The following is a 57,671-nucleotide window of genomic DNA, read 5'->3' as shown; positions in this document are numbered from 1 at the left end:
TGCTAAATTTGGCGCTAACAAAGAGTTTCAAGCTTATGGTGGTCCAGTGGCTCAGCGCGTAAAGGCAGATGTAAAATTGCGCGGTGACGCATACAGTTCAGCCAAGGGTTATACCACTCACATCAGTAATGACCAAGACTATGGCTGGATCGCTGGTATGGCTTATAGCAAGCCTGAAATTGCACTTAAAGCTGCTTTGACGTATCGCTCTGAAATCAAGCATAATGCAAAGGCTTTTGAGACTTTTCCAATTGCTACGGCTGCAGGTGCTACCGCTGGTCTAGCGTTGCCGACTACCAGACATTCTGATATTGAAATCAATACGCCAGAATCAGTCAACTTTGATTTCCAGACGGGTATCAATCCTACCATGCTAGCTACTGCAAAAGTCCGTTGGGTGCCTTGGAGTGATTTTGCTATCGTACCGTCACTATACAATGATGTCAGTAAAATATCGACAAAAGATGATGAAGGCTTGGCATTAGTTAGTTACGATGAAGATCAATGGCAAGTTGAGCTAGGTCTCGCTAAGCGCATGACGCCAGCATTAGCAGTAACAGGCACTGTCGGTTGGGATAGTGGTGCTGGTAACCCTGTAACCTCGCTAGGTCCTATCGAAGGCTATTACAGTGCTGGCTTGGGTGCCAAGTACAATGTGACAGAAAACTGGGCAGTATCAGCGGGTGGTAAATATCTATGGTTCGGTGATGCTAAAGGCCAAATTCCGACTAAAGCCGTGGTGAGTAACTTTGAAGACAACGATGGTTTTGCACTTGGCGTGAAGCTTTCTTACCAAGCAAACTAGTGTAAGTTGTAATTTGCTAACTTATAAATCCATAGTCTAAATAATAAAAAGCGATCCTGATTGGGTCGCTTTTTTATGCCAGCGTGTTTAAGTTTAATAAAAGATTAGAGTATTTTAGGATTATTAAGTTACAACAGATAGGGATCTGCCTGCTATCTCTAAAAAATACTGAGAGCAATTTAAAAAATATCAGAATGAAAAACTAGATATTAGTTTTGTACGTGTATCTTATTTGTACTGTCCAGTCATATTTGGGAAATAAAGCACTTTAATTGTTGTTTTAGTGTCAAAAAGGCATTAGTATTCATCTCAGGACACGACTTTTATAATCATAAAGTTATGCGCAGCAATGCTAAATATTGATTATTTAAGTAGTAAAACAACAAGGACGTTTGGAGATACACAATGCGCAATACTTTTCATTTAAAAACCCTTGCAGTAGCGATTGCCGCTTTTTCTGTAGCTAGCGTAACCAATGCTGCTGGTCTTGACCGTTCAGGTCAGGATGTCACAGCCTTCCTCCAAGATGGCACCTATGCTGAAGCTGTTTACACCTATATCGATGCTGATGTTAGTGGTTATGATAGCGCCAATAACGTTCCTACGAATAACACCTATGTTAGAGGTGATAAGACTGGCGATATCGCTGAATATTATGATTTCTTTCGTTATGGTGTAAAAACAGATATCAATGAAACCTTTAGTGTTGGTATCTTATATGATGAGCCCTTTGGCGCAGCAGCGCAATATACTGGCGACAACAATTTTGTGTCGAAAGGCGATCTTGATGCTTCTGTCGCTGCTATTACTAACAATCAAGCTCCCACTTATGCCGCAGCTTTGGCTGGAATAGGTGCGCTCACGCCAGGAGAAACGGCTGGAGTCTTGACAGATGAACAGCAAGCGCAGTTAGATGGTTTGCGTGGAGCAGTAGGTATCGCAAATGCTGAAGCAGCTAATGCAGGAGAAGGTACTAATGTTGAAGTACGTAGTAACAGCCTGACAGCTATTCTTGGCGCAAAATTTGGTGCCAACAAAGAGTTTCAAGTATACGGTGGTCCAGTCGCTCAACGTATTGAGTCTGAAGTGAAATTACGAGGTTTGGCTTATGGTCCTGCTACTGGCTATACCTCACGTAACAGCCCTGATATGGACTATGGTTATATAGCTGGTATTGCCTATAGCAAACCTGAAATTGCCTTAAAAGCAGCGCTGACCTATCGCTCTGAAATTGACCACAACATGAAGATTGCTGAAAACTACCCCATTGCAGGTGCTTTAGCTGGTGATCCAGCTGCAGCCAATCGCACCAGTAATATGGAAATTACTACTCCTAAATCCGTAAACTTTGATTTTCAGACCGGTATTAACCCAACGACCTTAGCAACTGCAAAAGTGCGCTGGGTACCTTGGGGTGACTTTAAGATTACGCCGCCACTATATAATGAGGTTAGTAAAAGATCTTATGGACCTGATGGTTTGAACTTGGTTGAGTACGAAGAGGATCAATGGCAAGTAGAGCTTGGTCTAGCCAAGCGTGTTGCGCCAGCACTTGCAATTAGTGGTACCGTTGGTTGGGATAGTGGTGCTGGTAACCCTGTTACCTCGTTAGGTCCTATCGAAGGCTATTACAGCGCTGGTTTGGGTGCAAAGTATAACGTGACAGAAAACTGGGCAGTATCAGCGGGTGGTAAATACTTGTGGTTCGGCGATGCCCAAGGTGTGTTGCCAAGTGACAAAATTGTTGGTGACTTTCAAGACAATGATGGATATATCTTCGGTGTGAAATTGTCTTACCAAGACACTAAATAATACGCATATTTAGCAGTACTAATACATAAAAAAAGCGATCCGTGATGGGTCGCTTTTTTTATCGGTGTTCGAAATAGAAATTGATATAAAAGAACATTAAATCAACGACTTTAAAGTGTGCATAAAAGTTTTTAGCAAAATAATAAATTTATTTGACAGCTTTTTTTAGACGATTTCTAAGACGGCAGTGATTGGTTTCTTGCCCGCAATTAAACGATATTTGCCTAAAACATAAGCCACAACATCATTGAATTATTACGATCATAAGTATATTTCAGCTGAAATATACGCTTCTTGAAACACACTTAAGTCCAAGACTCATTGACCTCTCAGCGCTAACAGTATGTCTTCTTATAGGTGATCTTATACATCGATGTCTTTATGGCGCTCAGTACTTTGCCGATGCTAATAGACATTATAACGGCAATATCTCTAACTTATTAGCCGTACATTAGTAGTTATGCTTACCATCGCTTTTTATACCATTTTTCTTCAAGTTCAGACTGGGAAAGTCGACGCAGTTGCTATCTATTGGGGTTTTAATTACCCCAGGCTGTGAGCCTTCCTTTATTACCTCAGAATACTTTCTCATACAGCATCATGTTTTTTTAAAATATAACTGTATATTGAATGGTTATAATTTAATCATTTATTTACCTTCGAGATTTGAATTGCGTTATCAATTTATGTATTAGAGCTAATAGCTCTCAATAAAAAAACCTCGCCAATAATGGCGAGGTTTTTTTATAGTGATAATTATATCGATAAGCTTATTTATTTAAATTAAGTTCCATTTCTTTAAATTTCGCAGTAACAGAGGCTTTTGGACCGCCTGTCATGATACTTACCGCAAAAATGGCGATTGTACTTAAGATAAAGCCTGGAACGATAGCATATAACCAGCTATTGAGTGCCATGCCATTCATCTGGAAAGGACCATAAATCCATAGAATAACCGTCAATGCACCAACGACCATACCAGCAACTGCACCATTACGGTTCATACCGCGCCAGATTAGGCTGAAAATAACCAACGGTCCAAATGCGGCACCAAACCCTGCCCAAGCGTTAGAAACCAAATTCAATACTGAGCTTTCTGGATTAGACGCCAGTAAAATGGCAACAACGGCGACAATGATTACGGAAATGCGGCCGACCAATACTTGACGCGCCTCAGGTGCATCTTGATCAAAAAATAACTTATAGACATCTTTAGTCAATGAGCTTGATACTACCAATAGCTGTGATGAGATGGTACTCATAATCGCAGCTAAAATTGCCGCTAATAAGAAGCCTGAAACCAATGGATGGAATAAAAACTGCGTAAATACTAAAAAGATGGTTTCAGGATCATCTAAAGTCATCGCTGTCTTTTGCACATAAGCACGACCAGCAAAACCTGTCATCAGTGCCCCGATAAGGCTGACAATCATCCAGCTCATACCGATGTTACGAGCAGTAGGGACATCTTTGACTGAGCGAATGGCCATAAAACGTACAATGATGTGTGGCTGACCAAAATAACCTAAACCCCATGCCATCAATGACACAATACCAAGGATACTCATACCATTAGTAATGTTAAGCAAGCTCGGATCGATATTTCTAACCGCTTGAGTGGTGGCTGAAATACCACCCAAATCAGTGAAAGCGACGACAGGAACAATGACCATCGCAAATAGCATGATGATACCCTGTACAAAGTCAGTCATTGAAACGGCTAAGAAACCACCGAATAACGTATAAGCAACGACAACGCCAGCGGTGACCCATAGACCAGTGCTATAAGAAAGATTGAGCGAGCTTTCGAAGAGTTTACCACCGCCTACTAGGCTTGCAGCAGTATAAACCGTGAAGAATAAAATGATAACCACGGCTGAGATAACACGCAGCATGTGCGACTTATCTTCGAAGCGGTTGGCGAAATAATCGGGTAGAGTGATGGCATTGTCAGCCACTTCGGTATAAACGCGAAGGCGCGGTGCCACGATAAGGTAGTTTAAAAATGCACCAAGTGTCAAACCAAGTGCGATCCATATACTTACGACACCGTCAGCATACATATAGCCGGGCAAGCCAAGTAGTAACCAACCTGACATATCTGATGCACCTGCCGATAGTGCAGTAACTGCTGGACCTAAACTGCGTCCTCCTAACATATAGCCTTCAGTATCATTGGCTTGCTTAAAGTAAGCGTAAATGCCAATACCAATCATCACTAAAAAATAGGCGCCAAGTGATACCAGCACGCCACTAGAAACTCCGTTCATATAAATTGTCCTTAACCAACATGGTTGGCGGTAATTATTTTAACTATAAAGATTAAGTGTTATAAGACGATGTCCCAAACAATATCTAAAGACGAAAAAAGCCATTAAGTAGGACATAATGGCTTTTATTCAATATCTGCTGTTAGTTTTATATGATTGATGCTGTTCTAGGGCTAATATGAATTCGCAGTGCTTAGAGATCAATAAGAATGTCATATTAAATAATATCGACTGCTCGCATTTGCGACTCATTTATCAGTATCGGCCACCTATATAACCAATCATTTAAAACCATTAAACCTACTGTTAACCATCATATATTACTCGAAGTGTTCAATATATGACTATCAGTGTTCTTATAGTAAATTTTTGTTATAAAAACAACGTCAAGCGTATTATAACGCATGAGGGTCATAAATGCGAATAGCGTGCTTTTTAGATTCCATAGCACGCTCTAATCCTCATTTAGCGGGAGTCTTATTCAATAGGCGCTAACAAGTCTAACAAAGCTGTAACGCTGCTAGATTGCGTCAATTTCGGATTGATAACCACACCCAAATAGCGTTGTAACTCTATATTGTCTGCCATATCGATACGTTCTAAATCCTGACTAATCATGGTTTGCGGTAATACAGACCATCCCAGACCAACAGAAACCAGCATGCGAATAGACTCAAGAGGATTGGTGCTCATCGTGGCATAAGGTTTCAGATTGTGCTTGGCGAATTCAGCCAAGGTAATTTGACTGGTAAAGGTGTTGGCAGACGGTAAAATAGCAGGATAGCGTGCCAATTGCTCTAGTGTCACATTAGATTTGGTCGCTAAAGGCGATAGCGTACCTGTCATAAAGTAAAGAGGGTCTGACCATAGCGTATGATAGGTCAAGCGCTTATCATAAACGGGCGGCAGTGTTAAAAATGCTAATGATAAATCGCCATCGAGTACGGCTTTGTGCGCTTTTTCTGAATCGACGAAATGTACTTCTAGTTGTACGGCAGGATAAGCTTGGATAAAATGCTTAAGTACAGGCGCTAAATGGTGCAAGCCAATATGATGACTGGTGCCGATCACTAATTTACCAGATACGATATGCTGAGAGTGTTGCAGATTAATCTTAAAATTCTCATAATCTTCTAGCCACCGCTTGGCATGCGGTAGCATTTCATTGGCTGCTTGGGTCGGTACAATGCCGCGTCCCACCGTATCAAACAAAGTAATGTTGAATTCATCTTCCAAATTTTTGATGCGTTTACTGACGGCAGGCTGTGTGATAAACAGTTTTTCTGCGGCACCTGAGATGCTGCCAGTGTGCATAACGGTAACGAATGTCGTCAAGTTTGTGGTGTTCAAACGGATGTCCTTAGCTACTTTGCGAGCTATAAATAAAAGTTGGCTGACCCAATCACAATGTATTAGAAATAAAAGTTTGCGTCTGGGCAAAAATCATCAATTATTATTATAGGATTAGCCTGCTATAATCACAAGACATCAAGGCGTATTGTGACATATTTATTCTATTAAATTGACTATTTGCAGCTCATCGCACGTTTTAAGCGCTGATAATGGTCATCAATGTAAAATCGCCAATATAAAAATATCGATTTTGATACAAGCGCCGCTGACGATGCCGCTGATGATAAAGTATCGTGACGTATAAAATTCAAAGAAAATTTTTACCATAGGCTATAGTCGATTCAATTTAAAAGTAGTACAAGGCAACCGAGTGTAGATGTATATTTAATACTTCAAGCGAGGTTAACGCAGTAATACTTTTATAGTGGAATGACTATAAGCAAGTAAAAAATCCAGTAATTAGCAACCAATAAAGGATAGCAACATGGCAGGTCAAACGTTATATGACAAACTTTGGAATGCTCACGAAGTCACCAAGCGTGACGATGGTTCGAGCCTGATTTATATCGACCGCCATCTGTTGCATGAAGTGACCAGTCCGCAAGCATTTGAAGGTTTGGAGTTAGCCAATAGAGCACCGTGGCGCCTGTCGGCTAATATCGCCAGTCCTGACCATAACGTACCCACAGTCACTAAAGAGCGTTTAGAAGGCGTGCCTGGTATCAAGGATAAGGTATCACGCTTGCAGGTAGTGACATTGGATGAAAATTGCGCCAAATTTGATATCGCTGAGTTTACGATTAATGATGCTCGTCAAGGTATTTTACACGTCGTTGGCCCTGAGCAAGGTTTGGTGTTACCGGGTATGACGGTTGTTTGCGGTGATTCGCATACTGCTACTCATGGCGCGCTGGGCTGCTTAGCGCACGGTATCGGCACATCAGAGGTTGAGCATGTATTGGCAACTCAGTGCTTGATTCAGAAAAAATCAAAAAATATGCAAATTCGTGTCACTGGTAAGCTTGGTGCTGGCGTGACCTCAAAAGACGTGGTATTGGCTATTATCGCCAAAATTGGCACGGCTGGCGGGACAGGCCATGCTATCGAATTTGCTGGGCAAGTATTTGAAGACATGAGTATGGAAGGTCGCATGACCGTTTGTAACATGGCGATCGAAGCGGGTGCTCGCGTGGGTATGGTTGCGGTCGATGACACGACCATTGAGTATGTCAAAGGTCGTCCTTATGCGCCAACCTCTGAGCAATGGGCGCAAGCGGAAGCTTACTGGCGTACCTTATATTCAGATGATGACGCGGTATTTGATACCGTGGTTGAGCTGGATGGTAGCCAAATAGCGCCACAAGTCTCGTGGGGCACCTCACCCGAAATGGTTGTCGATATCACTCAATCTGTACCGACACCTGATCAAGCAGTAGATGAGGCACAAGAAGAAGGCTGGTTACGTGCTTATACCTATATGGGTTTAGACGCTGGGCAAAAGATTACCGATATCCAGCTTGATCGCATTTTTATTGGTTCATGTACCAACTCGCGTATCGAAGATTTGCGTGATGCCGCCGCAGTCATTAAAGGTCGTAAAGTCGCGGACAATATCAAAGAAGCCATCGTTGTGGCAGGTTCTGGGCAAGTGAAGTTGCAGGCTGAAGCAGAAGGCTTAGATGCCTTGTTTACTGAGGCTGGATTTGAGTGGCGTGAGCCGGGTTGTTCGATGTGTCTTGCTATGAATGCGGATAAGCTTGAGCCACAAGAGCATTGCGCTTCGACGTCTAACCGTAACTTTGAAGGTCGTCAGGGCAATGGTGGTCGTACGCATTTGGTCAGCCCAGCAATGGCAGCAGCAGCAGCATTGGCCGGTCACTTTGTCGATGTGCGGACGTTTTAACTTTGCATTTCTATAGAGCATAAAAATGAAAATGCTGTTTGTTTTATTTTGCTTATTGGGTAGCTCTCAGCTAGCAATGGCTCGTGATTACTGTAATGGAAGATTTGCCTATTGTGTCGATGTGCCAAATAAATTGACATGGTTGCCTGAGGCAGATAATGGTGATGGTCGTCATTTTAAGTTACCCAACTCTAATGCCACTATTTTGGTCTTTGGGAGTAATACACCAACTGTTTTCTTTTATACAGATAGTGATTATCTAAAAGAGAAGCAGCATCGATATAAAACAGGCATGACAGTTACTTACGAGCTGTTAAAAGATAAAACCTATACAGCAAGCGGCTATAGAAAAGACGGTCAAGTTTTTTATCATGTTATTAAAGTTAAGGATGGTCAGGAAGCAGTATTACATCTGAACTATCCTGAAAGTGAAAAAACTAAAATGACAAGTATTGTTAAACAAATGGCACGCTCTTTTGAGATTCATTAGACCGTCAAAAAATTTTACGTTAGTAATTGATACTTTAAGGAAAACTCATGCAAGCTTATAACACTCAAACGGGTATCGTTTGCCCATTAGATCGCGCAAACGTCGATACTGATCAAATTATTGCAAAACAGTTTTTAAAGTCTATTAAACGCACAGGATTTGGCGTCAATTTGTTTGATGATTGGCGTTATCTTGACGAAGGATATCCGGGGCAGGACAATAGCACACGCGTTATCAATCCAGAATTTGTGCTAAATAAGCCGCGTTATCAAGGCGCGACTATTTTGCTGGCACGCCGCAACTTTGGCTGTGGCTCGAGCCGTGAGCATGCGCCTTGGGCGTTGTCTGAATATGGCTTTCGTACGGTAATCGCGCCAAGCTTTGCAGATATTTTTTATAACAATTGCTTTAAAAATGGCATGCTACCAATTGTCTTGGACGAGGCAATTGTAGATACATTAATGAAAGACACGCTTGCTAATGAAGGCTATGAGCTAACCGCAGATCTTGAACGCCAAGTCGTCGTCACCTCAACAGGTGAAGAATATGCATTTGACGTAGATGCTTTTCGTAAACATTGCTTGTTAAACGGGCTTGATGATATTGGTTTAACCTTGCAGCAAAGCGATGCCATTAAAGATTATGAGCATAAGATGATGCAAAAAACACCATGGATATTTAACGATGTACGAGCATAAATCATGAATCTGCAAGCCATTACTCATAAAACTGCTGAACAGTAATAATGTAACGTTGAGTTATGGCGGTGAACTGGCTAAAATGAAGGGTAGTTTTTTTACGATATTTTATTATTTCTCTCATAAATAGTAGCCGCCATTATGAATAAAAAACGTTATGTTTTATGGACAAGTACGGTTGTTGCCGCAAGCTTATTATTGTCAGGCTGTCAGCTATTGACTGGGTATCAGAAAATAGATGAGGCAGAAAACGCCAAAGCATGGGCAGGTAAGATTCAACCGATTGCGGGTGAAGTCAATATTGCCTGTATAGGAACTTATCATTGTGAAATCGCAAGGATAGATAAGACACGAGTGATAGGGGCTGATACGCATGAGCCTATCAATCCTGCCATGCTGGTCGCGATGAAAGATATGAGTGCAAAGGGCAAAAGTCATACCAGCAGTCATACCAACAATAAGCATGCACAAACATCAATGCATGCAAACATAGATATGACACCACTCGCTCATAAAAATGAGATTAAAATTGTACCTTTGTCTGCCTCAGGCATGCCGGGTCTAACCAATTATTATGCGCGGGTAAAACCTGCAAAACGCGAAGTACAGGTGAATTTCTATCCAGAAAACAATCTGGGCTATGTTGAGCGTTTTACTTTAATTCACGATTTTATTGAGGCGGATACTTATCAATTACGGGCTTATCAGAAAAAGTCTAACGATAATTCTGGCAGTTTATTAGACACCGCTTCACCACAGCCGCTATGTGTTGATCTGTATCAAGGCAACACTGTACAGCGCCGCTTTTGTAAAGAGCTGTCTGCTGAGCATCAAGGAGAGTTTGTAGAAACTCGTATCGTGAAAGCATTGCCTGCATCATCGAAAGTAAAAGCCAAAGTTTAAAGCCTATTTTATTTTCAAAAATAGCAAATAGACCACGATTTTTTGTGCTATTGAAGGCACTAAAATCGTTTTTAGGAAAATATCGTAAATTTGTAGTATTAGGGCGTGTCCTCAATTCAATCGACTATCGTCTAAATGAGTTAAAAATGGCTAAATTTTGCCAAACATTGTTAAATAGCTTATCAATATCTCGATATTATTTGCGCTACTTTCCTTGTTTGACGGCAATTTTTATCACCATTTTTAAAATGAGGACACGCCCTAACATAAATAAAAAACTACCTACCCACAAGGATTAGTATGGCAACGATTTTAACATTAGCGGGCGATGGTATCGGTCCCGAAATCATGACTCAAGCCATTGACGTACTGAATGCGGTCAATAAGAAATTTGCGTTAGATTTGACACTTGAATCTGGATTGATTGGCGGGGTGGCCATTGATGCAACGGGTGAGCCTTTGCCAGATGAGACGCTAGACCGTGCTCGTGCAGCAGATGCGGTATTGTTAGGAGCGGTCGGTGGCCCTAAATGGGATGGTATTGAACGCAGCAAGCGCCCTGAACGTGGTTTACTTAAAATACGTGGTGAACTTGGTTTGTTCGCTAATCTACGTGTGGCAAAGCTTTACCCGCAGCTGGTCAATGCGTCTAGTATCAAACCTGAGATTATTTCAGGCTTGGATTTGCTTATCGTTCGTGAGTTAACGGGTGGTATCTATTTTGGTGAGCCACGTGGAATCCGCACACTAGAGAATGGTGAACAGCAGGGCTACAACACCATGGTCTATAGCACAAGCGAGATTCAGCGTATCGGCAAAGTTGCTTTTGAATTGGCAAAAACCCGTGCGCAAGCAGCAGGCACGGCAGCGAAAGTTTGCTCAGTGGACAAAGCAAACGTATTAGAAGTCACCGAGCTGTGGAAGCAAACGATGACCCAAATGCAGCAAGCAAATTATAGCGACGTGGCGTTATCGCACACGTATGCTGACAATGCTTGTATGCAATTGATCAAGAATCCTAAGCAGTTTGATGTCATGGTGACAGGCAATATGTTCGGTGATATCTTGTCTGATGAAGCTGCTATGCTCACTGGATCTATCGGTATGTTGCCATCAGCCAGTCTCGATGAAGCAGGCAAAGGGATGTATGAGCCGTGTCATGGTTCAGCGCCTGATATTGCTGGGCAGGACAAAGCCAACCCATTGGCGACTATTTTATCGGTTGCGATGATGCTGCGTTATACCTTTAAGCAAGAAGCAGCGGCACAAGCGATTGAGCAAGCAGTGAGTGATGTGCTTGATGATGGTTTGCGTACGCTTGATATCTTGGACAGTAGTGAAGCTGGATTGAAGCAAGTGGGGTGCCAAGAGATGGGTCAAGCAGTGTTGGCTAAATTACTCTAGTCCCACTATAGTGATATAGATTGAATTTTCCCCTGTTTTATTTCGATAGGGAAAAATTCTCATCTTTATCTTTAATCGTCGTTCTAAACCCATAATTTGCTTAGCAAATTATGGGTTTTTTTATGTTTATTTTAATCACTTTCCAGCGGTAACACACTAAACCAGATAGTTGTAAAAAAGTACTTGTTTTAACACAGACACCGCAGTACAAGGGCTTTATTAACATAAAGCTGTTATATGCTCACAAGGTAATATGGCACTATTAACAGCTTACAAACCACTAAAACCACAGACTTTCACGTTAGAAGAGAGCTGATGAAAAGGTGTTTGAGCAAAGTTGGTCAGTAAGGCGTTACAACTCAAAATAACAAGCCTTGATGACAACATAACAAAATAAAACTTATTATTTTTATAAAAAATTAGGAGCATGAGGTGTATCAATTAAAAAAAATCAGCACAGCAGTAGCGATGATTGGTTTTTCTACGGCAGTTTTCATGGGGCAAAGCGTTGCAGCACCACTGGATAGTGTAAATGCTAACAATCAAGCACCGACGAATAACTCTGACAACCAAGCACCGACGAATAACAATGAAGCCAGTATTAGCAAAAATAATGCTAATAAGGCGAATGCTAATGCTGCTGAAGAGGTCAGCCCTGTGACCAATGGCATTAACCAAAAGTCAGCACGTGATAGCAAAACCGCAAATGCTTCGAACAAATTTTTACCTACTATCAAGTATACGACAGACAATTTATCAGTTGCTGCGCAAAAGGTGAATAATGCCACTTGGAAAGAGGGGGTGAGTATCGACCGTGTCATTGGTACTAAATTGCAAGCCTTATTAAATTGGCATCACAATGGTGTGGGTCCTGTTGATGGTTATTGGGGCAAAAATACCCGCAAGGCCATGCAAGCGTTTCAACAAGCAAATGGTTTGGCGGTCACTGACACGCTAAACAACGAAACATGGCAAGCACTGACAAAGAATGAAAAACTCGCGGTGCAGCCAGTGCTAGTCAGCTATCAGATAACTGATGCGGATGTTAATATTAAAATGACAGAAATACCAGCTGGTGCTGAAGCCAAATCCAAACTTGAGGGATTGTATTACGAGAGCATCACAGAAGGGCTAGCAGAAAAATTCCATATTAGTGAAAGCTATCTTAAAGCGTTAAACCCTAAGGCTAGCTTTACGGCGGGTGAAACCATCACAGTTTATAATCCTGGCAACCCAAACACCAAGCCTGTCAGTCGAGTCGTTGCTGATAAAGCCACTGAAACGCTATATGCCTATGATGATAAAGACAACTTAGTTGCCAGCTATCCGACCACAGTAGGTAGTACGGCAACACCGTCACCAACAGGGACACATACGGTAGAGGTGAAGGTGCATGAGCCTAATTATACTTATACTGCTAAAGACGGTAGCAAGTCTATTCTTCCACCTGGCCCTAATAATCCAGTGGGCTCGGTATGGATTGGGCTTAGTAAGCCTTCTTATGGTATTCATGGCTCACCAGATCCTGATCGTATTAGCCGTCAAGCATCAGCGGGTTGTATACGCCTGACAAATTGGGATGCACTTGCTTTGCTAGGGGTGATTCAAAACGGTGCGACTGTCGAGTTTAAATAATGCCTCACTATTTCTTAATCATGCTACTTATTAATCATGATTTAAAAATTTGAAAGTAAGTCAACTCATAAAATTTAGACAAAAAAATACCGCTGAAATTTAGCGGTATTTTTTATGATAAAAACAAATAACTAAGACTGAATAACTAAAATATTGATAGGCAATAATGAGCAGGTTAGCATTTTCATTATTATTATCAGTTAAACCACCCAAGCGTCTATATCAGCTATCAGAGAAAAGAAGCCATTTAGCAACCAGCTGTATTTATATAAATGCTTTTATAACCATTTTAGTGTGTAAGAAATTAGTTTTTGCCACGATAAGTAATACGACCTTTTGATAGGTCATAAGGTGTCATTTCGACCTTAACTTTATCACCTGTCAAGATACGGATATAATGCTTACGCATCTTACCTGAGATGTGAGCAATGATTTCGTGTCCGTTTTCTAAACGAACTCTAAACAGGGTGTTTGGAAGGGTATCAATGACTTCGCCTTCAAATTCAATAATATCGTCTTTTGCCATAGTTGGTATCAATCAATTAAAAATAAGCCCATATTATACGTAAGTTAGCGGATTAAAGCAATACAGCACTAGGTTTTTACTTGACAGCCTGTAACCGTTATGTATGCCAATTCCTATTTATTTAGTCAGGTAGATTTAGCCAAATGGGGGTTAAAGGAGCATTTGGCAGTCGTTGTTGAAAATGCTCAGGATAGTAAGCATTGATAAAATATAGACCATCACCAGAGGCAGTAGGCGGTGCGATAGTACGATCTTTTTTGGCTAAAATATCTAAAAAGGCTTCTGGCTGCAACTCGTGTCGACCGATGGCATACAAGGTGCCCATTAAGTTACGGACCATGTGATGCAAAAATCCATCTGCTTGAATGTCAAAAACGATAAACTGACCATGGGCAAAGAGTCTTGCGTGACTGACTGAGCGTACCGGTTGATTAGACTGGCAAGCAGCGGCGCGGTAGCTACTAAAATCGTGAGTACCGACGATCTCAGCCGCCGCCAGTTGCATCGCTGCTAAATCGAGCGGTTCATAGATATGAGTGACTTGGTGATTCAAAATAGCAGGGCGCTGTGCTTGATTCAGCGTGATGTAGCGATAGCGACGGGCAATGGCACCAAAACGCGCATGAAAGTCGTCAGGCATTGGTTGAATCCACCGTAGGGCGATATCATCAGGCAATAGACTGTTTACCCCGCGCAGCCAGTTATGAGTAGGACGATAGGCACGTGTCGTAAAGTGGGCAATCATATTGCTGGCATGGACGCTTGCATCGGTACGACCAGCCGCGACGACCTCTACCGCCTCATTTGCGACTTTACCGATAGCGGTTTCTAACGCTTCTTGTACGCCTAATACTTCTCGTTGTCGCTGCCAGCCATGATAGCGCGTGCCCAAGAACTCAATTGCAATGGCTAATGTATAGGTTGTGGGCGTTTCAGCGTTGCTGCTGTTAATCTCGGACATGTTAATCTCGGACATGATTGGTATTGAATATTTTCGTATTGGCGCTTATAAAGTAAATATATTTAACGATAGTCTAACGTTTTTTGATAGTGGTGCCCGCCTGATTGACATTGTTCAACCAACGCTGTCTGCGCCGAGTGGGATTGTCATAACGCAGCAATAGCCATAATAATCGTGCATAGATAGCAGGAATCGTTAAGCGTCCGCCAGCAATCACATGATACTCATATTGCCAACTACCAGCCGCATAGCTGTCACTGACACCGCCAAATGGAGACTGGCTAGCGCATATCACCATGTGGCCATTTTTATAAGCAAGCTCTAGTGCCTCTGCTAGCGCTTGTGAATAAGGAACATTACCTGCGCCAAATCCTAATAGAATAATGCCACATGGCGGCTGTGATAATAACGCCTGTAGCTGGCTAGTCATTACCTCAGTGTCGTTTGGCAAGCAATATAAAGCATGAATGCGTGCTTGCTCAGCTCGAGATTCGATATGGTCAATCATTGCTTGCTGATCATCGAGCCAATGCTGGCGGCGGGTATCCGGTAAGTTTTTGATATAACTATTGGCAGGATAGGCGGCTCTGGAGTGACCCGCAAATGCCATCAAATCATGGCTATGAATTTTTTGTACCGTTTGCGCAGGCCAAGACTCACCGCCAAAAGCAATCTTCACACCCGACTCACCAGCAGCAGCCAGTTTTAGTGAATCGCTGAGGTTATCCCATGCGTCGCTATGGTCATCGATATCATAGGAATGTATCACCTCGCTGTCTAACAGTGGGCGCATACTACCAGTGACGACTATACAAATATCACTGCCAGCAAACGCTTCTGCTAAAAACGCACCCAAATAACTCAAAGTATCTGTACCAGTGATGAGCACAAAACGCCTGTCGCCTTGTGCATAGGCTGCTAGCAAAAGCTGATAAAAATGTACAAAGTCGTTAGGGGTAAGTTGGCTACTGTCTTTAATTAAGGTGTTATCCAGCCATGAGATTTGAGGCAAGTGGTTAGCGTTATCTTGGTCAGTCAATAGCTTTTGTAAAGTCGGTAAGAATATTTCTGCTGATAACGGTGCTAAGGGTCGTCCATAGCTACCAAAAGTACCGCCAGCATAAATGAGTTGGACAGGATTGGATAATGTATTTGTCATAGCAGAAAATGGCATAGTATGAGCCGTAATAAAGAAGTATGTGATAAAAAAGAGAGTTTAAGGCTGGATGCTAATAGCGCTCAGTAATAATAAATAGTATAAAGGTTAAATGCAAAAAAAATCAGCAAGTATTCTTAGTGTTATAGAATACTTGCTGACAGAAGAAGGATGGAGCTTTTACGCAGTACGATCTAGTAATACTTTTGCTTGGTTCTGTTGCTCACTAGTGCCCTGAATTAATACCTCATTCAATAAGCGTTTGGCACTGTCGTATTCACCCAATTGTAAATATTGGCCTGCCAAATCTAGCGTAACTTGAGTGCTATCTAATGATTTGACAAAGTCAAAGTCGGCCGCAAAGCGCGAGTAAAAGTTTTCTGCTGTTTCAGTAGCATCTTCTTCAACTGGGCTGAGCGCTGTTGAAGAGTGAGTATCGAATTCATTGTCTAATAAAGAGTTCTCATCGAATAGCAGCGGGGCTGTCGTTGTGACACTAGATTCTTCAGCAAGAGTATATTCTGAATCATTATTATCAAGCGATTGTGCTTCGAGATTAATATTTTCAAAGCTCTCAGTTTCGAAGCTCTCAGTTTCGAAGCTCTCAGTTTCAAAGCTCTCAGTTTCAAAGCTCTCAGTTTCGAAACGATCTTCTTCAATAATGAAGTTATCAGTATCACTATTTTCTTCAAGTACAGGTGCTTCGCTTTCTGTTAATGTTTCTATGTTGTTTGGCGCATCGAGACTGTCTAAAGACAAAGTGAAATCATTTTCTTCGTCATTCTGGACAGTGTTGATAGACAATGCTTCAGCAGTCTCGTTAATACCTTTATCGACATCAGTTGCTAGATCATCGAAGTCTAAAATGAACGCGTCATCTTCTAGCGTCATTTCATCGTTAATACTATCAGGGCGGTCTGGAATGACAGAATCCGTTGCCTGCGCATCAGTTTCTTCAGATGAATCAAAGCTGAAGTCAAAATCACTAAGATCATTGAGATCATTATCTTCTGTGGACACCGCGATATCATTATCAGTTACGTCGATATTGGCAGTGTTCAGGATTTTATCATCTGTCATCTCTAATGATGATGTGACTGGTGCCGTATCAGTCGCCTCAGATGCGCTAATATTACTCTCTAAATCACTCAGCGTAAGATCAAAGTTATCCTCTACATTGTCGCTAGTAAGACTGGCCTCATAAGATGTGTTTGTCACTGCCGAATTAGACAGGCTGTCGTCTATCAGCGTACTACGGTTATCTTCAGAGGTTGCTGGCTGATCAGATAGCGCGTTCTTACTATCGATTTGATGAATCGGTAAGTCAAAATCTATGCTTTCAAAATGGCTATTATCTTCTACGGGTGCCTCTTTTGCTGCGATTTGATTCTGCTCTTCCGAAAATAAAGCTTTTAACTCATCAGCTAGCGAAAGACTTTTTGGGTCGCTTTGCGTCTTGATGGCATCATAAACTTTGTTAAAGTTCTCTGGTTGATTAATAGTCGCGTATATGCTGAGTAATTTAACAGACAATTGGCCATCATTCGGTTTTTCGCTTAGGCCGCGACTGAGGGTTTCAATAGCTTTGTCATAACGCTGTTGATCCATGAAGCGCTGGGCTATCGTAATATGATCAAACTTATTGTCATCATCTTTGTGGCTTTGGGCAGGAGTATTGTGATCCGTTTTTGGCATCGCAGCTGGCGTAGCGGTACTCATCCCCAGCTGCGCTGAGGGCTTTTGCGCTTTCTTTTTGTACAATAGTAAACCGGCTACTATTAGAATAAGTACCAATCCGGCGATGATATATAGCATATTGTCCATAGTTACTCCCACGCCTATGATCACAGCACACTGCGTTGATCAGTTAGGCAATTATTGATTGCGTAGTTTTTTGAGACGAGCTTGGAGCTCAGCCAGTTTTTGGTTTTGTAATTGAATTTTTCTTGTATAGCTATCAAGTGCACTGCTGGTTTTTGACAGTTGCTGAGCTTGAGCTGCCGTACTTTGTCTTGAGGCCTTGAGCGTGGCTAATATATCTGTGCTGAGACCATTACCTGTTGCCGCTGCTGATGTTGCTTGGGTGCCATCTGCGTTGCCATTACGACCAGGTGCGAGCACTGAAAACTGTGCTTTTGGCAGCGTTTGTGTTTTAGTAATCATGGGTTTTTTACGCTGTTTAGCGACTTGATTTGTTTCAGACGGTTTTTTAGAGGGTGCTTTTGCGGCCTTTTTTACCACAGGTGAGTTTGCTCTGCGGCTATATTGTTTTTGCGCCTCAATCGCCGCTTCTAGTTTTTGTTGTGATGGTACAACATCGTAACTGGGCAAGCTAAGCTTGGCATCCGCTTTGAGTTGACCCGCGTCTTTATTAATAAAGGCATCAGGGTTTTGCTTCTGAATCTGCTTCATTACTGTTTGAATGTCTAAGTTATTTTCTTGCGCAATTTGCTGTGCAATAATCCATAGACTGTCGTTGCGCTGTACTTGATATTGGGACGCAGTAGTAGTGCTGGCTGCCGTACTGATAGAGGCGTTGTTGGTGACACTAGATGGGACAGTGGCGATAGCTGTATTGCTGGTATCAAGACTGGCTTTTGGTGTACTCGCTTTGTTGTCACTCGGCGGTGGCATAATAGGAGAAGCGGCCATCATGCCAGCTTCTGATTTGCTACTCGGCTGTATCTGGCGAGTGACTTGGATATTCAGAATATCGAGCTGTTTATCAGTGACAGCTGTAGCTGATAGACTATTGTCTATTGGCATGGTGTTGTTATTGACTAGGGCTGTATCATTCGCTACATTCTTAGCAGAATTGAGGTCGATATTGCTGTTACCCATTGTGGTAACGTTGCCATTTGCACTCAAGCGACCATTGTCTAATCGACTGGTTGGATTACGATTATTGTCGTTAGCGTTAAGAGTGTTGTTAACGTTGTTTAAACGACCGTTATCTAGCCGGCTAGGCGCATAAGCAAGATTGTTGCCTTGCGAGGTAGGAGTCGTTGTAGGTGCTTGGATATTAGGTGCTGGCAATTTAGACGCCACCAACTCGCTCGTTGACGAGTGAGTAGTCGCTAGTATGGGCGATAATGTTAATGGCGGCGGTGCACCTTCTCTAACAGTCAACGGTTTAGCCGTATTAGAGGACACGCTGGGTAGATTCGGTTTTTTTGCGCCAGTAACGATGTTTTTAGGCGCGTCAATGGGCAAACGGCTATTGAGCGGCATCAACAATGTCTTGGGAATGACGTTGCGTTGACCCTTATCATTTATGTTTAAAACCACATCAGCAAAAGGTGTAGATACAGGTTTTGAAGTAGTAATAAATACTTGACCGCTGGTCGCTGAGGTAGGTTTAAAGCGTACGGTCATCGAATCAGTTTGAGCCAAGCCCATTTGCTGATAAATAGTAGAGTTTGCCAAACTTGCTGAAAAGTCAGCGGCTCGAATATCACTCACCACAATGCTCGCAGCTAGCGGCTCATGCTGGGCAGAGGTCACAACAGTCTTACCAATCGTTGCAGCTTGTGCACTTGATACGAGAGCCGCATAGCCTACGGAACAAAGTAGTGCCATCGAGACCGCGCGATGTACCGTAGTCAACCGATGAGATAAATGACAAGACATGTGCAGACCTTTAAGATATAAGTTATCTGTGCTGTTATAACAAAATACCATTTAGTTTACCAGTTTATTTCACAACTGTTGTGGACAATACAAAAAATGTTTGAGTATTGTCTAATCTCGCTTTCTGTCGAGCAGCATTGCATCACCATAACTAAAGAAGCGATACTGTTCTTTAATCGCATGTTGATAAGCATACTCAATGGCATCTTTACCCGAAAATGCCGACACCAGCATTAATAACGTTGATTTGGGTAAATGGAAATTGGTCAACAGTCGATCTATCACACCAAACTTAAACCCTGGGTAAATGAATATATCGGTATCACCTGACCAGCTGGAGAGAGGCTGCCCGTTAACGGCTGTTTTTTGATAAGCCGTTTCGAGCACACGTGTGACCGTGGTGCCAATAGCGATGACTTGTTTACCATTCGCATGGGTTTGATTGATGAGCTCAGCGGTTGCTTGTGGTAAATGTGCATACTCACTATGCATGGTGTGATTGAGCAAGTTGTCCGTTTTTACTGGCGCAAATGTACCAGCGCCAACGTGTAAAGTCACAAAAGCAGTACGAATACCTTTTGCCGCAAGTCTGCTCAGTACTGATTCATCAAAGTGTAAGCTTGCAGTCGGTGCAGCCACACTTGCAAGCTTGGTTGGATCATGAAAAACAGTTTGATAACGAGTATTGTCTGTCTCATCTGCATGGCGTTCAAAGTAGGGGGGAATAGGTAGTTCGCCATAAAGCTCTAAATGCGGCAAGATCGGCGCATTAAACGCTAAAATAAATAAGTTGTCTTGACGACCAATCATCACCGCCTTCATATGACCGTCAGCAAGCTGCAAGTGTTGTCCAAGTTTGAGCGCTTTACTGGCTTTAACATGGCAAAGTGCAATATGTTCTTGATTCACGGGTTTGTCATTTGCAGCTTTTACAGATTTTTCAGCCTCTACATATAAAGTCGCTGTCTCTAAATCTGAGATATCAACCAAACGTTCAATCAATACTTCAAGCTTACCGCCAGTATCCTTTTGTCCAAAAAGACGTGCTTTCATCACCTTTGTATCATTAAATACAATCAAATCACCCTCATTTAATAACTCAGGTAACTCAGTGAATAAGCGATCTTCTACAAGCGTAGGGTCTTTTTGATTATTGGCGGGCAAATACAAAAGTTTTGAGGCAGAACGCTGTGAGAGAGGATAGCGTGCAATCAGGCTGTCTGGCAGCTCATAATCATAGTCATCAACGCTCAAATAGTTCAAACCATTGTTGTTTTTTTCGGCATCAATTGAGGCGGCAGTAGTAGAATCTATAGTGTGAAAATCGGTCATAATTAATCTTTAAATGAATGTAAATTTTGGCGTAATTGTAGCAGAAACGATGTCATGAAAGGACAGTTTCGTAACGACTCATGCGCACAAAACGGCTTGTACATTAAATAGCCTAAGCATTAATTGTTAGAATGAATCATTAAAAAAAGCAATGAGCGTCAGTATGTTATTCAAACAAATTTAACTGCGGCAACAATTGGGCGACAGGTGCTAATGAAGAGAAAGTAACACCGACTAAGCGGATAGGTAGCTCACGAGGAATGTCTAAAAACAGTTTGTCTAACCAATAATGGGCAGAATCAGCACTGTTAAAGGCGGTCGATAGCGTGTGTGAGCGGGTGATTTGAGTGAAGTCTGCGTATTTAACTTTTAGAGTAATAGTATAGGCGACCAGCTGTTTTTGTTGTAGTTGATGAAAGGCATCGGCATTCTGTTCATAAATTTGTATACGTAATTCATGGTTATTACTTAGATTGTCTTTGAATGTGGTCTCAGAACCCACAGATTTATGCGCGCGCTCAGATTTGACAGCACGCTCATCACGCCCATGGGCAATATCGTGATAAAACTGTCCACGCTTGCCGAACTCCTGCACCAATACAGCCGCTTGCATTCGCTTGAGATCCGCGCCAGTACTTACACCCATCGCATGTAAGCGCTTGGCAGTGGCTTTACCAATACCATGAAAGCGCTCGATAGGTAGCGTACTGATAAAGGCATCAGCGTCCGCTGGCGTGATGATAGCCGTACCATTGGGCTTATTGATATCAGAGGCAATTTTAGCCAGCATCTTGTTAAACGACACACCTGCTGAGGCCGTTAATCCAGTATGCGCTAGTATTTGTGCCCTTAGCCAGTTCGCCATCAAGGTCGCTGAACCTTTATGGACTTGTAGCCCTGTAACATCGAGATACGCCTCATCTAGAGACAATGGTTCAACATGTGGCGTTAAGCGGTACATAATCTGGCGAATATCGCTACTAACTGCGCGATAAACCTCAAAACGTGGCCTAACAAAAATGACTTCTGGGCAACGTTTACGCGCCTCATAACAAGACATGGCAGAGCGTACACCAAATTTACGTACCTCATAGCTGGCTGCTGCGACCACACCGCGACCACTTGGATCGCCACCAACCACCAATGGCTTACCGCGCAGTTCAGGAAAGTCACGCTGCTCCACACTGGCATAAAAAGCATCCATGTCTATATGAATGATTTTACGAGGGCTAGCATTTATAGAAGTTGTCATACTCACTATTTTACCTGATTCAAGCGCTTTGATTGAGTATCAAAATTTGGATTTATCGATAGACTCCTTTGCTAGGTTAGCAGGACGCTAGCAACAGTATATGAATAATTTTATATGTCATAAATCTTATATATCATAGAGTTAGTTAATGATAAACAGAGGTATTAATTCAAAAAAATCGTATTTACCAAACATATTTTTGCTCTTGAATTATCTAAGTCTACTGTAAATCAAACTCATTTGTACTCTTGCACCACCTGTCGTATCAAGCTCACCGTTTGTCATAAATCTCACATTTAGATGTTACAGTTTTGATTCTGGTGTTTTACAATATAGTATCCGCGCTAATGGATGACTGTAAAACAATAAGCAATGCCTTGTGCGCCTCTATGACCATGTAAAAAAGACATTGCTTGTCGCTCATGCCAAGATCGAAAATGGAGTTTTAGTAAAATTAACTCTTTAAGGACTTGATATTAGAGAGTTTAGAATGACTAAGGAGCTGATGATGAATAATGAACTAAAAGGGAGCGATTTAACAAGAGCGATGCTAGCACGCGGCGATAAAAAAGTATGGTGTGCGGTTTGTGATGATAGTGATGAACAAGCAATGATGGATCATTGTGGTAATGATTTTACGGCTTATATCGTGTCATTTCGTGACGGGCATTTTTATTGTAATGCTGGCATGCCATGGGAATTTGCCGTGCCCATTAAGATAATTGCGGTGCTGCAATCTGAAATAGAGAAGTAAGTGGAGCAATAATATTACCGGCACAAAAAAACCTCCTAATGAGGAGGCTGATTTGTTACTAATATTGGTACCAGTGGTCGGAACGGTATATGGCAATTAAGTTATTGATATTAAATAAAAAATTATTTTTAATAAATTTAGGTGTACACCACAGTGTACATAGAGTGCTGATTTCAAAATCTTGGATCAAAGATGAAGGTTCAATAAGTGTATTGTACCTTGATTTTATGCAAGCTAGAAGACTTACCCCTATTTTGAGTTATAACTTATGGTAGCTGTCTGTATTGACATTACCTGCATCTTCAATTTGTTTTCCATAATTTTCTTCAGGAAGAAATGTTTGTAGTGAACTAGCTTCCTGTTTGGGTGTAGGGGTGACAGTCGGTAGTTTCTCATTATCGCATACTGACGTAATAGAAGATTCTGTATTATACGAGCGACTCGGCTCCTCTTTATAGTCATTCAACATGTTGCCTTTTGGAATTAACTTATCTTCACTTTGCGAGCTAGAGGGCTGCATTTGAAGAATGCCATCGAAAAAAGCATCTTGATTAGGAAAGGATGAGTTTAGTTGAATTTCTTGATTTCGTGTCTGATTATAAGCTGATCCAACCAACTCATTTAAGATATCTTGTTGTGTCTTGCCATAACTCTTGGCAAGATATCTTAGGTTTTCTTTATTCTGTTTCGTCAGCTCTAGGCCAGTCTGTTTAAGTTTCTTAGCCCTATCACGAGAATTTTTCGAGTTACAAGCATCTTTTATTTTCTTTATAAAATCTTCTCTTGTTTGCTCATCACCTTCACCATTTAATTGCGCAAAATTGTTGCGACCCCATAGTTTCTCAAAATTCCAATAATCAAGAACAGCTAGAATGTAATTCAACTTATCGCTTGTTGAATCAAAGCTGATGTCTTGGGTGTACTTAAGTATAAGTACGGTCGGCATCTTATCTTTTATATAGTTATATGCATGCTCTACATTTTTATTATCACGTAAAAACGCTACCGATCTTTTATCTATTTTTGATTTTATGTAAATCTTTTCTAGTCTTTTAAAAGACTCTATACTATCTAATTTTCTTTGTTTAGAAACTGGACCTATAAAATTTATAGCATTGTTCCTTATAGCTATGTTTGAATTGTATATCAAGTCATGTAAAAAATTTCTAATATCACTTTTATTACTGATTGGAGGCATGTCGTTTGTAAATCTATTACAAACTATTTTTAACCATAACGAAGCTCTATCATCTTTGTAAAACCAACCGACGTACTGAAAAGGCGTCAAAATGCGTGGAGTATTCTTCAGCAGAGCTTCAATCTCTCTTTTACTTTTACCTGAGTTCTCCAGTAACTCAACCAAGATATCTTTATAAAATTTAGGTTCTCTAGGCACTGGATCTTTAAACCCTTCATAACTCATTCTATAGTTATATATATGCCAGTAAGTTTCATATTCACTGAAACTCATAACTAGTTTCTCTATTAATGAACGATTATCATTACTATCTAATTTTGGTCGCATTATTGTCTCTTCGTAATGAATTAAATTATATCGATGTATACTGCATCAGTATCACATCATAAAACCGTCATTTTACCGTTAGTGCAAATACATGGTATGTCGATAAATATATACCTTAAGGATAGCTAACACCAGAATTTTTATGAAAAACATATCAGCTAACTCCACCCTGACATAATTTCTAACGCAGACAGCAATTTATCATCAGCTCTGATAAAAAAAACCTAAGCACACAAGAAAAAAGCTGCTTTGAAGCAGCTCATCCTTAGTGGGTTATTTATATTATCTAATACAGTAGCTACTCATCTTGATGCTGAGAGTTGGGCTCTCAGCAACTAACATTATAAAAATACTGATCAACCTGACCCTATGAGAAAATTACCTTATAGGATCACAATCATGTCATGTTCAGTCATTGACCAATCCCAACTTATCTGTAACGTCGATAGACTGGTTACAGATGTTCTATCCAATAACATTAATATCAGTAACGTCAGCATACAGCTTTCAGCATTGTACCTACCGCTGGTAGATAATTATGATTCTAGCTTGGATTATTTCCCGACCATTACTGCTTTTATAAATAGCGCCAATAGAGTAGTGGCTAGTAATCATTCAAAAAAAATGAGGTGGGGTTATTACAATACTAAGAATTTTATTGACAACTTATACGCTTATAAAAATATTATTTTAAAAAATAATATTAAAGTAATTGAGCAAGAAAAAGTTAATACAAAAAAATCAGACATTTACATGCGTCAGATGTTGAATCATTACTCAAGATTGTTAATTGTCCGTGTCGATTTAGGGTATTCAAAAGATACCAGTCATCTGGTGTCTATCGAGACCTTTCATAAACACTTGAAAAAACTTAGAGAGCTTATTGGTAAAACAGAAAGCTGCTTCGAAGAATTAGAGGGCAATGTCATTGCTTTAGAGCAAGGGCATGACCGTGGCTATCACATTCACTTATTGCTGCTGTTTGATGGTTCTAGACGCTGTAAAGATACTCATATAGGAAAGCTAGTGGGAGAAAAGTGGCAGAGTGTTACTGGTGGTCTTGGCAGTTATTACAACTGTAATAATCCGCAGTATAAGAAAGAGCAGGAAGCTCTTGGCAGATTAGGTATTGGCATGATTCATCGTCGTAACCCAAAAGAGGTGCAGAATGCTATTAGGGCTTCTTTGTATTTGACACAGCCTGATAAAGAGAATCAACATTTAAGGGTGAAGCTTCGTAAAATGAAAACCTTCACTCATGGTATCTATGAGACTGCAAAACGTAGAGGTTTGCATAAATAGCAAAATAATTTCAGATATACAGTATCCCCATGAGATGAGATAAGGAGCCATCGCTACCTTATCCATCTACCCCTAAACGTATCATCAAGGTCTGCTTTTAGCAGACCTTTTTTATGCGCCACTATCAAGGAGATATTATGAAACCTATCTGTCCCAATTGTCATTCAGCCCATGTCATAGAAAATATGGATAACAATTTACAAGGTATAGCAGAGGATTTGTTCTCACCGAAGCTACTTGCTGGTATCGGTGCTAGCGTCTGCAAGTACTACAAGATCAACCCCATGATTGGCATCGTCGCAGGTGGTGCTGTTGCTACCGTGATTAATCTGGCACAACAAAAGCTTATTCAGCCGCCACTCGTTAAAGCGGCTCTCATACCGCGCTATCTATGCAGTACCTGTCAGCATACCTTCAGTATCTGACTTTCTCACTTATCCAAGTACTTATTTTATCGAACTATAAAGGAGCAATAACATGGCACATTTAATCGAGAGCATGGCATACGTCGGTGAAACCCCTTGGCATGGCTTAGGTAACGAGCTTGTGCCTAAGCAGCCTATTGAGGTCTGGGCCAAGCAAGCAGGTATGGATTGGCGTATTGAGTCATCAGATGTGAGTTACATGGCAACCAATGATAAAGGCCAAAACCTGATCATGCCTTATGACAATAACAAAGTTCTGTACCGCAGTGATACCTTAGAGCCACTATCCGTTGTTAGTCAACGTTATCAAGAAGTACAACCTAATGAGATCTTAGAGTTTTATCGTGATCTAACTGAACAAGCAGACTTTGAGCTAGAGACCGCAGGTGTGTTAAAAGGCGGTCGTAAGTTCTGGGCATTAGCTCGTACCGGTCAATCCGCGACGCTACGTGGCGGTGATGTCAGTCATGGCTATTTGCTACTAGCAACTGCTTGTGATGGCACGCTTGCCACCACAGCTCAATTCACCAATATTCGCGTGGTATGTAATAACACTTTAGCGATCAGCTTAGCTGATGGTAGTGGCGGTGTGGTGAAAGTACCGCATAGCACTACCTTTGATGCCGAGAAGGTAAAGCAGCAATTAGGTGTATCTGTTAATCAATGGAATGAGTTTAACTATGAGATGAAGCAGTTGAGCAATAGACGAGTCACTCAAGCAGAAGCGGCCAATTATTTAAACCGTGTATTTAATGACGTTAAGGATGATGGCTTAATTCTGTTTAATACGGCTAAGAAAGAAAAAGATGCGGTCCCGAATGCTAAAGCTATGAATCAGGTGATGACAATGTTTAACGGTCAAGGTCGCGGTGCTGACCTAGATTCTGCCAAAGATACGGCATATGGCTTACTCTCTGCCATGACTGAATATGTCGATCATGAACGACGTGCCATGTCGAGAGACCATCGTTTGGACTCTGCATGGTTTGGCGCAGGCGCTAAACTCAAAGATAAAAGCCTCGATGAAGCGCTACGCTTAATTGCCTAGCCACTCTATCTGTCTAATGAATCAGCCACGCCTTTGAGCGTGGTTTTTTTATGCCGTCAATGAAACAAGGCACATTCATAGATCACCAAGAATAAACTTAATAAAGGAGTTCACCATGAACATGATTGCATTAAACAATACAACAATGACTCAGCTAAGACCTAAACGTTCAACCATTACGGGTAAAGCATCTCGAACTGCTAAATCTAAAACTAAGGCCAAATCAGCAGAAGTTACGCTAAAGCAAAATGAAGTTATTAGTAAACCTATTCAACCAAAGACATCAACCACGCCTAAGCGTTTGGTCAACACCAAAGATTTAAGCCATGAAGACTGGCTACAGTTTCGCAAGCAAGGCATTGGCAGCTCTGATGCCGCTGCTGCCTGTGGTATCCATCCGTATTTGTCGATGCTTGAACTATGGATGATCAAGACTGGTCGTATGACCTCAAACATCGATGAGAGCATTGAAGGTTATTCGCCACTCTACTGGGGCAATACCTTAGAGCCGATGGTGGCTAAGTATTATCAAGAGCATACTGGAAACAAGGTACGCCGCGTCAATGCCATCTTGCAGCATCCTGATCCTGACAAAACTTTTATGCTGGCTAACCTAGACTATGCCATCACTGGCAATGATGAGGTGCAGATTTTAGAGTGTAAGACCGCTGGTGAACATGGTGCCAAGCTCTGGAAGCATGGTGTGCCGTTATATGTGACGTGCCAAGTACAGCATCAGTTGGCAGTCACAGGTAAACAGGCTGCGCATATCTGCGTGCTGCTGTGTGGACATGAAGCCAAGATATACAAGGTTGAGCGTGACGAGCGCTTGATTGAGTCCATCATGGAGCATGAGCATCTATTCTGGCAGTACGTAGCAACAGATACGCCACCAACCCCTGATCATTCTGAATCTGCTGCTCGGGCATTAAAGCAGCTTTATCCAACGCCTAAACCTTCAAGCAAGGTTGATCTAACAGATGATGACGGTGCTAACAAGCTATTTGAGCAATTGCTGAGCTACCGTGACTATATGCAAGAGCTAGAGCAGCGTCATGATCAGGTGAAGCATCAACTGCAAACGCTGATTGCTGATAATGAAGTTGCTGTGTTTGATAAAGGCGCGATCTCTTGGAAACGCTCGAAAGACAGTGTCGGTCTTGATAGCAAAGCCGTTACTAAAGCTCATCCTGAGCTGTTAGCCAAGTTTAGTAAAACAAAGCAAGGTAGCAGACGATTCGTTGTGCTTAGTGACTGAGCTGACGATCACTCAATCATCAAGAAAGTAATCAACCAGTCAAAGCTAATGAATCAAAGCAAGTGCATAACTGCCCACCTATCACAGGTGGGCTTTTTTATGGCTCAACATACTCTATAAACACATAAGGAATACCATTATGATTAAAGGTCTAACGATAACCCCACCAGTTTTAGGTCGTATCAGCATTGGGCGTGTCATTGTAAAAGATGGCAAGCGTTTACCCGCTAAAGACGATCAATTTACCATCACCAGTCAAGTGCAGAACAAAGATGGCTGGATCAATCATCCACTTGATGCAAAGCTACGCGAAAAGAATGACGGTAAGCTGAGACAAATACCCGTACGCATGTTGTTTAATGATCCTGAGTTAAACCTGCGAGCAGAGTACACACTGTTCGATAGGCAAACAGGTCGTCCACTATGTGTCGGCGATGGTGAACAGTGTCAACGCAGAACTAGCAATGGCGTAGAGCAATTACCGTGTCCATCCCCTGATCGCTGTCCACTGGCACAAGGCGGTGCTTGTAAGCCGTATGCCAGACTGTACGCAAATCTGAGTGAAGACGATGAGCTAGGTACGTTTATCTTTCGAACTACTGGCTTTAACAGCATCCGTACTTTGGCAGCACGTTTAAGCTACTTTGCCGCAGTATCAGGCAATAAGCTGTCGTGTCTACCATTGCAACTAACACTCAGAGGTAAGAGCACCACGCAAAGCTATCGCACACCGATTTACTTTGTGGATTTGACACTACGTGATGATGTGACGCTGAAACAGGCCGTACAAGATGCTGGGGCTATTGATCGGGAGCTGAGCGAACATGGCTTTGATCAAGCAGCACTAGAGACAGCAGCCAAACAAGGTTATGTGAATTCATGCTTTGAGGTTGATAACGATAGTCTACTCGATGTGGCTGAAGAGTTTTATCCCGTAGAAACAGATGAGGCTAATAGTAATCATCAAAGAGGGTCACAAAATGGTATGGCTCCCTACAATGTCGGTAATATTGAAAGAAGTCTAAGAGAGAGTGTGACAGCTATAAGTTAAAGCAGTAGTAAGGATATACGGCATAAAAAAGGAGCTGATTATTCAGCTCTTTTTTCATGTGCTTGATAAGGAGTACGTGCGGTCAGTATAGGACGCCGTAAAAAAATATGGGACTCCGTAACTGTATGAGAAGAAAGATTCTCATTAACTTACAAAGGAGCTAGTCATGGAAAATTTTAATATAACACAGCCTGTAATCGAGCAATGCAATCACATCCCACAGTTACTAAACATCAAAGATGTCGGTCATTACACAGGTCTTAGTCGTTCCACGATATACGAGCTTAACAATAAAAAATCCAAGCGCTATGACTCAACCTTTCCTAAGAAAATACAGCTTACACAGGTTAGGGTAGTGTGGGTAGCAAGTGAGATTGCAGAATGGATTGAAACTAAGATGAACGAACGATTGGCCTAGGCTTATCAAACCACCTTACCTCTGATAAGTAGGGTGGTTTATTTTTTTGTTCAAAACCATTTAATAAGCCTGAGTAAACGTAGTCGGTTCAGCATTTTAATACAAGCAGTTCTACTAGTACATGGTTCTAAGAGATAGATAAATGCAAGCAACTATTCGCATTTTAAAAAATGCTTGAAGATTAGTGTTTTTAGACTTCTATAACAGATTTCAGAAGTTTTCTACCCAGCCATTTTTGTCCTCAATATATAAAAGAACTGCTAAGCCACCTTCATAACTATCAGGCATGCCTCCTGTCGACTCAATGTACTTATCAAGACTGTCTATAAAACTATGTGATTTATCGGTAGACCAGTAAAAGCCATTTTGTAAACCTCGGTTTCGGCCTTGACTATCGTAAGTCACACCGTTTTTAGCATAAGCTTTAATGTCGTACTCGCCTTTATAGCGATAAGAGTTAGGAATATCTTTCCACTGTTTTGATAGAGCTATAAACCCATTGCAATAAGTATCACCTTTACAAGCTGATATTTTCGGTGCTGATTTAGGATTCTTATATATTTTCATCATTTCAGGTAGACCAGCAAAGCTAGAAATACTGATAAACATTACTGCTAGTCCAATGAATATTTTTTTCATTATAAATCCTTATAAATTAATTAGTACAGATATCTAAAGAGCCGTTCTTAGTTTTATAACAGTAAAGTAGGTGATTGGCATTGGCAGCTTCTGATGGCTTTACCTTCGTATGGAATGTGCCATCTCTTAGGTAAGAAATAACTTGCTTAGGTTTTATATTGCTATCTGGACCACCTGGGTAATAAGAGTAATCGCATTCGCCATCCATACCGCATGCCCCTTCAAATAAATGATACTTATTACCAATTTTTATATTTTCATAAACTCCGCCAGCACCACCACCTGATGAGACGATACATGACTGTGTCTGTTCTAAAGTATCGCCAGCGAAGCTATAACAAACTTTTACTTGATCAGGAGACGAGTGAGCATACGAGAGCAGAGGTAGGCTTAAAGCAGCAAAAGCGATAGCAATTGTTTTGTAATTCATTATGTTCCCTCTGCTTATTTATAGGTAGTTAACGTATTCTTTATTTAGTCAAAACGACAAGTGAGTGTCTTGTTTTTCGTGTCGTATTCAGCCTTAGACTCATACAAGCTACCATCCATCGAATCTTCAACTTGACGACCTTTGAAGTTAGGCCAAATACTATTTACATCAGCATTTCTTGCAAATTTTAGAACTTCCTGACCACCCTCAGACTCAGGTCTAAATTTATAATAATATTCTGCCAAAGGTTGACCGCGGTAGAAAACATTATCTTTGAACTTAAAATGATACTCAGTATATTCATAATTAACATCTATATTGACATCATCAACTATACGAGCAAAACCAGGATGCCATTGTGACTTCGGCTTTACATAATACTCATAACCATCATCTATAACAGGATCAACGATTGGAACGTCTCGAACTGCTTTAATGTTTTCAATAAGTTGTGAGTTAAGCAAAGCAATTTTCTGATAGCCAGCAGAGCTATCCCCAATACAAGCATCTTCCATCCAACCGAACAAGTAATATGCGTTTGCTACATCTCCCTGTTTATTTAGCTTATTGGTTTTATCATAATCTTCAAAAGCAGTTTTAAAGCCTCCGACAGTTTCAGTAGCAGCGGTGCTCACAGCTTGCGTAATCGCATTGGTTTGAGCGCAGCCTATCAATATCAATGTCGTACTAAAGAGCGAAGCAACTAGCATTGAAGATTTTATAGTCATAAAAATGCCTTTTGAATAGATTGAGTTATCTGTTGATAGTGATTAAAGGGTATTATAATTTTTAGAACAGCTGTTAGCTTTTATGACCTTTATTTAGCTAATGATAAATAGTTTAGCTTGTAGCTAGCAGTAACACTCAATAATAATAATTTGTGGATAATCAAACGAAGTGGATTGTATATGGATATAGCATAATACAAAATATTGCAAGAGAAATGTATTATTTCTAGACCTTGATAGTCATAACTATGATAGTTTTAAGCATTCGAATTAAGTAAACTATTTAGTTTGTGATGGAACTGAAGTATTACAAAAAAGAGTGACTAAGGGGCAAACATATATTCAATTGAATTATGCAGTATAAGTGCTCCAGCCTGTGGTAAGGGGTTATAAGTATATGAAATATAGTTTGCTAAAAAATCGAAAAAAATAGTTTCGTAAAGGATGAGGCGCCAGTAAATCGGTTGCTAATTAAACTAGTATAAACGGATGTAAGTAATAGCAGATATGACAATATTAAACATGATAGACAGCCCGCCAAATGCTGCTGCATTGATGCAATCTCTGAGAGATATTGGCTATGAGTTAGACACAGCACTAGCTGACTTGATTGATAACAGTATTACAGCGAGTGCAAGTCTTGTTGATATCGTGTTTGATATAAAACCAGAAACCAAAGTTGCAATTATCGATAATGGTGATGGAATGAGTCGTGATGAGCTTATTAAAGCGATGACCATTGGCTCAAAAAACCCTTTAATTGAGCGTGATAATAAAGATCTAGGAAGGTTTGGTCTAGGTTTGAAAACAGCGTCATTTTCTCAGTGCAAACGTTTAACTGTGATAACGAAGCAGTTCGATAAAATTTACGGTATGTGTTGGGATCTTAATCAGGTATCAAAGAGTAATAGCTGGAAATTAATTCAGTTAAGTACAGATGCTATTGATACCACTTATCAAGTACGGCGCTTAAAACAAATAGATACAGGTACATTGGTTGTATGGGAGCAGTGCGATCGTTTAAATGACGATCACAAGCTAGGCAGTGAAACGCACTTACTGCAAAAATTTGAAGAAGCAGAATCACATTTGAGACTGATTTTCCATCGATTCTTGGACACATCTTATCGACATGCCGACAACTTACAGATTAGGATCAATGGTAGAGCTATTGGTTTTGTAGATCCATTTTTTCGCTCTTCTCTTGCCACTCAGTTTCATAATAAAGAAAGCATTAGATATAAGAATACTTATATTAGCATTCAAGGCTATACGCTACCGCATCATTCAAAATGTAACCAAACAGAGTATGAGAAATACGCACTAGGCAGCTACCGAGATAAGCAAGGGTTTTATGTTTATCGAGCTAATCGGTTATTGATCTTAGGGGACTGGTTTCGATTGACTAGTAAATCTGATTTGACAGCGCTAACACGTATCGAGATTGATTTGCCTAATAATTTCGATAGTGAATGGCACATCGATATCAAAAAATCCCATGCCAAGCCGCCTGACCAGATTCGTGATCAATTAAAGCATTACATAGATACCTATGTTTCTGGCTCTAAGCGCGTTTATAACTCTAAAGGCTATCGCAAAAAATCTGTCACCAATCCAGTCTGGCATCAATATACCAACAAGGGTTTGAAGTCTTATCAGGTTAATAAAGAGCATCCACTAATCCAAAGGCTAATTACTGAGTTAAAACCATCTCAATCTAGTCAGTTAAAAGATGTGATAGCACTTATTGAGAAAAGTTTTCCTGTGGATCAGTTTTATTCAGAATATGCCGCCGCACCAAAAGACTTTAAGACGAAGCTAACGGATAAAGAAATAGAAGCACTGGCTATAGATTATTTAAAAAACTTTGCTGATATGAATTTGGACATCAGCCTTATAAAGAGTTTTTTAGAAACGAGTGAACCTTATTGTAACTACCAGGGAGATTGGCAGTTATTTTTGAATAACAAAGGACATTAAAGTATGAGTGATCAAACCATTAGCAGAATTTATGAAGCGTGTATAGCTGCTATGTCCAGTAACAGTAATTTATCATCTTTTGAGGCAATTACAGGAATGATGATGATGCATGGTCTAAAGGTAGAGGATCAACAAGCTGCCTTTGAATTGCTCAAGCATAAGATAGAAACTTACTTTAGTACTGAGCAGCAGCCAGCCCATATTCTAGATAAAGAACAAGAAACCATACCATGGCTACAATCTGTATCAAGTAATGAGTATTATAGTGATCGTTACTATGAACATTTGAGAACTGAAGGCCAACTGCCTAATAAAGTAATCAGTGTTATGAAATCAACCAATAGAGAGATATTGGAGCGATTAGGTAATCCCAATATTGATACGCCGTTTAAGCGTCAAGGCTTGGTAGTCGGTAATGTTCAATCTGGTAAAACGGCTAACTATCTGTCTTTGATCAACCTTGCCGCAGATTATGGTTACAAACTGATTATCTTGATCACAGGTATTCATAATAATCTAAGATCTCAGACCCAAAAGCGAGTTAACGAAGGCTTTATTGGCAAAGATAGTGAAAAACAAAAACATATTGGTGTAGGGCATAGCAATGATCCAGCGGTTATGGCTGTTATTAAATCAAATGAACCACACTGCTTCACTACTGTAACCGACGACTTTAACGGAAAAATACGTGCCTCAACTGCGGTCAGACCAGAGAATGCTAAAAACCCTGTAATTATGGTCGTCAAGAAAAACTATCATACTTTAGATAATATTATTGAGTGGCTACGTAATAATGAGGATGGTCAGCGTTTTATTGAGACACCAGCACTTATTATCGATGATGAGGCAGATAATGCTTCGATCAATACTAGCAAGAATCCAAATGAGACCACTCGAATTAACGGACAAATTCGAGAAATGTTCAACTTGTTTAGTCAAGGCTCCTACATCGGTTATACAGCGACACCATTTGCCAATATTTTTATTGATCCTGATGATTATGATCAAGCAAAAGCGGATGACTTATTTCCGAAAGATTTCATTTTTACCCTTGAAGCACCTTCTAACTATATGGGTGCAAAAGAGTTTTTCTTGAATGATAACGGCGACCCTAATTATGATTCTCCTTATATTGAATTTATCGATGATAATGAGAGCACAATCCCATTAAAAAAACCAAAAGATTTTGAAATTACGGAACTGCCAAAGAGCTTGATAGATGCTATGTATGAGTATCTAGTGAGTATCGTTATCAAAGATGTGCGGTCGATTGGGAATCGGCATACATCTATGCTTATCAACGTGTCTCACAAAACACAAGAACAAAAAGATGTGTTTGGGCTAGTAAGTCAAGAATATGAAGAGATAAGAAGAGCTGTAAAATACTTAGGCGCTAAAGATCAAGATGAGCGCATACAAAACCATCACTTGGCGGCACTTTATCGTAAGTATTTGGCATATAGCGATGAATGTCATGTGGATGAATTTTTTGAGAAGCTACAAAATGTCATCGAGACAATTAAGGTCAAAATCATTAATAGTGCAAGTGATGACAAGCTAGATTATGACAATTATGCAGATGGCTTAAACGTCATCGCTATTGGTGGCTATAGTCTGTCTAGGGGTTTTACTTTAGAAGGTCTCACTATTAGCTATTTAATTCGTAATACGGCTATGGCTGATACTTTGTTACAGATGGGACGTTGGTTTGGCTATCGTGATCGTTATCGTGACCTTTGCAAACTCTATATTCCTGACGCTTCATTTGAATGGTATGCCTTTATCGCTCAATCTATCGAAGAGCTACGCAAAGAATTTATCATTATGGAGCAGAGTAGCTTAACTCCATCTGAATATGGTTTAAAGGTTAGAAATAGCAACACTGGCTTACTTATTACAGCAAAAAATAAAATGCGCCACGCAGAATCAGTGACGTTATCCGAAAGTTTCTCTGAAAGCAGCTTTACCCTCAGAGGTATTGTGCTGAATGACTTAGACCAGCAGCGCCGTAAGTTTGCTACTTTTGGATCTCTTATTAATGATCAGTACGGACTCCATAGCGCTTACAGTCATGATAAAGAAAAAGACCATGAGTTATTTCTCTCAGCAAATGATGTCACTGTGAATGATATTACCGCATTGCTCTCTAATTATGAGTATTCGATAGATGATCTTGATCGTAAAGAGGCACTATATACTTATATTTTAGAAAGAAAAGATGAAATGGCGACATGGGATGTTGTCATTCATAAAAGCTTTTTAGGTGTGCAAGCACCATCACAGCTCCGTACCTTTGCTAAGTCTTGCTACGATCAAGATCATGTTAAAACCGCTGATGGTGGTGGTCGTATCTTACGCCCGTGGGAAGAGGCTTTTGGTTTAACTGAAGAGCAATACGATAGAGCAGAGCGACAAAGAAAAGTAGCAGGTATCAGTCAGACCGCACAATTTTATCGAAAGAATAGAGATAAACCCTTATTGGTGCTTAAATCATTAGACTTAAAAAAGAGGCAGAAAAATGCTGAAGGTGAGACTGAAGATGAACTCGTATTTAGTCATGTACCTGCATTTGCCATTAGCTTTCCAAAATCTGAAAATCATCAGCCCGTAAGCTACATTGTCAACAAAGTATATGTAGAGGGCTATATCGGCAGTATGGAAGAAGCTGATGAAGAACTAGGAGAGTGATGATGACCAATCAAACGGATCTAGAAGGTTATTACGATGACTTGATGAATGAGCTAGATCATAACTCATCATCTCAGGGTGAATATAAGGAGATACTATATATAGAGCGAACCCTGCCTTATCTGCAAGAACAGGGCGTTGTAAACGATATGGATTTACATCATTTTCACCGTCCACGTTATGGTCGAATTGATGGATTAGGATTTAATGGGGATTATGATAGCCCTGATTCAGATCCGCTTGAATTGGTTATTTTGATTAATAATTTTAATCACGAAGATAGCTTACAGACTTTGACCAACAGCCGTATTGATCAGTTAAAAAAGTCTGCAACTCGATTTTTTAATAATGCTTTAGACAGCAGTTTTATCGAAAGCTTAGAAGAAAGCTCTTCTGGCTATATTGCTGCTAAAGAGATCTTTCAAAAGTATGCTCGCATTGAGTCGATAAAGCTGATTATTTTAACCAATGCTCAGCTGAGTAAAAGCGTAGCAAATAAAAGGGAGGTTGATGAAGAGATAAGTTTACCTTTACGATTGGATATTTGGGATGTGAAGCGTCTTTATGATTTAGAGAGCAGTCAATCTCAATCTGAAGCAATCGAGATTGATTTGATGGAGTGGGGTGGTGCTATTCCTACGCTAGTCGCAACTGAGTCTGAAGAGCTGACAAGCTATTTATGTGTCATCAATGGCGAAACTTTAGCAAACTTGTATGATGAATATGGCGCTAGATTATTAGAAGCAAACGTACGTAGTTTCTTAGAGTTTCGTGGCAAGATTAATAAAGGGATCAGAAAAACAATCAATACAGAGCCATCACTATTTTTCAGTTATAACAACGGCATAACAGCGACAGCGTCAGAGGTAGAGTATGACGCTGATAAGCGTGCTATTACTAAGCTGAATAACTTACAGATTGTGAACGGTGGTCAAACCACAGCATCCTTATTATTAACACGTAAAAAAGACAGAGCTGATTTGAAGGATATTCACGTACAAGTGAAACTAAACGTCGTCAGTGCTTCGAAGTCTGATGAGCTAATTAGCAATATTTCAAGATATGCCAACTCGCAAAACGCGGTTAAAGACTCTGACTTTTTCTCTAACCATCCGTTTCATCGACGACTTGAGGAGATCTCACGCCGAGTATGGGCACCGCCATCGGATGATAATATTAAGCAGACACGCTGGTACTATGAGCGCGCACGTGGTTCGTACCTCAATGCTCAAAGTAAACTGACCATCGCAGGCAAAAAAGCATTTAAATCTGAGCATCCAAAATCACAGCTTATTGTTAAAACAGATTTGGCTAAGATATATCTGATTTTTGATAAAAAGCCGCATGATTCGATCAAAGGGGCGCAGATGGCATTTAGAGGGTTTGCTCAATCTATAGAGAAGATATGGGAGCACTCACCCGAGCAAATCAATGATTACTTTTTTCAAGAAGTCGTTGCTAAATTTATTATTTGGAATGCTTGTAAGAAGTCTGTTTATAGTCAAGAAAAATTTGTGGGTAATACCAAGGCGACAATCACCGCTTATAGCATCTATGTGATTAAATCTTTAATGGATAGAGAGTCGCTTGATTTTAACTATCCTAAAATATGGAACAACCAGTCAGTCAATGCTCATTATCATAATCAATTCATTCAAACGTCTACTAAAGTGAATGCGTTACTTAATCAGCTTAGTGAAGAGTCTGGGAAAGCCGTGCTATCCATGGCAAAGGCTAAAGATACTTTAACAGTGTTTCAAAAAATCATTGATAGTAAGAAGTACTTTGAGCTTGATATGTACTTCAAAAGTCAGCTAGTGCCAGATAGCGTTATCAAAGAAAAGCAGCAAGACGTGGCAAAAAAGGCAGTACAAACTGTTAATTCATTAAACGAGCTGTGCGCTATGCCAGTGAGTAACTGGACAACGTTAATCAAAAAAGCGAAAGAACAAGATTTACTAAGTGCTAAAGATGAAGATATCGTGTCTATTATTCCAAATCTGCTACAAGGTAGATCTAGAAATAATCCAACGAATGGACAAGTTAAAGCGATTAACCATGTGCTAAATGATTTAGAGACTCATGGCATCTATCTGAAACAAGCTTAAACTTATTTACATGAACAGTGTGAACTACTCTTAACAGTAAGCATATAAGGACTCTAAGAATGAAAAAACTTATTTACGTATTACCTTTAATAATTGTCGGCATGATGCCTGCCTTCGCAGATACTAATACTTTGAAGATAAAAACCGTAAAAAATATGTACAATACCGCAGTCAAAGCAAGCGCTAATGGTCAAGATGTGGATACATTGGATAGCCTATTCAAATATTCAGATAGAGATTTACAAAACGCTGTAGCGTTATCTAGGATCAGCCGCATGAGTGATGACGGCATGGAGCTAACTGAATGTCATAGTGCTTACGAAACACTCATTATTAATCCTAGTAATGGCTTCTCAATTGATGAAGCTCAGAATATTAACTATAAAGTATTGAGTAACGGCAGGGTGAGAGCCAATGTTAAGTACACTAATGAGTATATTGGTGTAAAAGACTTTTCGTTAGAGTGTAATGGTAGCAGTTGTAAAATTACAGATGTGCTGAATTCCGAAGGTGACTCAGGCAAACAAACCGCTGAGAAGTTATGTCGTTAAGCAGTTACACAGCTTTTGGGGAAGCCTCGTAGGGAGCCTTTCCCGAAAACTGTATAATTCCTCACAGTCCTCTATCCATAAAAAAGCCACCTTCGCATTTCGCAAGGTGGCTTATTTTTTTACTAGAACTATTACTTATCTACTATTTATCAAGTGCAGTTGTTCATATGCTGTGCTTCTGTTAAATCTGGGTTGCGACAATCGGTTGATGGATCATATCCGTCGTCATAACCTGAACGTTCAATAATGAATCTACGCAGATCAGCATCTGTGCCACCACCAAGGGTAAAGTCATTTAATAAATCTACCATGTCTTGTGGTACTTCAATATTGTTGTCTACAAGGTAGTCAATGTGCGCTGCTTGTTCTGGCGTTAGTACTTCGGTCGTTTCTACAGCGTAAGTACCTGCTTCATTATTGTAGTAGTCGTTATTCGAAGTATCATAAGTAGTTTCACTTTCATCTGATATGGATGTCATGTCAGCATCCAGCTGCTCACTTAGATCTTGGAATATATCATCATAGGTTTCACTTGCAACCTCTTCATCAATCAAGCCGAAGTCAGCGAAAGAAGATTCTTCGATGTCCTTATTAGAGTTTTTACCTTTTAAGTCTAACGAAAAAGAAATCCTTGTGACTTTCCAACTAAGACCGTCTCTATGCATAATCACATCTAATGACTCATCCGTGTCATCAGCATCAATGATCTGAACTTTGAATCGATTAAATGACAAGTAGCCTGCTTTATAATCAATATCTGTATCTTTGACTTTGGGTTCATCTTTGGTTGCCTTGTCATCTAAGCCAAAGTCTAACTCTTGCCCTTGAAGCATTAATGCAACACCATCAGGTGTGACCACACCATCGACGATTGGGTCTATCATTGCAGCGGCCAACATAGTGCCCAAAGCCTCAAAACCATCTTGCTCATCACTTACAGCAAGCTCTTCAACCATAGCGGCTTTGACTTGATCTTTTATGCTCTGCTTAACGCTAGGGAAATCAATATACCCTGACAGCTTATCTGCGTCTTTCTGTTCAGCAGCATTTTTAATGTTATACAAAGCTATATATGGTGAAGCGTAGAGATAAATCGCAAATATAACCAACAAGCCTGCCAACCAAGGTAAAAGCTTTTTCAAAGAATCTCTCCTGAATTTCTAACAATATTAAAAGACGATAAAGTAATACGGATAGCTAACGCTTAGTCTGAAGTGGTTAACTGCTATGCTAAAAAACGTAACCCTCGCCAACTCCCTGTACTTATATAGATTTACATAGTAGTAACATTTAGAAATTAATGCTAACATTAGTTGACTTGTAAAACAATTTAATAAACTTTTATTTACCAAAAATACCTTTCAGTATTCGACAGGAACATCACCGTTGTCGTCCGTACGATAATATTCTTAGGTTTATATAAATTCTGAGTCCAGCAAAATAAAAATTAACCATTGTTTATGATCTAGGTTGAGTACGAGATAACAGTTCCTTCCAAAAATGAGTTGATAGATAAGCTTGCTTAAAAGCACAATCTAGCTAAAATTGTTACCACAAAGCGAATCACTTTCTTGTACGACTAATCATGCATTCATTGCATGGTTAGCCCTTAGAACATAGAGAACAAAAAAATATGGCTAAAACACCGGTAAGCAAAAAAGATAAAACAGACAATAGCAATTTTGAAGAAGCCCTTTGGGATGCGGCCAACAAGCTACGGGGTAGCGTCGAATCCTCAGAATATAAGCATATCGTCCTTAGCCTGATTTTCTTAAAGTTCATCAGTGATACTTTTGAGCAGCAGCGCCAAAAGCTGATCGATACGGGCTATGAAAAGCATATCGATATGGTGCAAGCCTATACCAAAGATAACGTGTTCTATTTGCCAGAGGAGAGCCGTTGGAGTTTCATTCAGCAGAATGCCAAGCAAGAAGACATCGCCCTTAAAATCGACACTGCTCTCAGCACCATCGAAAAAACCAACCAATCATTGAAAGGCGCATTGCCTGACAATTACTTCTCACGTCTAGGCTTAACGGCCAGTAAGCTTGCCGCATTGATTGATGTGGTCAATAACATCGATACTATTGGTAATCCAGAAGAAGATACCGTCGGGCGCGTGTATGAGTATTTCTTAGGTAAGTTTGCCGCGACTGAAGGTAAAGGCGGTGGTGAGTTCTATACGCCCAAATCTGTAGTCAATCTCATTGCAGAAATGGTTGAGCCGTATCAAGGTAAAATCTATGACCCCTGCTGCGGTTCAGGCGGTATGTTCGTTCAGTCAATTAAGTTTATCGAGAGTCACCACGGTAATACCAAAGACGTGTCTATCTATGGGCAAGAGTACACCAGCACGACCTATAAGCTCGCTAAGATGAACCTTGCCATTCGTGGTATCTCTAGCAACTTGGGTGATGTGGCAGCCGATACGTTCTTTAAGGATCAGCACGAAGACCTAAAAGCGGACTTCATTATGGCAAACCCACCTTTTAACCAAAAGGATTGGCGCGCGCCTGATGAACTGGTCGATGATCCACGCTGGGCAGGGTATCCGACACCGCCGACGGGCAATGCCAACTATGCATGGATATTGCACATGATATCTAAGCTCTCTGAGCATGGCACAGCAGGTTTCGTACTGGCAAATGGTTCGATGTCTACCACTACTAGCGGTGAAGGTGAGATACGCGAACAAATCATCAAAAACGATCTGGTTGATTGCATGATTGCGCTACCGGGTCAGCTGTTTTATACCACGCAGATTCCGGTGTGCTTATGGTTTATCAGTAAAGACAAACAAGCCAAGTCCGCCCACAGCAATGCACGTGGACTACGTAATCGTAGTGGTGAAACGCTATTCATTGATGCCCGTAATATCGGAAGCATGGTTGATCGTACGCATAAAGAGCTCACCACTGATGATATCGAAGCGATTGCTAAGACGTATCATGCATGGCGTGGTGAGAAAGAAGCTGGCGGTTATGAAGCCTACACAGACGAAGCAGGCTATTGTAAATCGGCGACGCTTGACGAGATCAAAGCCAATGATTATGTACTGACCCCTGGGCGTTATGTCGGTGCTGCGGCAATAGAAGATGATGGCATACCGTTTGAGACTAAAATGCTAGAGCTAAGCCAAATGCTATATGCACAGATGCAAGAGTCAGAAAAGCTAGACGCGACCATTCGTCAGAACTTGGAGGGATTGGGTTATGGCGAGTAATTGGGAAGAAATGCGTCTTGATGAAGTAACAGAACTTATTATTGATTGTCCTCATTCAACACCTAAGTGGATGGACGAAGGCGTTGTTGTTCTTCGTAGCAATAATATAAAAAATGGTAGGTTGGATTTATCCTCGCCTAGTTTTACTAACGAAGAAGGCTATCAAGCTAGAGTTAAAAGAGCTATACCAGAATCAGGTGATTTAGTTCTAACTCGTGAAGCACCAATGGGAGAGGTTTGTCAAATTCCAGAAGGGCTACGTTGTTGCCTTGGTCAGAGAATGGTTTTATTAAGAGTCAAAAAAGAAGTAATGGATTCAAGGTTTTTATTATTTGCATTACAAAGCCCATATCTACAACATCAAATTAGTTGGAATGAAGGAACAGGAACGACGGTTAGTAATATTAGGATACCAAATATTAAGGCCTTCCAAATTCCTACACCTCCTTTTAAAGAACAAAAAGCCATTGCCCATACTCTCGGTTGTTTAGATGATAAAATCGAGCTAAACCGCCAAATGAACGAAACGCTAGAAGCGATGGCGCAGGCGTTGTTTAAAAGTTGGTTTATTGATTTTGATCCGGTGATTGATAATGCGCTCGCAGCTGGTAACGTTATTCCTGATGAATTTATCGAACGTGCTGAGCAACGTAAAGGCATTGAGAAAAAAGACAATTCAGATATTCAGGACTTATTCCCTGATACGTTTGAGTTTACGGAAGAAATGGGTTGGATTCCGGAGAGTTGGGAGGTAACACCACTTGCAGCGTTAATAAAATTAACTGGAGGTGGTACTCCAAAGACATCAATTCCTGAATATTGGAATGGCGATATTCCTTGGTTCTCGGTTGTAGATGCTCCGTCCTCATCTGATGTTTTTGTTCTCGATACTGAAAAACACGTTACCAGTTTAGGTGTAGAGAACTCATCAACTAAAATTTTATCTGTTGGGACAACAATCATTAGTGCACGAGGAACAGTTGGTAAATGTGCCATGGTTTCGCGTCCAATGGCTATGAATCAATCATGCTATGGAGTTTCAGGGAATGAAGGCATTTCTAATACTTTCGTTTATTACTCTGTGTTTCTAAGCGTATCAGAGCTACAGAGCAAAGGGCATGGATCTGTGTTCAACACCATTACTGGAGATACATTTAAATCTATTAATGTAGCATTTAGCGGTGGACGTTTAACACGGGAGTTTGACAATTTAGTAAGTCCTTACTTTGAAAAAATATTAGCAAATAGTCTTCAAGTAAAAACCCTATCAAAACTCCGCGACACCCTTTTACCTAAGTTAATGTCAGGTGAGCTACGCATCCCTGATGCTGAAACGCTTGTAGATGAAGCCCTATAGCTTTTGACAGTAAACGTTTATCCCAAAAATATAATCATTAATGGAGTTTAAGATGAATAAGCTTTTACTTAGTTTGGCGCTTAGTTTAGGTGCTTTATCAGTAACTCCTGCAATGGCTGCCGCTCCTGCTTTCTCTGCCAGTCAAATGGCTCAAGTTAGAATCAAAGACTTAAGTTTTAATGAAGTTATGCGTCAGTTTTATAATGGTCAAATGGTTCCTACTGTTGCAGATGACACATATATTGATTCGTTACCAAATATTGGTTTAGGTCGTGCTGATAGCACAGCATACAGAACAGTAGCGTTAATGCGTCCTATAGAGCTTTATGACAACACGGAAGGTGAGCAACGTTATTTAGTGACCATTGAAAAAGTGCTCGTTCATGATGACTCGCTAGAATACTGTTTTCCTTGCGGTTCAAAGGCAGATTTATACAGCTTTAAAAAGCTGAATAACGGACAGTTCCAACTAGTAAGCAGAACATCTGAGAGCGTAGAGTTTTCAAGTATCTACAGTTCAATGGATCTTCAAAATAATGACCTTTATGATACTTTACAGGCTTTAGGTGAAAATCTAGTAGGTAGTATATTCATGAGTGGATATATGCGTCAGGGTTATACGACAGAATCATGGGCGGTACTACATCTACCTGAAAATGATTTTATTAATACTTATGCGTTGGGTGATGCTGGTTCAGATAATAACGGTGCATATGATTCTGAATCATCCTTAAATTACGATTATGAAGGGATTGTTGAAGTAATGCCTGAAAAATCTACCTATTATCCAATCAAGTTGACTTATAAAGGTATAGCTCCTGATGATCCTGAGCGCTCTGATTTTATCAATAAAAGCTTCGTTATGAAGTTCAATCCAGTAAAAAAAGTTTATGAGACGACATCCAGCTTCGCAGCTTTATAGGGTTCACATTACATGCACCAATTAATAATACTAATGCAGAACGCTCTATTTATCTAAAAAAGGACTTATAGTTGAAATTCACCGAAGACAGACTTGAACAAGCCATTATTGAGCTACTAGCAGCTGAAGGCTATCCACATACGCTAGGCGAAGCACTCGACCGCAACCCTGAAGATGTGCTGATTAAGTCTGATCTTCGACAGTTTCTAGCGACCCGTTATAGAGATGACTTGATCACAGAGTATGAGATTGAGTCCATCATTCATAAGCTTGAGTACCTTCCTGCGTCCGACCTTTACGACACCAACAAAGCCATTATGAAATTTGTCGCTGATGGGTTTTTCTTGAAGCGTGAGGACTATACCCAAAAAGACTTATACATCCAGCTCATCGACTACGATGTGATTGATGGGCATTCAGAAAACAGCCGAGCTATAGATACCAACTGTTATCGCATCGTCAATCAGATGGAGATACAAGGCTTTGAGCTGCGTATTCCTGATGGCATTCTCTATATCAACGGCCTACCACTGGTGGTGTTTGAGTTTAAGAGCAGCATCCGTGAAGATGCCACCATGTTTGATGCCTACACCCAGCTAACCACTCGCTATAAGCGCGATATTCCAGAGCTGTTTAAATACAATGCCCTATGCGTCATTAGTGATGGAGTCAACTCAAAGATGGGTTCGTTCTTTGCCCCTTATGAGTTCTACTATTCTTGGCGTAAAGTGACTGGTGATGAGAAGCTAGAGAAAGACGGCATTCATTCCTTACTAACCATGATGAGCGGCTTATTCGATAAAGCACGTTTGGTTGATGTCATTCGCAACTTTATCTATGTGCCTGACAAATCAAGCAAGGAAGAAAAAATCGTCTGTCGTTACCCGCAGTATTATGCAGCCGCCAAACTGTTTGATAATATTAAGCGCCATATGAAAGTGCTTGATGCAAACGGTAAGTTTGATGAGAGCGATGCTTTACGAGATGGAAAGGGTGGCACGTACTTTGGCGCGACTGGCTGTGGTAAGAGTTTTACCATGCTATTTCTCGCACGTCTGCTGATGAAAGACGTTGAGCTTGGCAGTCCAACCATTATCTTAATCACTGACCGCACCGATTTAGACGGTCAGCTGTCTGAAACCTTTACCAATGCTAAGACCTATATCGGCGATGAAAATATCATCAGTGTCGAAAGTCGAGCGCATCTACGCGAACAGTTAAAAGGTCGCAGAAGTGGCGGTGTGTTCCTAACCACCATCCATAAGTTCACTGAAGACTTGGCGTTACTGACCGAGCGTACCAACGTCATCTGTATCTCAGATGAAGCGCACCGTAGCCAAATCAACCTCCAGCAAAAGGTTACCGTCACTGAAGATGGGGTGAAAAAGACTTATGGCTTTGCTAAGTACCTGCATGATTCATTGCCCAATGCTACTTACGTTGGCTTCACAGGTACACCAATTGATGCCACCTTAGATGTCTTCGGTCCAGTCATTGATAGCTATACCATGGTCGAGTCGGTATTTGATGAAATCACGGTGCGTATCGTCTATGAAGGCCGCGCTGCTAAAGTACTACTCGATAGCAAGCAGCTGGATGAAGTAGAAAAATACTATAAAGAAAGTGCAGACGCTGGCACCAACGAGTACCAAATAGAGAAAAGCAAAAAAGCCATGGCGAGTATGTCCACCATTCTTGGTGACCCTGATCGCATCAGAGCCATTGCTGAAGACTTTGTTCAGCATTATGAAGCGCGAGTAGAAGAGGGCACGACGCAAAAAGGTAAGGCGATGTTTGTCTGTAGCAGCCGTGAAGCTGCCTATCAGTTATATAAAGACATCATAGAGCTGCGTCCTGACTGGAATGAAGTAAGAGCATGCGAGGAAGGATCAACCTTGTCAGAGAGCGACAAGAAAAATGTCATGCCTATGGAGCGCGTCAAGATGATCATGACTCGTAACAAGGATGACGCAAAAGGCATGTGGGACAATCTGGGTAATAAAGACTATCGCAAAGAGCTGGATCGTCAGTTTAAAAACGGCAAATCTAACTTTAAGATCGCCATTGTCGTTGATATGTGGCTTACAGGCTTTGACGTGCCATTCCTAGATACCATCTATATTGATAAGCCCCTACAAAAACACAGCTTGATTCAGACCATATCACGGGTCAATCGTAAGTTTGAAGGCAAGGAAAGCGGCTTAGTCGTTGATTACATCGGCATCAAAAAGCAGATGAATCTGGCGCTTTCACATTACACCAGTGGTCAGGTTCAAAACCTAGACGATATCCAAAAGTCAGTCGTGGTGGTGAAAGACCATTTGGATCTACTAGATACCGTCTATCATAAGTTCGACTCCACCCTGTACTTTAACGGCAAGCCATTAGAGCAGCTCAGTTGCTTGAATGCAGCGGCTGACTTTGCACTGCAATCTAAGAAGCTAGAAAAACGCTTTATGGATTTAGCTAAGCGTCTGAAGTCTGCCTATGATATTTGTGTGGGTAGTGAAGCACTCACAAAGGCGCACAAAGATAAGATTCATTACTACCTAGCCATTCGTACCATTATCTTTAAAATCACTACTGGCGGTGCACCTGACGTTGAACAGATGAACCAAAAGGTACGTGACCTGGTCAAAGACGCGCTGATGAGTGATGGCGTTGAAGAGATCTTTAAGCTGGGTGATAACACTGACGGTGAAATTGATATCTTCGATGAAGACTACTTAGCCAAGCTTGAAGTGATCAAGCAGCCAAATACCAAGCTAGAGCTACTACAGCAGCTACTCGCTAAAGCCATTGGTGAGCTTAAAAAGACCAACAAGGTGAAGGGCGTTGATTTCAGTAAGAAGATGAATGCGCTTGTCGAGAAGTATAACGACCGTGACGAGCAAGATGTACTGCGCGCCGAAGTCATTGGTGATTTCTCCGATGAGATCATCAAGCTGTATCACGAGTTACGGGTTGAGATGGCATCGTTTGGTGAGATGGGTATCGACTTTGAAGAAAAAGCGTTTTACGACATCTTACTGTCGCTAGCACATAAGTACGATTTTACTTATCCAGCAGATAAGCTGGTTGAGCTGTCGAAAGAAGTGAAAAAACTGATAGATGATAAGGCAAGGTATACCGACTGGAATAAGCGCGATGATATCAAAGCGGAACTACAGTTTGATTTGATGATATTGCTCGATGAATGGGGTTATCCACCTGTTGATTCAAAAGAGGTTTATAAAGAGGTATTTGAGCAGGCTGAGAATTTTAAGAAAAACAGGGTGGCTTAGTTATGCTCATACATAATTTACTATGACATCTTTGAGCTTGAAAAGCAGTATTATGATAATTTAATGCTGTCAGATATTTCTGCCTGACTCAAGTAAATCAGCCTCCGATATAGTCGGGGCGGTTCAGTTTCTTGAAAATTCACAAATTGAGTAGTAACATCATATTTTTGTACTTAATTTAATGAGGCGAATTTATGTTTACAAGAGAATGTGATATATGTTTCGGTATAGGTCTTATACAGAACAATCTGGACCAACAGCAACCATGCTGGCAGTGTGGTGGAAGCGGTAATGTAGAAACTTCTAAAGCTTACAATGATTACTACGACGATGACGATGATTAATTAGTATCGTAAACAGCTCTATTTTTGCTCATACCATTTTGATTACCATTTCCTGGCACATTATACCCAATTTTCTTTCAAAGCCCTATAAATAGCTAATATCAGCTTTCATGTTCACATATTCATCAGTATCAGCTAAAAGTTGAAGAATACGGCTAGGATCTTTTTCAGCTATTTTCATTATCATACTACCAAGCACAAATTTTTGACCATTTAGCTGTTTTTAAATCTACTTTTGTAAACGATTCGCTTCATCCAGTGTTTCTTGTCTTTTCTACTCAAGATCCTTAATATTTGACATTTGACTTAGACTGTTCTCCAAATATTAGATTTTTTTAAGGTTTAATAAATTTACATTTCTATAGGTATTTTAGTAAAAACATGAAAAATTTCACATTGTTAACACTCACTCACAAATATTGTTTTGAACCTGAAGTTACCGAAATGTTAAATAATCTCTTGGAAAATGCTTACTATAGTAATTTCACAACGATAATAGAAATATCTAATTTTATTGTAGAAAATAATCTTGAAGGTGTTTATGGAAAGATATCTGGGACAGTGGAAATGAGCAAAGAAGGGAGAACATGGTTTCGCAGAGGCGGTTTTTCTCCAGACATGTACGACATCATTTGTTCAGAGTTAGGTATTGAAAACCAAAGAAGTATGGCACATTGTATTGGCTACACTCCTTATGAATAAGTTCCGAGCTCTAATTTATCATAGCAACCTTATTAAGACCTAAAGTAACAACCGAATATATTTTAAGTATAGGTGTTTTTTATTCACCTTCTAGTTTTTGGATAAGTATAAACCTACAAAAACTATGCTAACATTTCACTTTGTTACAGTTAGATAGATTTCATAATTCGCAGAGGGGTAATCCCCTTGACCCCTAAAAGATAAAATAAAGGATTTTCTAATGGCTACTTTTTTAAAATTTGAGAATAAATACATTAGCATAAATAATATTGCTCAAGTTGAATTAGATTCAACCTCAGCTACCTGCCACGATATCAATATTCATCCAGCTCAAGGAAACAGAATTTTTTTACAGCTTAGAGTTAGCGAGAAAGATGTCGCTGACAAGATTTTTCAAGAACTAGGAAAAGCATTAGATACCAATAATTCGATTGACCTTGATGCCATCAAGTTAAAACATACCTCTGTTGAGTAAGTATGGCGATCTATCACCTATCGACTAAGCCAGTATCGCGCAGTAGTGGAAGACCGCCACTGCGTCTATTGCTTATCGTGCCGGTATTGCTATCAAAGATGAACGCACAGGCAAAGAACACGACTACACCAAAAGAAGCGGTGTAGTATCTACTCGACTTCATACCCCAAACGATTTAGAAATTAAGCGTGATGAGCTTTGGAACTTAGCGGAAGCCACCGAAACAAGAAAGAACAGCAGAACTGCTAGAGAGATTGTCGTTAATTTGCCTTATGAGTTATCAGGACGTGAACGGATTATGTTGGTTAATGAGTTCGCCAAGGACTTAGCCAATCAATAAGGTGTTGCCGTTGATGAGGCAATACATTATATCTGACGGTTATGGCGATCTTAGTAGTCTTTTCGAGCTATAGCAGCGAACATATCAAGCTGCAATACACTGCTCATAAATCTCGTGCACCAGTGCCTTATATTTCGCATCGTGTGGCAAATGCTGCTGCCGTGTTAACTTAAGAAAGTTAACTATCTACTTAGATCGCGATTATAGAGTATGTCAGCATTTTTCAGCATTTTAATGAAGTAAGTAATCTTTGCAATAGCTATAGTGAAAGGCCTTTAGTATGTAGAGCAGAAGACTACTATAAAACTTTCTTAACTGATCAAATACGTTAGGATAATTTTGTCAAAATAAATATGGACATCTGCGTAGACCTTTAAATGTATTACTGACTGCGCCTTTTGAGAGTGGTTGTTAAACGTTTTTTAGTAAATAGTATATGGTTCAATTTACTTAGAAATCAGTATCTTAACCTTTGGTTTTCAATAGCTCTAAGACCTTATCCTCTCCAAGCTGATCAATCAATATTTGCAGTTGCGCAGTAGAGTCAGCTCTGGTTTGTGCATCTGCTCTAAACTCAGCCGTATCTCTTCCTTCTCTCAAAGCGTCTAAATAGTCAGCCCACTTCTGCATCATATCGCTACGATCATCAATATACTCAAATCGACCATAAGCTGAGCCGTTAGGGTCTTTAGTCGTATGACCCAATGCCATTTCTACAATCACAAGTGGATACTTTAATTGCTCTTGTAAGAGTGTCTTCGCTGTCGCTCTAAAGCCATGAGCACAATGTATGTTTTGATAGCCTAAATCCTTGAGGCGTTTGTTTGCCGTATTTTCAGATATGATCTGGTGCTTTTTTGCCGTCTGACTAAAGAAGACATATTCGGTATGTCCATTTATTTTATGCTGCTCACGCAATATAGATAAGGCTTGATCAGGTAAGGGAACCACCATATCCTTAACCATGTTAACCTTGCCTTGGCCTTTTAATGGCTTTAATTGCCACCTACTAGCCTCTAGATCAACATCAGCCCATCTCATGCGGCGTAGATCACCGTTACGCACGAATAGTAATGCCAATAGCCTAAGGGAGTTAATCGTGTTTGGATCACCTTCTATGGTTTCAACAGCTCGCAGGAGTTTGACCAAATCTTTAGGATTAGTGATGGCAGGACGATGACCATAGCTAGACTTAGCTAATTGACTCTTAATAAGCGCCGCAGGATTGCTGCTACAGAAGCCACGAGCTCCCGCATAGACAAATACGTCACTAGCGATACCTGCACAGCGTTCAGCCTTATCTGTGGGCTTGCCAGCTTTATTTAATGAGTTAGCTTGGATGTCTAGTAATACTTCGAGCATTCTAGGTGAACCAATGTCACTAACAGGTTCATTACCAATATAAGAGCATATAAGCTCTAAACGGCCTTTCTTACGAATTAATGTATTACCTTTTTGAGTCTGCTCTAGTCCTTCAAAATACTCCCAAGCAAAATGATTAAAGGAGTTTTTAGTTTTACTAATAAGACTTTTCTTTAATTCTTCACGATGGTTTTTGGGGTCAATGCTACGGCTTAGTAGCTCTTCATAGTCACGCCAGATTTCACAGGCACGTGAAAACGATACGTTTGGATATACACCAAGCGATATACGTTTATTTTTTGAATGAGTAGGGGACAGATAGCGATAAACCCAAGACTTAGTGCCATTAGGTCTGACCATGAGATAAAGCATAGGATGATTTCTTACAGAGACTAGGTATTCCTTGTCATCGGCTTTATGACTACTTATGCTTCGATCAGAGCTGATAGGTTTACGTGCTTCCATGACTGATACCCCAATGTACATTTAAAAACCAGTGTACATAGTAGTGTACATCAGATGCATGGATTAGGATAGATTCATAGGACAGTATGGAACGCCAGATACAACAAAGCCCCTGATATCAGGGGCTTTAGCTGCTCTATAAGTAGCTATAGAACTAAATATTGGTACCAGTGGTCGGACTCGAACCGACACGCTTATTAGGCAACGGATTTTGAATCCGTCATGTCTACCAATTCCATCACACTGGCATGTTAGAAGATAAGGTCTATTAGATAGAGATTATCGAATTGGGCTACAGGGTTAACTCTGTATAGGCTGCGTATTATAGCAGCCTATTTTTATCCGTCAAGAATTATTTGATATAATTTTCAATTAAATCAAAAAAAATGGTTTAACCTACAAAAGCACGTTCAACGGCATAATCTGCTTGGACACCCATGCGTGGTGAAACGGTCAAACCAAAATCGTCCAAAATCGCTGAAACTTCAGCATTAAATGGCATGCTACCGCAGATCATGACACGGTCGTCCTCTTTATTCATCGGTGGTAAGCCAATGTCTTCAAAGAGCTTTCCTGAGGTCATTAAGTCAGTCACGCGACCTTGATTTTTGAAATCCTCACGAGTCACTGTTGGGTAGTAGATGAATTTTTCACGGTACCATTCACCAAAGATCTCGTCGTTAGGTAACTCGTTTTCAAACATATCACGATACGCCAAATCATCGACATGGCGCACACCATGTACCAAGATGATTTTTTCAAAACGTTCATAGACTTCAGGATCACGTGCCAACGATAAAAATGGCGCCAGTCCAGTGCCTGTAGAGAGCATATAAAGATTTTTGCCAGGCAGTAAATCATCTAGTACCAAAGTGCCCGTTGGTTTTTTGCTGACCAACAGCTCGTCACCGACTTTAATATGCTGCAAGCGCGAGGTTAATGGGCCATCTTGAACCTTGATAGAAAAGAATTCTAAGTGATCTTCGTAGTTCGGGCTAGCAATCGAATAAGCGCGCAATAGCGGTCTGCCATCGACAACGATTCCGATCATCGCAAATTCGCCATTACGAAAGCGCAGGCCATCGTCGCGAGTTGTCTTGATGCTAAATAGAGCGTCATTCCAGTGATGAACCTCTGTGACCGTTTCGGTGCGAAGTTTTGACATAAAGTCCTCGTTAATAAGTTGCTATCGGTTTTATTAAGTTTAAATGAGTGTTAAATTAAAATTTTCAATGAAAAAGGGTATAGAAGGGTAGTAAATTTTCAATCACTATTGGAACAGCCAATCGTTTAAAACTTCTGTCACGCAAAGTAAGTAGCATAGCCGATGTTTTAACCAATGTTATGGGGCAATATTCTAACACCTTATTAAGCATTTAAAATCAGCAGAGGGATTGATAAAGTCTAAGGATAAATACGACTTAATCTGTCACCTGTAACATCACGACAATGGTTGTCGCTGTAGATGGCTTATAAGGGTTGAAAAATAAAGGCTCTCATCGAATTTATGGCTCATAATACCAAAATTTAAAATAAAAATCCGTCTGGCAGCGACGATGCGGCATGATAAAATGGAATATCGTTAGTGAGTAATTTTGTATCACTGGATAATATGCGCTAAACGTTCTCATAAAAGTAGATGCTTACTATTGAACAGTTTTTTGGAGAAACATGATGTCCGATGATAATATCTCTTTGGCGGGTTACCACCATGCGCCAATGATTGGCTACCATCGTGCGCCGCTATCACAGAAATTTGGTGCGCCACGCCAGCCGAATTTGGTTGCGCTCACCAGTATCATTGAGATGATAGCGCCTTATGACTCGCCAGCAGCATTTACCGGTTTAGACGCGTTCAGCCATATCTGGATCAGTTGGCAGTTTCATCATAACTATACCAATAAAGACACTCACATTGGCAAAAGCGGCACTGACTTTCGTGCGCAAGTCCGCCCACCAAGGCTCGGTGGCAATCAAAAAATAGGGGTGTTTGCCAGTCGCAGTATGTATCGACCTTCAGCACTTGGGTTATCTGTCGTCAAGCTTGAAAGTATCGAGGTTTGTGATGGGCGCGTGTTACTTATTATTAGCGGTGCAGATATGATAGATGGTACGCCGATTATCGATATTAAGCCCTATGTCGATTATAGCGATGCGCTCAGCAATGCAAAAAGCGGGTTTGCGCCAAATGCGCCAGATTTATTAGAGATAATTATCACGGAGTCTGCTTACGAGCAATTTATGACGTTGGTTGATGCTGGACGATGCGATAAAAATGACAATGAGACTGAAAATAAAAATAATAGTGTAGCGACGCTTATTCAACAAATACAAGAGCAATTGCTTATTGCCGATATCGAGATTATTAAAGCATTAATTGCGCAAGACCCGCGTCCAGCTTATCGTCGCGCGGAGATAAATACGCCGTTTGTCATGCGTTATAAGTCTGCCGATGTGAGCTTCCAGTTGATAGAATCAGGGCAATTGCAGATAACGGCTGTTGTCAAAGTGAGCTTTTAGTGCCCAGTGACGCCATTACTGCCGCATGAATTATCCATAAATCACTTCTCAATAAATAACGCATCAATAAATAATGCATCAATAATAAAAGAAGAAAAATATGTCTGCTCAGAAATATTCAATCGTGATTGATTTACGTTGGTGCTTAGATGAACTATTGGCAGATAAGGTAATTGATCAGCGTGGCTACAATTTAGTGATGACGAGCCGCCGTGATAAAGCGCAGCATCCACTCCTGACCGTCAGTGAATTTGGTCTGCCAAACGGTCATGCACTGGATAAAAATGTTGAGCATAAATTGACTTTGGTATGGTTGAATCAATGGTTAGCTGCCAAAGCAGGCATGGCACTTGTCCGTATTGACCCGTTAAAAGTCGATGTCCCAGCCGTCACTCAGTTGATGTCCTTTGAATATGCACGCTCACAGCATATTTTGCCCATTGAAGTGACGAATGATGAAGTCGTCATCGGTACAGACCAGCCGTTCTGTACTGAGTGGCAGACAAGTATCGAAAAATTAATCAAGTCTAAAAGTTATCGTACGGTTTATATCAATCCTGAGCAAATCAATCGCTACCGTCAAGAATTTTACCAAGTCACCCAAGCGATTGCAGGAGCAAATAGTGTCCATAAGCGCGCGGCGGCTGATGTCACCAATGTCGAGGCATTATTGCAACTTGGCGACAATACCAACCCTGATGCCAACGATCAACATATTGTCAGAGTTGTCGATTGGTTGTTGCAATATGCTTTTGAGCAGCGAGCCAGTGATATCCATTTAGAGCCTCGCCGTGAGACGGGTAAAGTCCGTTTTCGTATCGATGGCGTGCTACATACCGTCTATGAGATGCCTTTGGCAATCATTGTCGCGGTGACGGCGCGGATTAAAATATTAGGACGACTGAATGTGGCAGAAAAACGCAAACCACAAGATGGCAGGTTGAAAACCCGTACGCCAAAGGGTCTGGAAACTGAGCTACGCTTATCGACGATGCCGACTGCCTTTGGCGAAAAGCTGGTGATGCGGGTATTTGATCCTGAAGTGCTGGTGCGCTCGTTTGCTCAGCTTGGTTTGTCAGGTAAGCAGCTCGATACTTGGCATGAGTTGACAGCGCATCCCAACGGTATTATTTTGGTCACAGGGCCAACGGGTTCAGGTAAGACTACGACGTTGTACAGTACGCTTAAGCAGCTCGCCACCGAGCAAGTTAACGTCTGTACGATTGAAGATCCCATCGAGATGATTGAGCCTGCTTTTAACCAAATGCAGGTCAATCCAGGCGTTGATTTACACTTCGCAGATGGTATTCGCTCTTTGATGCGCCAAGACCCAGATATCATTATGGTTGGTGAGATTCGCGATGCCGAAACCGCCAATATGGCCGTGCAAGCATCACTCACTGGACATTTGGTACTCTCGACGTTGCATACCAATGATGCACCAAGCTCGCTTACTCGCTTGCATGATTTGGGCATTCAGCCATTTTTAACCTCAGCGACGATATTAGGCGTCATGGCGCAGCGTTTGCTACGCACGTTATGTCCGCATTGCAAAAAAGCCCTAGATGTAATCCTAGACAGTGAAATTGCTGTTCAGTGGCAGGAACTGGTTCAGCCTTGGCGTGCGCCCGCTCCAGCGCAAATTTATACGGCGCAAGGCTGCGAGCATTGTCGTCATACAGGCTATCAAGGTCGCGTTGGTCTGTACGAGATCATGCCGTTGTCAAATGAGCTAAAAAAACTGGTCGCCGCCGATGCCAATTTAGATGTGCTTAAGCAGCAAGCGTACCGCGAAGGTGTGCAGCCATTGCGCTTATCGGGCGCAAAGCGTATTAGTGAAGGGGTGACGACCATAGAAGAAGTAATGCGAGTGGTGCCATTGCATTGACATCAAACGGCTAACGCTTGCTTTAGTAAAACGTTGCCTTGTAACTTAACTCTTTAACGCTCCCAGCGTACATTTTGGCGAATAATTTTGGCTGGTGTACCAGCAATCATGCAGTTGGGCGTCTCAACTGGTTTATTGACAAATGCCCCTGCTGCAATAATACAACCACTGGCGATAGAGACGTTTTTAGAAATGGTTACATTGGCGGCAATCCAAATATGGTCTCCTAAACTGACGTCTGTATGTGCCTTATTCACTCGCGCGTTAGTGTCTATATCATAGACCTTGTGAACGTCAGTCGCTCGAATTTCGATACCACGTGATATCATGCATGATTGACCAATGGTCACACTTTTATCGCGCGCCAAAATATAGCAGTCAATAGCGGTGGTATGATTGCCGATATAAATATGTAGATAATTACCGACAACCAATAATCGCCCCGAGAATTTAACGTGCTCTCCAATCGTGACTTGATTGTGATTGCCGTTGATGTCAATTTTTAACTGATTAAATTTGCCGCCCTTACCGATAGTGATGTGATTGTCATGACCCTTACGAATGGTAATGGTCGAATTGCCAATGATGCGTGCATCTTTGGCGATATTGATATGATTATTGAGCCCTTTGTCTTGTAACAAAAACCGCTTTTTATAGAGCTGTTTGGGTAATAATGTTTTTATAATCGGAGAAAGGCTGATGGTTTTTTTATGGTTCATAATGATGGGCTTATGAAAAGTGAGTAGAAGGCGTAATGTTTTCGCTAGCGAATGGCTTCTATGGTTGATTAGCTGTCTTTATATCAAGGCTCATGTCAAGAATATAGTCAGTTTTGATACCGTTTCAGACACGGTTAACCATGACTCTGATAGTGTAACGCTAAACTTTGCTTGAAAACAGTTGCCTTTGGAGCAATCAATACTCTAAGGTTTTAAACCTAATATTTTTTATTCATTCATGTTTATTAACGAGATTACTTATGTTTACTGATAGCCATTGCCATCTTAATCGCTTAGATTTAACCAAGTATGATGGTAAATTGTCTGGCGCGATTGACGCGATGAAAGCTGCCAATGTCACTCGGGCAATGGCGATTATGTGTGATTTTGCCGAATATGATGAGATTGCTCATATTGTCAGCACCTATAGCGATGAGGCGCTAAATCTTGGCATGAGCGTCGGTATTCATCCTTGTGAGGACATTAGTGTCTTACAATCAGCGACGGTTGAGCGTTTGATCGAAACCGCTGATGCCGACCATGTATGGGCGATTGGGGAGACAGGATTAGATTATTACTGGTCAACGGAAAACAAAAAAGAGCAGCAAGCCAGTCTTGCTCGCCATATTCATGCCAGTCAAAGCCTGAAAAAGCCACTCGTCATTCATATGCGTGATGCCAAAGAAGATACGATTGATATCCTAAAATCAGAAGGCGCTGAACACGGTATTATTCATTGTTTTACCGAAGATTGGGAGACGGCCAAGCGTGCACTTGACTTAGGGTTTTATATCTCATTTTCGGGCATTGTTAGCTTTAAGAGTGCTCAAATGATTAAAGATGCAGCAAAAAACATGCCTAGAGACAGACTGCTTATCGAAACCGATAGCCCTTATCTAGCACCAGTGCCCAAGCGTGGTAGACCGAATGAGCCTGCCTACGTACCGTATGTCGCCAGTTGTCTGGCAGAGATGTATGGCTGTAGTAGCGATGACGTTGGGGCATTAACTGCAAAAAACTTTGAGAATTTACTGG

General features: G+C 40.9%; 46 protein-coding genes and 1 tRNA gene (2 of these 47 cut by a window edge). 29 read left to right on the top strand and 18 right to left on the bottom strand.

Annotated features, from left to right (window positions below; translation table 11 throughout):
• Together I3252_RS03940 and I3252_RS03935 are read left to right on the top strand one after the other, a co-directional pair.
• Positions 1-805: the 3' portion of an outer membrane protein transport protein gene (locus I3252_RS03940; RefSeq protein ID WP_238034295.1), read on the top strand. 590 nt of this gene lie to the left of the window's left edge; 805 of the gene's 1,395 nt are visible here — the last part of the coding sequence; the start codon falls outside the window, past its left edge; it ends in the stop codon at positions 803-805.
• 405 nt (positions 806-1,210) lie between these two features.
• Entirely contained in the window at positions 1,211-2,617 is a 1,407-nt protein-coding gene (locus tag I3252_RS03935) for a hypothetical protein (protein ID WP_201614546.1), read from the top strand.
• Positions 2,618-3,387: 770 nt separating this feature from the next.
• Here the strand turns inward: I3252_RS03935 and putP are convergent.
• Both putP and I3252_RS03925 read right to left on the bottom strand, forming a co-directional pair.
• Positions 3,388-4,887 carry a sodium/proline symporter PutP gene (gene putP, locus I3252_RS03930; protein ID WP_045446819.1) on the bottom strand — a complete coding sequence of 500 codons (1,500 nt, stop codon included), beginning with the start codon at positions 4,885-4,887 and terminating at the stop codon, positions 3,388-3,390.
• A gap of 477 nt (positions 4,888-5,364) precedes the next feature.
• Positions 5,365-6,237, bottom strand: coding sequence for a LysR family transcriptional regulator (locus tag I3252_RS03925; protein WP_045446822.1), 873 nt, complete (start codon positions 6,235-6,237; stop codon positions 5,365-5,367).
• A gap of 487 nt (positions 6,238-6,724) precedes the next feature.
• Between I3252_RS03925 and leuC the strand changes: the two genes are divergently transcribed.
• The 6 genes from leuC to I3252_RS03895 all read left to right on the top strand — a co-directional run bounded on the left by leuC (position 6,725) and on the right by I3252_RS03895 (position 13,273).
• A complete protein-coding gene (leuC, locus tag I3252_RS03920; protein ID WP_201603548.1) occupies positions 6,725-8,143 on the top strand; it encodes a 3-isopropylmalate dehydratase large subunit in 1,419 nt (472 codons plus the stop codon).
• Between the two features lie 25 nt (positions 8,144-8,168).
• A complete protein-coding gene (locus tag I3252_RS03915) occupies positions 8,169-8,633 on the top strand; it encodes a hypothetical protein (RefSeq protein ID WP_238034294.1) in 465 nt (154 codons plus the stop codon).
• 47 nt (positions 8,634-8,680) lie between these two features.
• Positions 8,681-9,331, top strand: coding sequence for a 3-isopropylmalate dehydratase small subunit (gene leuD / locus I3252_RS03910; RefSeq protein ID WP_055124341.1), 651 nt, complete (start codon positions 8,681-8,683; stop codon positions 9,329-9,331).
• A gap of 141 nt (positions 9,332-9,472) precedes the next feature.
• The gene (locus tag I3252_RS03905) at positions 9,473-10,234 is read left to right on the top strand and encodes a hypothetical protein (protein ID WP_238034293.1); all 762 of its coding nucleotides are present in this window, start codon (positions 9,473-9,475) and stop codon (positions 10,232-10,234) included.
• A gap of 300 nt (positions 10,235-10,534) precedes the next feature.
• Entirely contained in the window at positions 10,535-11,638 is a 1,104-nt protein-coding gene (gene leuB / locus I3252_RS03900; RefSeq protein WP_238034292.1) for a 3-isopropylmalate dehydrogenase, read from the top strand.
• Positions 11,639-12,070: 432 nt separating this feature from the next.
• Positions 12,071-13,273 (top strand): L,D-transpeptidase family protein, encoded by a 1,203-nt coding sequence (locus tag I3252_RS03895; protein WP_238034291.1) that lies wholly within the window; start codon positions 12,071-12,073, stop codon positions 13,271-13,273.
• Positions 13,274-13,577: 304 nt separating this feature from the next.
• Here the strand turns inward: I3252_RS03895 and infA are convergent, their stop codons facing one another.
• The 7 genes from infA to dinB form a co-directional block, all read right to left on the bottom strand.
• Positions 13,578-13,799: a translation initiation factor IF-1 gene (infA, locus tag I3252_RS03890; RefSeq protein ID WP_045446828.1), complete on the bottom strand. Its 222-nt coding sequence runs from the start codon at positions 13,797-13,799 to the stop codon at positions 13,578-13,580.
• Between the two features lie 121 nt (positions 13,800-13,920).
• Positions 13,921-14,760 carry a tRNA pseudouridine(38-40) synthase TruA gene (gene truA / locus I3252_RS03885; RefSeq protein WP_198329719.1) on the bottom strand — a complete coding sequence of 280 codons (840 nt, stop codon included), beginning with the start codon at positions 14,758-14,760 and terminating at the stop codon, positions 13,921-13,923.
• A gap of 73 nt (positions 14,761-14,833) precedes the next feature.
• Complete coding sequence (locus tag I3252_RS03880) at positions 14,834-15,934, bottom strand: asparaginase (RefSeq protein ID WP_238034290.1); 1,101 nt, start codon at positions 15,932-15,934, stop codon at positions 14,834-14,836.
• Between the two features lie 162 nt (positions 15,935-16,096).
• Positions 16,097-17,740: a FimV/HubP family polar landmark protein gene (locus I3252_RS03875; protein ID WP_238034289.1), complete on the bottom strand. Its 1,644-nt coding sequence runs from the start codon at positions 17,738-17,740 to the stop codon at positions 16,097-16,099.
• A gap of 51 nt (positions 17,741-17,791) precedes the next feature.
• Positions 17,792-19,546: a peptigoglycan-binding protein LysM gene (locus tag I3252_RS03870; protein ID WP_238034288.1), complete on the bottom strand. Its 1,755-nt coding sequence runs from the start codon at positions 19,544-19,546 to the stop codon at positions 17,792-17,794.
• Between the two features lie 111 nt (positions 19,547-19,657).
• Positions 19,658-20,878: a tRNA preQ1(34) S-adenosylmethionine ribosyltransferase-isomerase QueA gene (gene queA, locus I3252_RS03865; RefSeq protein ID WP_238034287.1), complete on the bottom strand. Its 1,221-nt coding sequence runs from the start codon at positions 20,876-20,878 to the stop codon at positions 19,658-19,660.
• Between the two features lie 166 nt (positions 20,879-21,044).
• Positions 21,045-22,130 (bottom strand): DNA polymerase IV, encoded by a 1,086-nt coding sequence (gene dinB / locus I3252_RS03860; protein WP_238034286.1) that lies wholly within the window; start codon positions 22,128-22,130, stop codon positions 21,045-21,047.
• Between the two features lie 508 nt (positions 22,131-22,638).
• Here dinB and I3252_RS03855 point away from each other — a divergent pair.
• Entirely contained in the window at positions 22,639-22,884 is a 246-nt protein-coding gene (locus I3252_RS03855) for a hypothetical protein (RefSeq protein WP_045446843.1), read from the top strand.
• Between the two features lie 259 nt (positions 22,885-23,143).
• On the opposite strand, the gene I3252_RS03850 is transcribed toward I3252_RS03855, so the two are convergent.
• Complete coding sequence (locus tag I3252_RS03850) at positions 23,144-24,409, bottom strand: hypothetical protein (protein WP_238034285.1); 1,266 nt, start codon at positions 24,407-24,409, stop codon at positions 23,144-23,146.
• Between the two features lie 399 nt (positions 24,410-24,808).
• On the opposite strand from I3252_RS03850, the gene I3252_RS03845 reads away from it, so the two are divergent.
• The 6 genes from I3252_RS03845 to I3252_RS03820 all read left to right on the top strand — a co-directional run bounded on the left by I3252_RS03845 (position 24,809) and on the right by I3252_RS03820 (position 29,911).
• Entirely contained in the window at positions 24,809-25,711 is a 903-nt protein-coding gene (locus I3252_RS03845; protein WP_238034284.1) for an inovirus-type Gp2 protein, read from the top strand.
• A 137-nt stretch (positions 25,712-25,848) separates the two neighbouring features.
• Positions 25,849-26,136 (top strand): hypothetical protein, encoded by a 288-nt coding sequence (locus I3252_RS03840; protein WP_238034283.1) that lies wholly within the window; start codon positions 25,849-25,851, stop codon positions 26,134-26,136.
• A gap of 52 nt (positions 26,137-26,188) precedes the next feature.
• Complete coding sequence (locus I3252_RS03835) at positions 26,189-27,184, top strand: DUF932 domain-containing protein (protein WP_238034282.1); 996 nt, start codon at positions 26,189-26,191, stop codon at positions 27,182-27,184.
• 115 nt (positions 27,185-27,299) lie between these two features.
• Positions 27,300-28,442, top strand: coding sequence for a lambda-exonuclease family protein (locus I3252_RS03830; RefSeq protein WP_238034281.1), 1,143 nt, complete (start codon positions 27,300-27,302; stop codon positions 28,440-28,442).
• A 139-nt stretch (positions 28,443-28,581) separates the two neighbouring features.
• Positions 28,582-29,493 carry a hydrolase or metal-binding protein gene (locus I3252_RS03825; RefSeq protein WP_238034280.1) on the top strand — a complete coding sequence of 304 codons (912 nt, stop codon included), beginning with the start codon at positions 28,582-28,584 and terminating at the stop codon, positions 29,491-29,493.
• 166 nt (positions 29,494-29,659) lie between these two features.
• Entirely contained in the window at positions 29,660-29,911 is a 252-nt protein-coding gene (locus tag I3252_RS03820) for an AlpA family phage regulatory protein (protein WP_238034279.1), read from the top strand.
• 210 nt (positions 29,912-30,121) lie between these two features.
• Here I3252_RS03820 and I3252_RS03815 read toward each other — a convergent pair whose 3' ends face one another.
• Genes I3252_RS03815 through I3252_RS03805 form a run of 3 tightly spaced genes read right to left on the bottom strand, consistent with a single transcriptional unit; the run spans position 30,122 to position 31,708 of the window.
• Positions 30,122-30,550 carry a hypothetical protein gene (locus tag I3252_RS03815; RefSeq protein WP_238034278.1) on the bottom strand — a complete coding sequence of 143 codons (429 nt, stop codon included), beginning with the start codon at positions 30,548-30,550 and terminating at the stop codon, positions 30,122-30,124.
• A gap of 16 nt (positions 30,551-30,566) precedes the next feature.
• Entirely contained in the window at positions 30,567-30,980 is a 414-nt protein-coding gene (locus I3252_RS03810) for a hypothetical protein (protein WP_238034277.1), read from the bottom strand.
• 44 nt (positions 30,981-31,024) lie between these two features.
• On the bottom strand, positions 31,025-31,708 hold the full coding sequence (locus tag I3252_RS03805) for a hypothetical protein (protein WP_238034276.1): 684 nt from the start codon (positions 31,706-31,708) through the stop codon (positions 31,025-31,027).
• A gap of 507 nt (positions 31,709-32,215) precedes the next feature.
• On the opposite strand from I3252_RS03805, the gene I3252_RS03800 reads away from it, so the two are divergent.
• Genes I3252_RS03800 through I3252_RS03785 form a run of 4 tightly spaced genes read left to right on the top strand, consistent with a single transcriptional unit; the run spans position 32,216 to position 39,035 of the window.
• Positions 32,216-33,688, top strand: a complete 1,473-nt coding sequence (locus I3252_RS03800) for an ATP-binding protein (protein ID WP_238034275.1) — start codon at positions 32,216-32,218, stop codon at positions 33,686-33,688.
• A 3-nt stretch (positions 33,689-33,691) separates the two neighbouring features.
• Complete coding sequence (locus tag I3252_RS03795; RefSeq protein ID WP_238034274.1) at positions 33,692-36,376, top strand: Z1 domain-containing protein; 2,685 nt, start codon at positions 33,692-33,694, stop codon at positions 36,374-36,376.
• Complete coding sequence (locus I3252_RS03790; protein WP_238034273.1) at positions 36,376-38,484, top strand: AIPR family protein; 2,109 nt, start codon at positions 36,376-36,378, stop codon at positions 38,482-38,484. Before I3252_RS03795 ends, I3252_RS03790 begins: the two co-directional genes overlap by 1 nt.
• A 59-nt stretch (positions 38,485-38,543) precedes the next feature.
• On the top strand, positions 38,544-39,035 hold the full coding sequence (locus tag I3252_RS03785) for a hypothetical protein (protein WP_238034272.1): 492 nt from the start codon (positions 38,544-38,546) through the stop codon (positions 39,033-39,035).
• A 149-nt stretch (positions 39,036-39,184) separates the two neighbouring features.
• Here the strand turns inward: I3252_RS03785 and I3252_RS03780 are convergent, their stop codons facing one another.
• On the bottom strand, positions 39,185-40,177 hold the full coding sequence (locus tag I3252_RS03780) for a DUF2939 domain-containing protein (protein ID WP_238034271.1): 993 nt from the start codon (positions 40,175-40,177) through the stop codon (positions 39,185-39,187).
• A gap of 491 nt (positions 40,178-40,668) precedes the next feature.
• Here I3252_RS03780 and I3252_RS03775 point away from each other — a divergent pair, with 491 nt between their 5' ends.
• The 7 genes from I3252_RS03775 (at position 40,669) to I3252_RS03745 (ending at position 49,488) form a co-directional block, all read left to right on the top strand.
• Positions 40,669-42,258 (top strand): class I SAM-dependent DNA methyltransferase, encoded by a 1,590-nt coding sequence (locus tag I3252_RS03775; protein WP_238034270.1) that lies wholly within the window; start codon positions 40,669-40,671, stop codon positions 42,256-42,258.
• Positions 42,248-43,615, top strand: coding sequence for a restriction endonuclease subunit S (locus I3252_RS03770; RefSeq protein ID WP_238034269.1), 1,368 nt, complete (start codon positions 42,248-42,250; stop codon positions 43,613-43,615). The genes I3252_RS03775 and I3252_RS03770 overlap by 11 nt, the downstream gene beginning before the upstream one ends.
• A 52-nt stretch (positions 43,616-43,667) precedes the next feature.
• Complete coding sequence (locus tag I3252_RS03765; protein ID WP_238034268.1) at positions 43,668-44,537, top strand: hypothetical protein; 870 nt, start codon at positions 43,668-43,670, stop codon at positions 44,535-44,537.
• A 71-nt stretch (positions 44,538-44,608) separates the two neighbouring features.
• On the top strand, positions 44,609-47,821 hold the full coding sequence (locus I3252_RS03760) for an HsdR family type I site-specific deoxyribonuclease (protein WP_238034267.1): 3,213 nt from the start codon (positions 44,609-44,611) through the stop codon (positions 47,819-47,821).
• A gap of 725 nt (positions 47,822-48,546) precedes the next feature.
• On the top strand, positions 48,547-48,867 hold the full coding sequence (locus tag I3252_RS03755; protein WP_238034266.1) for a hypothetical protein: 321 nt from the start codon (positions 48,547-48,549) through the stop codon (positions 48,865-48,867).
• A gap of 220 nt (positions 48,868-49,087) precedes the next feature.
• A complete protein-coding gene (locus I3252_RS03750; protein WP_238034265.1) occupies positions 49,088-49,342 on the top strand; it encodes a hypothetical protein in 255 nt (84 codons plus the stop codon).
• A 2-nt stretch (positions 49,343-49,344) separates the two neighbouring features.
• A complete protein-coding gene (locus tag I3252_RS03745) occupies positions 49,345-49,488 on the top strand; it encodes a hypothetical protein (protein WP_238034264.1) in 144 nt (47 codons plus the stop codon).
• A 659-nt stretch (positions 49,489-50,147) separates the two neighbouring features.
• On the opposite strand, the gene I3252_RS03740 is transcribed toward I3252_RS03745, so the two are convergent.
• The 3 genes from I3252_RS03740 to I3252_RS03730 form a co-directional block, all read right to left on the bottom strand.
• Entirely contained in the window at positions 50,148-51,509 is a 1,362-nt protein-coding gene (locus tag I3252_RS03740) for a tyrosine-type recombinase/integrase (RefSeq protein WP_238034263.1), read from the bottom strand.
• A gap of 162 nt (positions 51,510-51,671) precedes the next feature.
• Positions 51,672-51,757, bottom strand: a tRNA-Leu gene (locus I3252_RS03735).
• A gap of 143 nt (positions 51,758-51,900) precedes the next feature.
• Positions 51,901-52,674 carry a ferredoxin--NADP reductase gene (locus I3252_RS03730; protein ID WP_045452050.1) on the bottom strand — a complete coding sequence of 258 codons (774 nt, stop codon included), beginning with the start codon at positions 52,672-52,674 and terminating at the stop codon, positions 51,901-51,903.
• Positions 52,675-53,183: 509 nt separating this feature from the next.
• Between I3252_RS03730 and tsaA the strand changes: the two genes are divergently transcribed.
• Together tsaA and I3252_RS03720 are read left to right on the top strand one after the other, a co-directional pair.
• Positions 53,184-54,029: a tRNA (N6-threonylcarbamoyladenosine(37)-N6)-methyltransferase TrmO gene (gene tsaA / locus I3252_RS03725; RefSeq protein ID WP_238034262.1), complete on the top strand. Its 846-nt coding sequence runs from the start codon at positions 53,184-53,186 to the stop codon at positions 54,027-54,029.
• A gap of 100 nt (positions 54,030-54,129) precedes the next feature.
• Positions 54,130-55,917 (top strand): GspE/PulE family protein, encoded by a 1,788-nt coding sequence (locus I3252_RS03720; protein WP_238034261.1) that lies wholly within the window; start codon positions 54,130-54,132, stop codon positions 55,915-55,917.
• Positions 55,918-55,970: 53 nt separating this feature from the next.
• Here the strand turns inward: I3252_RS03720 and I3252_RS03715 are convergent, their stop codons facing one another.
• Complete coding sequence (locus I3252_RS03715; protein WP_060490812.1) at positions 55,971-56,636, bottom strand: acyltransferase; 666 nt, start codon at positions 56,634-56,636, stop codon at positions 55,971-55,973.
• 260 nt (positions 56,637-56,896) lie between these two features.
• Here I3252_RS03715 and I3252_RS03710 point away from each other — a divergent pair, with 260 nt between their 5' ends.
• Positions 56,897-57,671 carry the 5' portion of a TatD family hydrolase gene (locus I3252_RS03710; protein ID WP_238034260.1) on the top strand. It continues 14 nt past the right edge of the window, so the window shows 775 of its 789 coding nt (coding positions 1-775); its start codon is at positions 56,897-56,899; the stop codon falls past the right edge of the window.

The sequence above is a fragment of the Psychrobacter sp. Ps4 genome, from assembly GCF_022129285.1.
In the GTDB taxonomy this organism is placed as follows: Bacteria; Pseudomonadota; Gammaproteobacteria; order Pseudomonadales; family Moraxellaceae; genus Psychrobacter; species Psychrobacter immobilis_A.
This window is presented reverse-complemented; position numbering and strand designations above follow the sequence as displayed.

Excerpts from the sequence above, each read along its gene's own strand:
- I3252_RS03935 (WP_201614546.1), top strand. The coding sequence starts at position 1,211 with ATGCGCAATACTTTTCATTTAAAAACCCTTGCAGTAGCGATTGCCGCT.
- putP (WP_045446819.1), bottom strand. The coding sequence starts at position 4,887 with ATGAACGGAGTTTCTAGTGGCGTGCTGGTATCACTTGGCGCCTATTTT.
- leuC (WP_201603548.1), top strand. The coding sequence starts at position 6,725 with ATGGCAGGTCAAACGTTATATGACAAACTTTGGAATGCTCACGAAGTC.
- I3252_RS03915 (WP_238034294.1), top strand. The coding sequence starts at position 8,169 with ATGAAAATGCTGTTTGTTTTATTTTGCTTATTGGGTAGCTCTCAGCTA.
- leuD (WP_055124341.1), top strand. The coding sequence starts at position 8,681 with ATGCAAGCTTATAACACTCAAACGGGTATCGTTTGCCCATTAGATCGC.
- I3252_RS03905 (WP_238034293.1), top strand. The coding sequence starts at position 9,473 with ATGAATAAAAAACGTTATGTTTTATGGACAAGTACGGTTGTTGCCGCA.
- leuB (WP_238034292.1), top strand. The coding sequence starts at position 10,535 with ATGGCAACGATTTTAACATTAGCGGGCGATGGTATCGGTCCCGAAATC.
- infA (WP_045446828.1), bottom strand. The coding sequence starts at position 13,799 with ATGGCAAAAGACGATATTATTGAATTTGAAGGCGAAGTCATTGATACC.
- truA (WP_198329719.1), bottom strand. The coding sequence starts at position 14,760 with ATGTCCGAGATTAACAGCAGCAACGCTGAAACGCCCACAACCTATACA.
- I3252_RS03880 (WP_238034290.1), bottom strand. The coding sequence starts at position 15,934 with ATGCCATTTTCTGCTATGACAAATACATTATCCAATCCTGTCCAACTC.
- I3252_RS03875 (WP_238034289.1), bottom strand. The coding sequence starts at position 17,740 with ATGGACAATATGCTATATATCATCGCCGGATTGGTACTTATTCTAATA.
- I3252_RS03870 (WP_238034288.1), bottom strand. The coding sequence starts at position 19,546 with ATGTCTTGTCATTTATCTCATCGGTTGACTACGGTACATCGCGCGGTC.
- queA (WP_238034287.1), bottom strand. The coding sequence starts at position 20,878 with ATGACCGATTTTCACACTATAGATTCTACTACTGCCGCCTCAATTGAT.
- dinB (WP_238034286.1), bottom strand. The coding sequence starts at position 22,130 with ATGACAACTTCTATAAATGCTAGCCCTCGTAAAATCATTCATATAGAC.
- I3252_RS03855 (WP_045446843.1), top strand. The coding sequence starts at position 22,639 with ATGAATAATGAACTAAAAGGGAGCGATTTAACAAGAGCGATGCTAGCA.
- I3252_RS03850 (WP_238034285.1), bottom strand. The coding sequence starts at position 24,409 with ATGCGACCAAAATTAGATAGTAATGATAATCGTTCATTAATAGAGAAA.
- I3252_RS03845 (WP_238034284.1), top strand. The coding sequence starts at position 24,809 with ATGTCATGTTCAGTCATTGACCAATCCCAACTTATCTGTAACGTCGAT.
- I3252_RS03840 (WP_238034283.1), top strand. The coding sequence starts at position 25,849 with ATGAAACCTATCTGTCCCAATTGTCATTCAGCCCATGTCATAGAAAAT.
- I3252_RS03835 (WP_238034282.1), top strand. The coding sequence starts at position 26,189 with ATGGCACATTTAATCGAGAGCATGGCATACGTCGGTGAAACCCCTTGG.
- I3252_RS03830 (WP_238034281.1), top strand. The coding sequence starts at position 27,300 with ATGAACATGATTGCATTAAACAATACAACAATGACTCAGCTAAGACCT.
- I3252_RS03825 (WP_238034280.1), top strand. The coding sequence starts at position 28,582 with ATGATTAAAGGTCTAACGATAACCCCACCAGTTTTAGGTCGTATCAGC.
- I3252_RS03820 (WP_238034279.1), top strand. The coding sequence starts at position 29,660 with ATGGAAAATTTTAATATAACACAGCCTGTAATCGAGCAATGCAATCAC.
- I3252_RS03815 (WP_238034278.1), bottom strand. The coding sequence starts at position 30,550 with ATGAAAAAAATATTCATTGGACTAGCAGTAATGTTTATCAGTATTTCT.
- I3252_RS03810 (WP_238034277.1), bottom strand. The coding sequence starts at position 30,980 with ATGAATTACAAAACAATTGCTATCGCTTTTGCTGCTTTAAGCCTACCT.
- I3252_RS03805 (WP_238034276.1), bottom strand. The coding sequence starts at position 31,708 with ATGACTATAAAATCTTCAATGCTAGTTGCTTCGCTCTTTAGTACGACA.
- I3252_RS03800 (WP_238034275.1), top strand. The coding sequence starts at position 32,216 with ATGACAATATTAAACATGATAGACAGCCCGCCAAATGCTGCTGCATTG.
- I3252_RS03795 (WP_238034274.1), top strand. The coding sequence starts at position 33,692 with ATGAGTGATCAAACCATTAGCAGAATTTATGAAGCGTGTATAGCTGCT.
- I3252_RS03790 (WP_238034273.1), top strand. The coding sequence starts at position 36,376 with ATGATGACCAATCAAACGGATCTAGAAGGTTATTACGATGACTTGATG.
- I3252_RS03785 (WP_238034272.1), top strand. The coding sequence starts at position 38,544 with ATGAAAAAACTTATTTACGTATTACCTTTAATAATTGTCGGCATGATG.
- I3252_RS03775 (WP_238034270.1), top strand. The coding sequence starts at position 40,669 with ATGGCTAAAACACCGGTAAGCAAAAAAGATAAAACAGACAATAGCAAT.
- I3252_RS03770 (WP_238034269.1), top strand. The coding sequence starts at position 42,248 with ATGGCGAGTAATTGGGAAGAAATGCGTCTTGATGAAGTAACAGAACTT.
- I3252_RS03765 (WP_238034268.1), top strand. The coding sequence starts at position 43,668 with ATGAATAAGCTTTTACTTAGTTTGGCGCTTAGTTTAGGTGCTTTATCA.
- I3252_RS03755 (WP_238034266.1), top strand. The coding sequence starts at position 48,547 with ATGAAAAATTTCACATTGTTAACACTCACTCACAAATATTGTTTTGAA.
- I3252_RS03750 (WP_238034265.1), top strand. The coding sequence starts at position 49,088 with ATGGCTACTTTTTTAAAATTTGAGAATAAATACATTAGCATAAATAAT.
- I3252_RS03745 (WP_238034264.1), top strand. The coding sequence starts at position 49,345 with ATGGCGATCTATCACCTATCGACTAAGCCAGTATCGCGCAGTAGTGGA.
- I3252_RS03740 (WP_238034263.1), bottom strand. The coding sequence starts at position 51,509 with ATGGAAGCACGTAAACCTATCAGCTCTGATCGAAGCATAAGTAGTCAT.
- I3252_RS03730 (WP_045452050.1), bottom strand. The coding sequence starts at position 52,674 with ATGTCAAAACTTCGCACCGAAACGGTCACAGAGGTTCATCACTGGAAT.
- tsaA (WP_238034262.1), top strand. The coding sequence starts at position 53,184 with ATGTCCGATGATAATATCTCTTTGGCGGGTTACCACCATGCGCCAATG.
- I3252_RS03720 (WP_238034261.1), top strand. The coding sequence starts at position 54,130 with ATGTCTGCTCAGAAATATTCAATCGTGATTGATTTACGTTGGTGCTTA.
- I3252_RS03715 (WP_060490812.1), bottom strand. The coding sequence starts at position 56,636 with ATGAACCATAAAAAAACCATCAGCCTTTCTCCGATTATAAAAACATTA.